51 protein-coding genes (1 of these 51 running past the window's edge) are annotated in these 57671 nt (G+C 72.5%); 31 read left to right on the top strand and 20 right to left on the bottom strand.

Features of this window, described 5'->3' with window-relative positions; genetic code table 11:
• Positions 1-389 precede the first annotated feature (389 nt).
• Positions 390-1394: a patatin-like phospholipase family protein gene (locus RYN42_RS05720; RefSeq protein ID WP_315094499.1), complete on the top strand. Its 1005-nt coding sequence runs from the start codon at positions 390-392 to the stop codon at positions 1392-1394.
• Positions 1395-1460: 66 nt separating this feature from the next.
• On the opposite strand, the gene glgB is transcribed toward RYN42_RS05720, so the two are convergent.
• The 3 genes from glgB to RYN42_RS05735 form a co-directional block, all read right to left on the bottom strand.
• Positions 1461-3641 carry a 1,4-alpha-glucan branching protein GlgB gene (gene glgB / locus RYN42_RS05725; RefSeq protein ID WP_315094500.1) on the bottom strand — a complete coding sequence of 727 codons (2181 nt, stop codon included), beginning with the start codon at positions 3639-3641 and terminating at the stop codon, positions 1461-1463.
• 77 nt (positions 3642-3718) lie between these two features.
• A complete protein-coding gene (locus tag RYN42_RS05730) occupies positions 3719-4573 on the bottom strand; it encodes a substrate-binding domain-containing protein (RefSeq protein ID WP_315094502.1) in 855 nt (284 codons plus the stop codon).
• A gap of 31 nt (positions 4574-4604) precedes the next feature.
• The gene (locus tag RYN42_RS05735; RefSeq protein ID WP_315094504.1) at positions 4605-7121 is read right to left on the bottom strand and encodes a glycosyl hydrolase 2 galactose-binding domain-containing protein; all 2517 of its coding nucleotides are present in this window, start codon (positions 7119-7121) and stop codon (positions 4605-4607) included.
• A 137-nt stretch (positions 7122-7258) separates the two neighbouring features.
• Between RYN42_RS05735 and RYN42_RS05740 the strand changes: the two genes are divergently transcribed.
• Complete coding sequence (locus RYN42_RS05740; protein WP_399552405.1) at positions 7259-9451, top strand: alpha-galactosidase; 2193 nt, start codon at positions 7259-7261, stop codon at positions 9449-9451.
• 39 nt (positions 9452-9490) lie between these two features.
• Here RYN42_RS05740 and RYN42_RS05745 read toward each other — a convergent pair whose 3' ends face one another.
• From RYN42_RS05745 to RYN42_RS05755, 3 genes are read right to left on the bottom strand one after another with little or no spacing between them, the layout of a single operon-like run.
• Positions 9491-10327, bottom strand: a complete 837-nt coding sequence (locus tag RYN42_RS05745; RefSeq protein ID WP_315094507.1) for a carbohydrate ABC transporter permease — start codon at positions 10325-10327, stop codon at positions 9491-9493.
• Positions 10324-11298, bottom strand: a complete 975-nt coding sequence (locus tag RYN42_RS05750) for a sugar ABC transporter permease (RefSeq protein ID WP_315094509.1) — start codon at positions 11296-11298, stop codon at positions 10324-10326. Before RYN42_RS05750 ends, RYN42_RS05745 begins: the two co-directional genes overlap by 4 nt.
• Positions 11299-11309: 11 nt before the next feature.
• The gene (locus tag RYN42_RS05755) at positions 11310-12632 is read right to left on the bottom strand and encodes an ABC transporter substrate-binding protein (protein WP_315094511.1); all 1323 of its coding nucleotides are present in this window, start codon (positions 12630-12632) and stop codon (positions 11310-11312) included.
• A 205-nt stretch (positions 12633-12837) separates the two neighbouring features.
• Here RYN42_RS05755 and RYN42_RS05760 point away from each other — a divergent pair, with 205 nt between their 5' ends.
• A complete protein-coding gene (locus RYN42_RS05760) occupies positions 12838-14079 on the top strand; it encodes an ROK family transcriptional regulator (protein WP_315094512.1) in 1242 nt (413 codons plus the stop codon).
• On the opposite strand, the gene RYN42_RS05765 is transcribed toward RYN42_RS05760, so the two are convergent.
• The 4 genes from RYN42_RS05765 to RYN42_RS05780 form a co-directional block, all read right to left on the bottom strand.
• Entirely contained in the window at positions 14072-15319 is a 1248-nt protein-coding gene (locus RYN42_RS05765; RefSeq protein ID WP_315094513.1) for a maltokinase N-terminal cap-like domain-containing protein, read from the bottom strand. The two genes, RYN42_RS05760 and RYN42_RS05765, sit on opposite strands and share 8 nt — an antisense overlap.
• Positions 15316-16992, bottom strand: coding sequence for a maltose alpha-D-glucosyltransferase (gene treS, locus RYN42_RS05770; protein ID WP_315094580.1), 1677 nt, complete (start codon positions 16990-16992; stop codon positions 15316-15318). Before treS ends, RYN42_RS05765 begins: the two co-directional genes overlap by 4 nt.
• 86 nt (positions 16993-17078) lie before the next feature.
• Positions 17079-19106, bottom strand: coding sequence for an alpha-1,4-glucan--maltose-1-phosphate maltosyltransferase (locus RYN42_RS05775; protein WP_315094515.1), 2028 nt, complete (start codon positions 19104-19106; stop codon positions 17079-17081).
• A gap of 51 nt (positions 19107-19157) precedes the next feature.
• Entirely contained in the window at positions 19158-20807 is a 1650-nt protein-coding gene (locus RYN42_RS05780) for an FAD-binding dehydrogenase (protein ID WP_315094517.1), read from the bottom strand.
• Positions 20808-20861: 54 nt separating this feature from the next.
• On the opposite strand from RYN42_RS05780, the gene RYN42_RS05785 reads away from it, so the two are divergent.
• Positions 20862-21275 carry a GNAT family N-acetyltransferase gene (locus RYN42_RS05785; RefSeq protein ID WP_315094520.1) on the top strand — a complete coding sequence of 138 codons (414 nt, stop codon included), beginning with the start codon at positions 20862-20864 and terminating at the stop codon, positions 21273-21275.
• Here the strand turns inward: RYN42_RS05785 and glgX are convergent.
• Positions 21272-23473, bottom strand: coding sequence for a glycogen debranching protein GlgX (glgX, locus tag RYN42_RS05790; protein ID WP_315094522.1), 2202 nt, complete (start codon positions 23471-23473; stop codon positions 21272-21274). The two genes, RYN42_RS05785 and glgX, sit on opposite strands and share 4 nt — an antisense overlap.
• Positions 23474-23568: 95 nt before the next feature.
• On the opposite strand from glgX, the gene RYN42_RS05795 reads away from it, so the two are divergent.
• The 3 genes from RYN42_RS05795 (at position 23569) to RYN42_RS05805 (ending at position 25859) form a co-directional block, all read left to right on the top strand.
• Entirely contained in the window at positions 23569-24357 is a 789-nt protein-coding gene (locus RYN42_RS05795) for an electron transfer flavoprotein subunit beta/FixA family protein (RefSeq protein ID WP_315094524.1), read from the top strand.
• A 31-nt stretch (positions 24358-24388) separates the two neighbouring features.
• On the top strand, positions 24389-25372 hold the full coding sequence (locus RYN42_RS05800) for an electron transfer flavoprotein subunit alpha/FixB family protein (protein WP_315094526.1): 984 nt from the start codon (positions 24389-24391) through the stop codon (positions 25370-25372).
• 100 nt (positions 25373-25472) lie between these two features.
• Positions 25473-25859 (top strand): PLD nuclease N-terminal domain-containing protein, encoded by a 387-nt coding sequence (locus RYN42_RS05805; protein WP_315094528.1) that lies wholly within the window; start codon positions 25473-25475, stop codon positions 25857-25859.
• Between the two features lie 3 nt (positions 25860-25862).
• Here the strand turns inward: RYN42_RS05805 and RYN42_RS05810 are convergent, their stop codons facing one another.
• A complete protein-coding gene (locus tag RYN42_RS05810; protein WP_315094530.1) occupies positions 25863-26858 on the bottom strand; it encodes a phosphotransferase in 996 nt (331 codons plus the stop codon).
• Between the two features lie 96 nt (positions 26859-26954).
• On the opposite strand from RYN42_RS05810, the gene RYN42_RS05815 reads away from it, so the two are divergent.
• Genes RYN42_RS05815 through RYN42_RS05840 form a run of 6 tightly spaced genes read left to right on the top strand, consistent with a single transcriptional unit; the run spans position 26955 to position 34213 of the window.
• On the top strand, positions 26955-28145 hold the full coding sequence (locus tag RYN42_RS05815; protein ID WP_315094531.1) for a cysteine desulfurase family protein: 1191 nt from the start codon (positions 26955-26957) through the stop codon (positions 28143-28145).
• Complete coding sequence (gene mnmA, locus RYN42_RS05820) at positions 28145-29248, top strand: tRNA 2-thiouridine(34) synthase MnmA (protein WP_315094532.1); 1104 nt, start codon at positions 28145-28147, stop codon at positions 29246-29248. Before RYN42_RS05815 ends, mnmA begins: the two co-directional genes overlap by 1 nt.
• Positions 29245-30267, top strand: a complete 1023-nt coding sequence (locus tag RYN42_RS05825; RefSeq protein ID WP_315094534.1) for a hypothetical protein — start codon at positions 29245-29247, stop codon at positions 30265-30267. Before mnmA ends, RYN42_RS05825 begins: the two co-directional genes overlap by 4 nt.
• 2 nt (positions 30268-30269) lie before the next feature.
• Positions 30270-30653, top strand: a complete 384-nt coding sequence (locus RYN42_RS05830; protein ID WP_315094536.1) for a hypothetical protein — start codon at positions 30270-30272, stop codon at positions 30651-30653.
• 43 nt (positions 30654-30696) lie between these two features.
• On the top strand, positions 30697-32898 hold the full coding sequence (gene ligA / locus RYN42_RS05835; RefSeq protein WP_399552406.1) for an NAD-dependent DNA ligase LigA: 2202 nt from the start codon (positions 30697-30699) through the stop codon (positions 32896-32898).
• A gap of 1 nt (position 32899) precedes the next feature.
• Complete coding sequence (locus RYN42_RS05840) at positions 32900-34213, top strand: GNAT family N-acetyltransferase (RefSeq protein ID WP_315094538.1); 1314 nt, start codon at positions 32900-32902, stop codon at positions 34211-34213.
• A gap of 73 nt (positions 34214-34286) precedes the next feature.
• Here RYN42_RS05840 and RYN42_RS05845 read toward each other — a convergent pair whose 3' ends face one another.
• Complete coding sequence (locus RYN42_RS05845) at positions 34287-34943, bottom strand: ThuA domain-containing protein (RefSeq protein WP_315094540.1); 657 nt, start codon at positions 34941-34943, stop codon at positions 34287-34289.
• A gap of 9 nt (positions 34944-34952) precedes the next feature.
• On the bottom strand, positions 34953-36122 hold the full coding sequence (locus RYN42_RS05850) for an ROK family protein (RefSeq protein ID WP_315094541.1): 1170 nt from the start codon (positions 36120-36122) through the stop codon (positions 34953-34955).
• A 108-nt stretch (positions 36123-36230) separates the two neighbouring features.
• Between RYN42_RS05850 and RYN42_RS05855 the strand changes: the two genes are divergently transcribed.
• The 5 genes from RYN42_RS05855 (at position 36231) to RYN42_RS05875 (ending at position 42136) form a co-directional block, all read left to right on the top strand.
• Positions 36231-37745, top strand: coding sequence for a sugar ABC transporter ATP-binding protein (locus RYN42_RS05855; protein WP_315094542.1), 1515 nt, complete (start codon positions 36231-36233; stop codon positions 37743-37745).
• Positions 37742-38791 carry an ABC transporter permease gene (locus RYN42_RS05860; RefSeq protein WP_399552407.1) on the top strand — a complete coding sequence of 350 codons (1050 nt, stop codon included), beginning with the start codon at positions 37742-37744 and terminating at the stop codon, positions 38789-38791. The genes RYN42_RS05855 and RYN42_RS05860 overlap by 4 nt, the downstream gene beginning before the upstream one ends.
• Positions 38792-38840: 49 nt before the next feature.
• Positions 38841-39890 carry a substrate-binding domain-containing protein gene (locus RYN42_RS05865; RefSeq protein WP_315094544.1) on the top strand — a complete coding sequence of 350 codons (1050 nt, stop codon included), beginning with the start codon at positions 38841-38843 and terminating at the stop codon, positions 39888-39890.
• 99 nt (positions 39891-39989) lie between these two features.
• Positions 39990-41132 carry a Gfo/Idh/MocA family oxidoreductase gene (locus RYN42_RS05870; RefSeq protein WP_315094586.1) on the top strand — a complete coding sequence of 381 codons (1143 nt, stop codon included), beginning with the start codon at positions 39990-39992 and terminating at the stop codon, positions 41130-41132.
• A 2-nt stretch (positions 41133-41134) separates the two neighbouring features.
• Positions 41135-42136 (top strand): sugar phosphate isomerase/epimerase family protein, encoded by a 1002-nt coding sequence (locus RYN42_RS05875; protein ID WP_315094545.1) that lies wholly within the window; start codon positions 41135-41137, stop codon positions 42134-42136.
• A 3-nt stretch (positions 42137-42139) separates the two neighbouring features.
• On the opposite strand, the gene RYN42_RS05880 is transcribed toward RYN42_RS05875, so the two are convergent.
• Positions 42140-42508, bottom strand: a complete 369-nt coding sequence (locus RYN42_RS05880; RefSeq protein ID WP_315094546.1) for a VOC family protein — start codon at positions 42506-42508, stop codon at positions 42140-42142.
• A gap of 69 nt (positions 42509-42577) precedes the next feature.
• Between RYN42_RS05880 and RYN42_RS05885 the strand changes: the two genes are divergently transcribed.
• The 4 genes from RYN42_RS05885 to RYN42_RS05900 are packed head-to-tail and all read left to right on the top strand — an operon-like array spanning position 42578 to position 44602.
• Positions 42578-43015, top strand: a complete 438-nt coding sequence (locus tag RYN42_RS05885; protein WP_315094547.1) for a MarR family transcriptional regulator — start codon at positions 42578-42580, stop codon at positions 43013-43015.
• A 40-nt stretch (positions 43016-43055) separates the two neighbouring features.
• The gene (locus RYN42_RS05890; protein ID WP_315094550.1) at positions 43056-43469 is read left to right on the top strand and encodes a pilus assembly protein CpaE; all 414 of its coding nucleotides are present in this window, start codon (positions 43056-43058) and stop codon (positions 43467-43469) included.
• A gap of 60 nt (positions 43470-43529) precedes the next feature.
• On the top strand, positions 43530-44102 hold the full coding sequence (locus tag RYN42_RS05895) for a hypothetical protein (protein ID WP_315094552.1): 573 nt from the start codon (positions 43530-43532) through the stop codon (positions 44100-44102).
• Complete coding sequence (locus tag RYN42_RS05900; protein ID WP_315094554.1) at positions 44099-44602, top strand: OmpA family protein; 504 nt, start codon at positions 44099-44101, stop codon at positions 44600-44602. The genes RYN42_RS05895 and RYN42_RS05900 overlap by 4 nt, the downstream gene beginning before the upstream one ends.
• Here RYN42_RS05900 and RYN42_RS05905 read toward each other — a convergent pair.
• From RYN42_RS05905 to RYN42_RS05915, 3 genes are all read right to left on the bottom strand, one after another.
• Positions 44586-45341 (bottom strand): PH domain-containing protein, encoded by a 756-nt coding sequence (locus RYN42_RS05905; protein WP_315094556.1) that lies wholly within the window; start codon positions 45339-45341, stop codon positions 44586-44588. The genes RYN42_RS05900 and RYN42_RS05905 overlap by 17 nt on opposite strands.
• Positions 45342-45362: 21 nt before the next feature.
• On the bottom strand, positions 45363-45530 hold the full coding sequence (locus tag RYN42_RS05910) for a hypothetical protein (protein ID WP_315094558.1): 168 nt from the start codon (positions 45528-45530) through the stop codon (positions 45363-45365).
• A 163-nt stretch (positions 45531-45693) separates the two neighbouring features.
• Positions 45694-46266: a DUF5655 domain-containing protein gene (locus RYN42_RS05915; protein ID WP_315094560.1), complete on the bottom strand. Its 573-nt coding sequence runs from the start codon at positions 46264-46266 to the stop codon at positions 45694-45696.
• Positions 46267-46312: 46 nt separating this feature from the next.
• Between RYN42_RS05915 and gatC the strand changes: the two genes are divergently transcribed.
• The 4 genes from gatC to RYN42_RS05935 all read left to right on the top strand — a co-directional run bounded on the left by gatC (position 46313) and on the right by RYN42_RS05935 (position 50286).
• On the top strand, positions 46313-46612 hold the full coding sequence (gatC, locus tag RYN42_RS05920; protein ID WP_315094562.1) for an Asp-tRNA(Asn)/Glu-tRNA(Gln) amidotransferase subunit GatC: 300 nt from the start codon (positions 46313-46315) through the stop codon (positions 46610-46612).
• Positions 46609-48123: an Asp-tRNA(Asn)/Glu-tRNA(Gln) amidotransferase subunit GatA gene (gene gatA, locus RYN42_RS05925; RefSeq protein WP_315094564.1), complete on the top strand. Its 1515-nt coding sequence runs from the start codon at positions 46609-46611 to the stop codon at positions 48121-48123. The genes gatC and gatA overlap by 4 nt, the downstream gene beginning before the upstream one ends.
• Positions 48120-49616 carry an Asp-tRNA(Asn)/Glu-tRNA(Gln) amidotransferase subunit GatB gene (gene gatB, locus RYN42_RS05930; RefSeq protein ID WP_315094565.1) on the top strand — a complete coding sequence of 499 codons (1497 nt, stop codon included), beginning with the start codon at positions 48120-48122 and terminating at the stop codon, positions 49614-49616. The genes gatA and gatB overlap by 4 nt, the downstream gene beginning before the upstream one ends.
• A gap of 121 nt (positions 49617-49737) precedes the next feature.
• A complete protein-coding gene (locus RYN42_RS05935; RefSeq protein ID WP_315094567.1) occupies positions 49738-50286 on the top strand; it encodes a GNAT family protein in 549 nt (182 codons plus the stop codon).
• Positions 50287-50289: 3 nt separating this feature from the next.
• Here the strand turns inward: RYN42_RS05935 and RYN42_RS05940 are convergent, their stop codons facing one another.
• Entirely contained in the window at positions 50290-51630 is a 1341-nt protein-coding gene (locus RYN42_RS05940) for a deoxyribodipyrimidine photo-lyase (RefSeq protein WP_315094569.1), read from the bottom strand.
• A gap of 78 nt (positions 51631-51708) precedes the next feature.
• Between RYN42_RS05940 and RYN42_RS05945 the strand changes: the two genes are divergently transcribed.
• Entirely contained in the window at positions 51709-53262 is a 1554-nt protein-coding gene (locus RYN42_RS05945; RefSeq protein ID WP_315094570.1) for a peptide MFS transporter, read from the top strand.
• Positions 53263-53285: 23 nt separating this feature from the next.
• Positions 53286-53948, top strand: a complete 663-nt coding sequence (locus tag RYN42_RS05950) for a VOC family protein (RefSeq protein WP_315094572.1) — start codon at positions 53286-53288, stop codon at positions 53946-53948.
• Positions 53949-53952: 4 nt separating this feature from the next.
• Here the strand turns inward: RYN42_RS05950 and RYN42_RS05955 are convergent, their stop codons facing one another.
• Positions 53953-54930, bottom strand: a complete 978-nt coding sequence (locus RYN42_RS05955) for a LacI family DNA-binding transcriptional regulator (protein WP_399552410.1) — start codon at positions 54928-54930, stop codon at positions 53953-53955.
• A gap of 173 nt (positions 54931-55103) precedes the next feature.
• Between RYN42_RS05955 and RYN42_RS05960 the strand changes: the two genes are divergently transcribed.
• The 3 genes in view from RYN42_RS05960 to RYN42_RS05970 are tightly spaced (at most 5 nt apart) and all read left to right on the top strand, a layout consistent with a single transcriptional unit that may run on beyond the window.
• Positions 55104-56408, top strand: coding sequence for an extracellular solute-binding protein (locus RYN42_RS05960; RefSeq protein WP_315094576.1), 1305 nt, complete (start codon positions 55104-55106; stop codon positions 56406-56408).
• Positions 56409-56413: 5 nt separating this feature from the next.
• On the top strand, positions 56414-57454 hold the full coding sequence (locus RYN42_RS05965) for a sugar ABC transporter permease (RefSeq protein ID WP_315094577.1): 1041 nt from the start codon (positions 56414-56416) through the stop codon (positions 57452-57454).
• Positions 57451-57671, top strand: the 5' end (the start) of a protein-coding gene (locus tag RYN42_RS05970; protein WP_315094578.1) for a carbohydrate ABC transporter permease. Its footprint extends 667 nt past the window's final position; the window shows 221 of its 888 coding nt (coding positions 1-221); its start codon is at positions 57451-57453; its stop codon lies beyond the right edge, outside the window. The genes RYN42_RS05965 and RYN42_RS05970 overlap by 4 nt, the downstream gene beginning before the upstream one ends.

The following is a 57671-nucleotide window of genomic DNA, read 5'->3' on the forward strand; positions in this document are numbered from 1 at the left end:
GCCGCCGGACATCATTCAGGAGAAGCCACCCCTACGGGGGTGGCTTCTTCTGTTTCTTGGAAAGAGCCACTCCGCGAGGGGTGGCTCTTTCTGCTTTCCGGATGCTGCGACATGGGCTCGCCCAGGGGTTGCGCAGGGCGGGTGTCCTCCGAGCGTCTGCCACGCGGCTCGTCGGCGGCGCGTGGGACGTGCCCTGGCTGGGCGGCGTCGCGGTTTGTCGTGGTGTCGCGGTTGCCCGGGGTGCTAGCGTCGCCGCACTTCGTGATCGATCGGCGGGAGGTGAGACCCATGAACGCAGTATCCGTAGTGGGCGCTCCCGCGCAGGTCTCGCGACTCAGCTAGATGCCATCGGGAGTGGCCGCGTAGGCACTCGTGAGAGGCACCTCGACATGAACATCACACCTGCTTCCTCCTCGTCTTCTCCAGTGAGCTCCGCACCGGAGAGCGATCCTCACGTGCGGCGGCCGGAGGGTGCTCCCGCACGCGTCGACGCGACGGGTCGGATCCGCGCGGTGGGCGGGCGAGCGCTGGTTCTCGGCGGTGGCGGATCCACAGGCAACGCCTGGCTGATCGGCGTCGTCGCCGGCCTCAGCCGTGCCGGTGTCGACGTCACCACGGCCGATCTGACCATCGGGACCTCAGCCGGCGCCACGGCTGCTGCGCAGCTGGCCGGGGCGACTCCGGCCGAGCTGTTGTCCGCCAGCCTCGTAGCAGTGCCTCCGCAAGGTCCAGTCGGACCGGACGGGGGACACGCGCCGAGCGGGTCGGTGGCGGTCGACCTCGAGAGGTTCCGTGCGGTCATCGCGTCCAGTGAGGACCTCATCGACCTGCGCCGCAGGATGGGCGCGGCGGCACTCGACGTAGCAGCGGCGTCGGACGGGTCCTGGCAGGCGCGGTGGCGCACCATTGTCGCCGCGCGGCTGCCGGATCACCGCTGGCCCGGGCGTGTGGTCGTCATGACGGCGGTCGAGGCTCGCACCGGCACTCCGGTCGTGTTCGACCGACACAGCGGGGTGGAGCTGGTCGACGCCGTCGCCGCGAGCACTGCCGGTGGCGGGTCCGCGTACGACATCGCAGGCGTCGGGTACATCGACGGTGGTTACCGGGCGAACGCCGAGAACGCCGATCTGGCCGCTGGGTACGCACGGGTCCTCGTGCTGTCGCCGTTGGGTGGCAGGTCGCTGTACCCGGTGGAGTGGGGCACGCAGCTGGCGGCGCAGGTGGACGCGCTGCGCGCGGCGGGCAGTCGCGTCGAGGTCATCGTCCCGGACAGCGGCTCCGAGCACCTGCTCGGTGCCCGTGCCATGGACGTGTCGTTGCGTCCGGCCGCCGCGCGGGCGGGGTACGAGCTGGGCACGGCTCGTGCCGAGGAGGTCGCCGCGCTCTGGGGGTGAGGCGCAGATGCACGGCAGCCTGCACCGCGGGGTGCGGGCTGCCGTGCATCTCTGTGCGCTCGCGCGTCAGCCGGCCTGGAACACCACGACGCCCAGCGGGGGGACGCGGATCGACGCCGAGTACGGGCGGCCGTAGTGCGGTTCGGGCAGGGCCTCGATCTCGCCGAGGTTGCCCACGCCGGAGCCGCCGTAGAGCTCGGAGTCGGAGTTGAAGATCTCGCGCCACCGTCCGGCGCGGGGCAGGGCGAGGCGGTACCCCTCGTGCGGGACCCCGGCGAAGTTGACCACCACGGCGACGGGCGGGGAGTCGTAGCCCTTGCGCAGGAACGCGAGGGTGTTGCGGAAGGCGTCGTCGGAGTCGATCCACTCGAAGCCGTCGGGGGAGTGGTCCAGCTGCCACAGCGACGGCGTCTCCTTGTAGACCCGGTTGAGGTCTGCCACGGAGCGCATGACGCCCTGGTGGGCGGGGTCGTCCAGTGCGTGCCAGTCGAGGGAGCGGGACTCGGCCCACTCGGTCTGCTGGGCGAACTCGCTGCCCATGAACAGCAGCTGCTTGCCGGGGTGGGTCCACTGGTAGCCGAGCAGCAGGCGGACGCCAGCCAGCTTCTGCCAGTGGTCGCCGGGCATCCGCTCGTACAGGGAGCCCTTGCCGTGCACCACCTCGTCGTGGCTGATGGGGAGCACGAAGCGCTCGGAGTAGGCGTAGACCATCGAGAAGGTGATCTCGCTGTGGTGGTAGCGCCGGTGCACGGGCTGCTCGGCCAGGTAGCGGAGCGTGTCGTTCATCCAGCCCATGTTCCACTTCAGGCCGAACCCGAGGCCGTTGCCGTCGGTGGGGGCGGTGACGCCCGGCCACGCGGTCGACTCCTCGGCGATCATCATGATGCCGGGGGTGCGCCGGTAGGCCGTGGCGTTGGCCTCCTGCAGGAACGAGATGGCGTCCAGGTTCTCGCGGCCGCCGTACTGGTTGGGCCGCCACTGACCGGGCTTGCGGGAGTAGTCGAGGTAGAGCATGGAGGCGACGGCGTCGACGCGCAGGCCGTCGACGTGGAACTCCTCGAGCCAGTACGTCGCGTTGGCGACGAGGAAGTTGCGCACCTCGGACCGGCCGAAGTTGAAGACGTAGGTGCCCCAGTCCGGGTGCTCGCCCAGCAGCGGGTCGGGGTGCTCGTACAGCGGGGTGCCGTCGAACTGCGCGAGCGACCACTCGTCCTTGGGGAAGTGGGCGGGGACCCAGTCGACGATGACGCCGATCCCGGCGCGGTGCAGCGTGTCGACGAGGTAGCGGAAGTCGTCCGGGTGCCCGAAGCGTGAGGTGGGCGCGAAGTACGAGGACACCTGGTAGCCCCAGGACCCACCGAACGGGTGCTCGGCGACCGGCAGCAGCTCGACGTGCGTGAACCCGAGGGACACCACGTGGTCGGTCAGCTGGTGGGCCAGGTCGCGGTAGGACAGCCCGACGCGCCAGGAACCCAGGTGCACCTCGTACACGCTCATGGCCGCGGTGTGCGGGTCGCGCGCGCTCCGGGCGGTGAGCCAGTCGTCGTCGTTCCACTCGTAGTGCGACTCGACGACGACCGATGCGGTCGCGGGCGGGATCTCGGTGCCCTGGGCCAGCGGGTCGGCCTTCTGGCGCCACGACCCGTCGTTGCCGAGGACCTCGAACTTGTAGCGCGCGCCGGACCCGACGCCGGGGGCGAAGACCTCCCACACACCGCTGTCGCCGAGCGACCGCATGGCGTGCGCCGCACCCTGCCAGTAGTTGAAGTCGCCGACCACGCGGACCGCACGGGCGTTGGGCGCCCAGACCGCGAAGGACGTGCCGGTCACCTCCCCGAGCTCACCGGGGTAGGTCCGCACGTTGGCGCCGAGGACGGTCCAGAGCTGCTCGTGCCGGCCCTCGCGGACCAGGTGGCGGTCCAGCTCCTGCACCGTGGGGAGGAAGCGGTAGGGGTCGTCGACGGTCGAGGTGTGCCCGTCGTACGTGACCTCGAGGCGGTAGTCCGGGACGTCGGTGCCGGGCAGGAGAGCGACCCAGATGCCGTCCTGCTCGTGCCGGGCCGCCACGCGCGTGGTCGCCGTGACGACGACCACCGACTCGGCGAGAGGGCGCAGGGTGCGGACGGTGACGCCGCCGCCTCCCACGTGCGGTCCGAGCACGTCGTGCGGAGCGTAGAAGGCTCCGTGTGCGACGGTGCGAAGGGTGTCGTGGTCGACGGGGACCGGGGTCGGTGCGGCCGGGCTCATCCCCCTACCCAACCACCCGGACGGGTTCCGCGCAGGTTCGTCATCCCGTGACCTGCATCTGCATCGGGGCTGCGTGCTCAGGCGTCGTCGCGGGGCGCCGTGGTGGTGGTGCCGCGGGCCACGAGCCGCGGCAGGGGGGCCGTGTAGGAGCGGACGGTGCCCGAGGCCAGCAGGTTGAGGACGCAGTCGGCCACCTGGACACCCATCGCGTGCACGTCGAGGCTCATGGCCGACAGGGCCGGGTGCGAGAGCCGGCACAGCGCGGAGTCGTCCCAGGCCAGCAGCGACAGCCGTTCGGGCACGGCCACGTGCATCTCGTGCGCGACGCCGAGCCCGGCGACCGCCATGACGTCGTTGTCGTAGATGATCGCGGACGGCGGGGAGCCACGACCGAGCAGCGCTCGCGTGGCGCGGGTGCCCGACTCCTCGCCGTAGTCGCCCTCGACCACCGTCCCGTGCGCACCGAGGCGGGCGCACTCCCCCAGGAACGCGTCCGTCCGGGCCTGGGTGTGGGCGAGCGTGCTCGGGCCGCTGACGCGGGCGAGCCGGCGGTGGCCGAGCCCGACGAGGTGGGTGACGGCCGTGCGCATCGCCTCGGCGTTGTCGATCCAGACGTTGGCGAACGGCAGGTCCGGCCGCGGGCCGCCGACGACGACCGTGGGGATGCCCAGCTCGGCCAGCACGTCGAGGCGGGCGTCCTGCAGCGCGATGTTGACCACGACGACCGCGTCGACGAGATTGCCCTCGCCCCAGCGCCGGTACGTGCGGATCTCCGCGTCGTGGTCGGGCACGACGTGCAGGAGCAGGGACCGACCCTCGCCCGCCAGGGACTCCTCGATGCCGCCGACGAGCTCCATGAAGAAGGGCTCGAACCCGAGCATCCGGGCAGGTCGAGCCAGGACCAAGCCGACCGCGTCGAGACCGTGCGCCATGGTGGCGAGCGTACCTGCGGCGAACGCGACCTCAGGCGGGCGACTGGGTGAGGTCACGCGCGCCGAGCCGGGGTACCACCACGTCGTTGGCCGAGCGCAGGACCGGCGGACGGGTGAGGGCGAGCGGGTCGACGACCCTCTGGGTCCGGACGTGGAACGACGCGGTGCCACCGGCCGGGATGTCCACCAGGGCCGTGTCGACCACCGCGTCGGGATCCACCCGGTCGGCGAGCAGCGTGACGTCCCGGGCGAGGGAGGACGCGGTGACGTCGACGCGGAAGCCGTCCTGCACGGGGGTCACGGTGGCGCGCAGGGGGGCGGGGTCGAGCGCCAGGTCGATGTCCTCGACCCACGTGTGGACCGCCTGCAGGGCGCCGAGCCGGACGACGAGGACCTCGTGGGTCGGGTCGGCGGGCGTCGCGATGGTCGGCGGCAGGGCGAACTGGCCGACGGACCAGGCACCGACCGCGAGAGCCAGCTCCTCCTCGGCCAGCACGGTGCCGTCCAGCCGCTGGCGCGAGAGGCGGACCACGCCCTGCCAGATGACGGGCGTCTCGTTGACGACCGCGAGCACCTCGCGGCCCTCGCGCGGCTGCACGGTGAGCAGGCGCGGGGCGTACGCGGAACGCAGCGCGTACCAGAGCGGCTTGCGGCGCTCGTCGCCGTCGATCGCCGCCCACGACGTCACCGGCCAGCAGTCGTTGAGCTGCCAGACGATGGCGCCGGCCGTCCGTGGCCACCACGAGCGGTAGTGCTCGAGGGCGAACCGCACAGCGCGCGCCTGGTTGAGCTGGGTGGCCCAGTGCCAGTCGGCGAAGTCGTCGGGGACGCCGAGATGCGGCTGGAGGCCGCGGTCCAGCTTGCCGTTGCCGTCCTCCGCCTTCTGGTGGAGCAGGAACGCCGGGTCGTCCTTGGTGAGCGGGCCGCCGTCGACCGCGTGCACCGCCCGGGTGAGGGTCGCCCACGTGGGAGGACCCTGGAAGCCGAACTCCGAGCAGAACCGCGGGACCTCGTCGCCGTACACGCGGTAGTCGACGCGGTTCCAGACCTCCCACTGGTGGTGCGTGCCGTGGTCGGGGTCGTTGGGGTGCTTCTCGGCCAGCGTGAAGCCGGGGGAGTACGGGCTGCCGTCGGCGTACGGACGGGTCGGGTCGAGCTCGGCGACGACGCCCTTGAGCAGCTCGGTGGCGTAGCGCAAGCCCCACGTCCTGCCGTCGAGCTCCTCCTGCCAGCCCCAGTCCAGGAAGCCCCACAGGTTCTCGTTGCCGCCGTTCCAGAGCACCAGCGACGGGTGCGGGGTCAGCCGGGTGACGTTCTCCCGTGCCTCTGCCTCCAGCTCGTCCCAGAGCGGCTGCTCCTCCGGGTAGGCCGCGCAGGCGAGCAGGAAGTCCTGCCACACCAGCAGGCCGCGCTCGTCGCACAGCTCGTAGAAGTCGTCCGACTCGTAGATGCCGCCGCCCCACACGCGCAGGAGGTTGAGGTGGGCGTCCACCGCCTGGTCGAGGCGGTGGGCCAGCCGCTCGCGGGTGATCCGGGTGAGCAGGTGGTCGTCGGGGATCCAGTTCGCGCCCTTGACGAAGATCGGGCGGCCGTTGATGCGGAACGTGAACGGGGTGCCGTCCTCGTCGGCGCTGGTGTCCAGCTCGACGGTGCGGAAGCCGATGCGGCGCGTCCAGGTGTCCAGCGGCTGCGTGGGGTCGGGGCCGGCGAGCACGACCACGAGCTCCGCCAGCGGCTGGGCACCGTGACCCACCGGCCACCACAGGGGAGCGTGCGGCACCTCGAGCGCGACGACGCCGGTCGACGTGCCGGCCGGGACCGTCAGGGACGCCTCCGCACCGGCGACGTGGGCGCGCACCACGAGCGGCTCGTCGCCCCCCGGGAGCCCGGAGCGTTCGACGTCGACGTGCACCCGGACGTGACCGGTGCCCGCGGAGTCGACGGTGACCAGCGGGCGGACGGTGTCCAGTCGCGCGACGCTCCAGCGCTCCACCCGTACCGGTCGCCACAGCCCCGCGGTCTGCAGGTCCGGCCCCCAGTCCCAGCCGAACGAGCACGCCATCTTGCGGACCATGTTGAACGGCTGGTCGTACGCGAGCGGGCGCGGACCCAGGCGCGCGGCCTCCGCCTCGGCGTGCACCAGCGCCGAGCCGAGCAGCACGCGCAGCCGTTGCGTGGTCGGCCGCAGCAGGTCACGCACGTCGAACCGGTACGAGCGGTGCTGGTTGGCGGTGCGGCCGAGGTCGTGGCCGTCGAAGGACAGGGAGGCGACCGTGTCGATGCCGTCGAACACCAGGTCCACGCGCTCGTCGGCGGCGGCCGCGACGAGATCCAGGTCGCGCTCGTACGTCCAGTCCGTGCGACGCATCCACGCGAGGTCCTCCTCGTGCCGGTCGACGTACGGGTCCGGGATGAGGCCGGCCTCCAGCAGCGCGGTGTGGCTGGTCCCCGGCACGCGGGCGCGCACGCGGCGGCCGGCCAGCTCGGGCGGGACGGGGCCGGCGACGGCGGTGAGCGACCAGCCGTCGTACAGGTCCTGGGTGTGCATCGTCGAGCTCCTGGGTCCGGGGGTCCGGCGCGTGGCCGCCGCATCCTCGCGACGGGCGTCGTCGGCCACCCCGGGGAGGGGCCGAACGTCTGGCAGGTACCCGAGGTCATTCTTAGACAACTGAATAAAGTAAGTCAATGAGCCGGACGCGTAGCGTTCCGACCAGCCCTGCACCGACCGAGGAGACCCCTGTGCGCGATGACGCCACCCCCGCCGACCTCGTCCACCTGCGCGCCGCGGGCGTGAGCGTGGTCGTCGACCTGACCGGCGGGACGCTCCCGCGCATCCTGCACTGGGGCGCCGACCTCGGGCAGCTCGACGGTGCCGCCCTGGGTGCCGCCCGGCGCGGCTGGCTGCCGGTGCCGCACGGCTTCCCGGTCGACGGGGAGGTCGAGATCGCGGTCCTGCCGCAGGAGTCGGCGGGGTTCGTCGGGACGCCCGGCCTCGTCGGCAGCCGGGACGGCCAGGACTTCTCCTCGCGGTTCGAGGTCCGGGACCGCGAGCTGACGACGACCGCCGACGGCACGCAGCGGCTCACGGTCCGTGCCGGCGACCCCGCGGCCCGCCTCGGGCTGAGCCTCGTGATCGAGCTGACCGCGCAGGGCCTCGTCCGGCAGCAGGCGGTGCTCACCAACGAGGCCGAGGAGGTCTACGGGCTGGACGGCCTGCTGCTCACGCTGCCCGTGCCCGCGGTCGCCACCGAGCTGCTCGACTTCTCCGGTCGGTGGGCACGGGAGCGCAGCCCGCAGCGCACCGCCTTCACGCACGGCACGCGGCTGCGCGAGAACCGCCGCGGGCGCACCGGGTACGACTCGGCGTTCGTGCTGGTCGCCGGCACGGCCGGGTTCGCCCACCGCACGGGGGAGGTCTGGGGTCTGCACACCGCCTGGTCGGGCAACCACCGCTCGCTCGCCGAGCGCAGCCACTACCACTCCGGGCTGCTGGGGGGTGGTGAGCTGCTCGGGTCCGGCGAGGTCCGGCTGGCCCGCGGGGAGTCGTACACGAGCCCCTGGGTGTACGGCTCGTGGGGCGTCGGCCTGGATGCGCTAGCGGCGCGGTTCCACGCCTGGATGCGCGCGCGCCCGCACCACCCCCGCACGCCCCGGCCCGTCACGCTCAACACGTGGGAGGCGGTCTACTTCCAGCACGACCTCGGCCGGCTGACCGCGCTCGCGGACGCCGCCGCCGCGGTGGGGGCGGAGCGGTTCGTGCTCGACGACGGCTGGTTCGGCGACCGTCGCGACGACACCCGGGCGCTCGGGGACTGGTACGTGTCGGCGGACGTGTGGCCCGACGGCCTGCACCCGCTGGTCGAGCACGTCACCGGGCTCGGGCTGCAGTTCGGCCTGTGGGTCGAGCCCGAGATGGTGAACCCCGACTCCGACCTGGCTCGCGCGCACCCCGACTGGATGCTCCGCGTGCCGTCGCGGCTGCCGCGGGAGGCGCGCCACCAGCAGGTGCTCGACCTGGCCGTCCCTGAGGCCTTCGCGTACCTCCTGGAGCGCCTGGACGCGCTGCTCACCGAGTACCCGATCGGGTACCTCAAGTGGGACCACAACCGGGACCTGGTCGACGCGGGCCACGGGGGAGCGCCCGGCGTGCACGGACAGACGCTCGCGGTCTACCGGCTGCTCGACGAGCTGCGCGCGCTGCACCCCGGCGTCGAGATCGAGTCCTGCTCGTCCGGCGGCGCACGCGTGGACCTCGAGATCCTGCAGCGGACCGACCGGGTCTGGGCCAGCGACTGCATCGACGCGCTCGAGCGCCAGCAGATCCAGCGCTGGACCAACCTGCTGGTCCCGCTGGAGCTCATCGGCGCGCACGTCGGGTCGGGCCACGCCCACAGCACGGGCCGGCGCCACGAGCTGTCGTTCCGGGCGGCCACCGCGCTGTTCGGGCACCTCGGGATCGAGTGGGACCTGCAGGAGGCCGACGACGCCGAGCGCGCCGAGCTGGCCGCGTGGATCGCGCTCTACAAGGAGGTCCGCACGCTCCTGCACACCGGCACGACCGTGCACGCGGACACCGTCGACCCGGTGCTCGCGGTGCACGGCGTCGTGGCGCAGGACGGGGCGGACGCGCTGTTCGCGGTCGCGATGACGGGGCGGTCGGACAACACCGCGCTGGCGCGTCTCCGGCTGCCCGGCCTGGACCCGGACGCGTCCTACGACGTGCGACCGCAGGCGCCGGGTGACGCGGTCGACCATGCGCCGGCGTGGTGGACGCCCGAGGGTGTCCGGCTGCCCGGGCGGCTGCTGTCCGGACCGGGCCTGGAGGCACCTCTGCAGCTGCCCGAGCGCATCGCGCTGGTGCGAGCCACGCGGGTGTGAGACGGCGGTCGGGGCAGCCGGACCGGCTGCCCCGACCCGCTACTTCGTCGCGCCCGACGTGAACCCGTTGTAGATGTACCGCTGCAGGAAGAGGAAGAGCACCAGGATCGGGATGATCGTGATGACGACACCCGCCGAGATGACCTCCCACTGCGAGCCGTACGGACCCTTGAAGTCGAAGAGGGTGGTCGAGATCGGCCGCAGCTCCTTGGAGGGCAGGTAGAGGAACGGCAGGTAGAACTCGTTGTAGATGCCGATGCCCTTGATGATCACCACGGTCGCGATCGCCGGCTTGAGGTTGGGCAGAATGATCTGGAAGAAGATCCGCAGGTGCCCGGCCCCCTCGATCATCGCGGCCTCGTCGAGCGACCTCGGGATGGCCCGGATGAACTGCAGGAAGATGTAGATCGAGATGATGTCCGTGCCCATGAACAGCAGGATCAGCGCGAACCGGGAGTCGTAGAGACCCAGCCCGTTGATGATCTGGAACGTCGCCACCTGCGTGGTGACGCCCGGGACCAGGGTCGCGAGCAGGAACAGGGCGAGCACCGCCGTGCGCCCGGCGAAGCGGAAGCGGTCGAGCGCGTACGCCGTGGCCGCCCCGATGAGGATGGTGCCGACGATCGCCATCGCGAAGATGAAGACGGTGTTGCCGAAGGCGGCGAGCATGTTGCCGCGCGTGAACGCGGTGACGTAGTTCTCGACGTTGCCCCAGCTGCTCGGCGGGGTCATCGGCCCCGTCGAGAGGAACTCCTGGCTGGTCTTGAACGACCCGAACAGGATGAGCCCGAGAGGCAGCAGCATCGCGATCGAGGCGATGACCAGGGAGACGTACTTCGCGGTGCTGGTGGCGGTGCTGATGGCGCGGCGCGTCATGTGAGGTCCACCTCGTCGTCGGGGATCAGTCGGCGCTGGACCCAGGTGACGACCAGCACGATCACCAGGAGCACGACGGCCATCGCCGAGGCCAGGCCGACCAGGTTGCGGTTGAACGCCATCCAGACCGTGCGGATGACGAACGTCTCCGTGCCGTTGGCGCCGCCCGTCATGACGAACGGGACCTCGAACACCGACAGCGAGCCGGAGATCGCGAGGATGAGCGACAGGCCGATGATCGGGCGGATCGACGGCAGGATGATGTAGCGGAACTGGTGCCACCGGTTGGCGCCGTCGAGGTCGGACGCCTCGTAGACCTCCGAGTTGATCGACTGGATCGCGCCGAGGAACATCACGAAGTTCAGGCCCATGTAGCGCCAGACGGACACGCCCGCGAGCGAGAAGTTGGCGACGTCGGGGTCACCGGTCCACTGCTGGACCAGGCTCTCGAGGCCGGCCGTCAGCAGCACCGTGTCGAGGCCGCCGCCCGGCTTGAGGAAGTTGAGGAAGATCAGCCCGATCGCGACGCCGTTGATCAGGTACGGGAAGAACAGGATGCCCTTCCACAGGTTCTTGAGCCGGATCCTGAACGACAGGATCGTCGCGAAGTACAGGGCGAGCGCCATCTGCACGAACGAGGCGACGAAGTAGTAGAGCGACACGTAGAAGACGCGGACGTTGTCCGGGTCGGTGAAGACCTCGACGTAGTTGTCGAAGCCGACGATGTTCTTGGTCTTGTCGAGCCCGTCCCAGTCCGTGGCGGAGTACCAGAACATGTTGAGGACGGGGGCGAACGTGAGCAGAAGCAGGAGCCCGACGGGGATCAGCAGGAAGTAGTACGGCGTGAGCCGGCGGTACCACGCGGTGCCGCGGCCCGCACCGCCCCGGGTCTTCCGGGGGGTGCGGGCCGCGTCGGACTGCTGCGCGGCCGCCGTCGTCGGGTCGGACAGACCCGAGGGAGCGGTCGTCATGGCGAGGAGCCTCAGCCGGCCGAGGCCCGACCCTCGGCCCACTGGGCGTTGAGGTCGTCGAGGATCTGCTGCTTGGTCCGTGCGCCGGAGCGGGCGTCGTCGATGGTCTTCTGGCGGAACTTCGGGTCCGTCGTGACGATGCCCGACGCCGTGTCGATGTCCGCGAACAGGGACTCCTTGCCCTCGGGGGCCGGGTTCAGCGTGATGAGCTCGACCTCGGCGACGAAGTCCTCGAGGGCCGCCGGGACGGCTCCGTCGATCATCGGCGACAGGCCGGCCTGCGACTCCGAGAAGCCGGACTCCTTGTTGAACCAGTCGATCCACGCCCGCGCGGTCGCCTTGTTGTCGGAGTTCACGTTGATGCCGAGGTTGTAGTCACCGCCGGCGACGGTGTGGAACTTGCCGTCGACCTTGACCGGCGTGGGTGCGTAGGCGATGTCGTCGCCGCTGGCGCCGGCGGCCTCCGCGGCTGCCGCCATCTGCGGGAGGGCCCACGAGCCGAGCACCATCGTCGCGACCTGGCCGGTGCCGAGCAGACGCTTCGACTCCTCCCAGTTGGTGGTGGTCGGGTCCGCCTCGATGAGGCCCTGCGCGACGACGTCGTAGATGAGCCCGTCGACCACGCCGTAGTCGCTGTCGGGCGTCCACGGGGTGTCCGACTCGACGATCTTGTTCTTCCAGTCGGGGTCGGCCGTGATCGCGCCGAGCCAGCCGTCCCACTGCGACAGCGGCCAGGCGTCCTTGTAGTTGGAGTAGAGCGGCGCGATCTCGACGCCGTCGTCCTTGATGGCCTGGAGCGCGGCGAGGAACGCCTCGGGGGTGTCGGGGAACTCGGTGACCCCGGCCTCCTCCCACACCCGCTTGTTGTAGACGTAGCCCTGGACGTTGCCCACGACGGGGATGCCGTACGACTGGCCCTCGAACGACTTGTCGTTGATCCAGCGGTACTCGGCGCCGATCTCCTCCTGGGTGCCCAGAGGCTCGAAGAAGTCGCCGAGCTGGTCCGGGGTGACCGAGCCGGGGATGGCCAGCACGTCGCCGTAGTTCTCGGTGTTCATGCGCGTCTTGACCTCCCCCTCGTAGTCAGTGAGGCCCTCGATCTTGACCTCGGTGACATCGGGGTACGCGGCCTTGAACTGCTCGACGTACTCGTCGAACGTGCCGTCCTCCACCAGGTCGGTGCGCCAGGTCAGCACGGTGATCTCCCCCGAGGGGGCGCCGTCGTCGTTGGCCTCCGCGTCGTCCCCGCTGCCGCCCGAGCAGGCGGTGAGGGCGAGGAGCGTGCTGGCGGCCGCGACCGCCATGAGGCGTGTGCGTCGCTTCTGAGGGAACATCGTTGATCCTCTCGTCGGGCCGGCACCTCCGCGTGCCGACCGGGGTCTGATGAGGCAGAGCGTCCCGGGGGCCGAGCCGCTGTGCTCCGTGTGGCATTCTTAGGCAACTGAACAAAGTAAGTCAACGGGCGTGTCCTGGGAGGATGCACCCGTTCCCGGATCGTTATGGTGTGCGACGAGGGGGACACCCCACGAAGGAGGACGGGTGAGCGGCTCCCAGCCGGGTCTCGGCGCGGCGCACGCCAGCAGCCGGTCGGCGATCCTCGACCTCATCCGGGCCGCCGGCACGATCAGCCGGGTGGAGCTCACCCGCGCCACGGGGCTCACGGCCGCGACCATCTCCACGGTGGTCCGCCGGCTCATCGACGACGGGCTGGTCCTCGAGGTCGGCCGAGCGGAGTCCACCGGCGGCAAGCCCCGCATGCTCCTGCAGCTCGACCCGTCCGCGCGGTACGCGGTGGGCGTGCACCTCGACCACGCAGGCATCACCTACGTCATCGCCAACCTCGGCGGCGCCATCGTCGCCCGCTGGCGGCGCCCCGGCGCGGGGTCGGACGACCCGCGCGAGGTGGTCGCCCGCATCGGCGCGGAGATCCGCACCACCATCACCCGGGTCGGCGTGGACCCGGCGCGCATCCTCGGGCTGGGCGTCGTCTCGCCCGGTCCCATCTCCGCCTCGACCGGCATGACGCTCACCCCGCCGGTGATGCAGCGGTGGGCCGAGTTCCCGCTCGCCGCCGCCCTCGAGGACGCCGTCGGGCTGCCCGTGCTGCTGGACAACGACGCGACCGCCGCGGCGATCGGCGAGTACTGGTCCGGCGGCATCGCCACGGGTTCCGCCTTCGCCGCGCTCTACATGGGCACCGGCATCGGGGCGGGGATCATCGTCGACGGCACCGTGTACCGGGGTTCCAGCTCCAACGCCGGGGAGATCGGGCACATCTGCGTCGACCTCGAGGGCCCGCCGTGCTGGTGCGGCAACCTCGGCTGCATCGAGGCGCTCGCGGGCCCTGCCGCGGTCGTCGCCGCCGCCCGCGACGCCGGCCTCGAGCTGGCTGGACGCGGGGTGGCGGAGAACTTCGGCTCGCTCGCTCGCGCCGCGAGCCGCGGCGACGCGTTGCCGATGGAGCTCATCCAGCGCTCGGCGCGGTACGTCGGGGTCGGGGCGCAGACGCTGGCCAACGTGCTCGACCTGGAGCTGGTCGTGCTCACGGGACCCGCGTTCGCCATCGCCGGGTCGCTCTACCTGCCGGAGATCGAGCGCCGGCTCGGACAGTCGTTCTTCGCCCGCGGCAGCCACCCCGTGCGGGTAGCCATCTCCTCGAACGCCCCCGAGGCCGCGGCCGTCGGTGCCGCCGCCCTGGTGCTGCAGAGCGAGCTCGCGCCGCGGCAGGTCGGGGTGCGGATGCCGCTCGAGCTGCCCCTCGAGGTCACCGCGATCAGCTAGCGAGCCGGTCCAGCCCCGCCAGCGGGATGGGCAGCCACGTCGGCCGGTTGCGCGACTCGTACACGGCCTCGTACAGGGTCTTGTCCAGCTCGAGCGCGCGCAGGAGGGTCTGGTCGCCGCCGCCGTACCCGCGCAGCAGCCCCGCGCGGGCGTCGGCGGTCCAGTCGGTGGCCGCGTCGCCGGTGAGGCCGCCGACGGCCGCCGCGTAGTCGATCGAGCGGAGCAGCCCCGCCACGTCCCGCAGCGCCAGGTCCGGCCGGGTGCGCTGCGCCAGGGGAGCCAGCGGCTCGCCCTCGAAGTCCATGATGAACCAGGAGCCGTGCGAGCGGAGCACCTGCCCGAGGTGCAGGTCGCCGTGCACGCGCTGCCGTGGCGGGGCGGCGGGGAGCTCCCGGACCTCGCCGACGACGGCCGCGACCCCGTCGGCGTAGCCGGCGAGGGCCGGCACCGCGGACAGCGCCCAGGAGAACCGGGTGGCCACGGCTCGCGCCACCTCCTGCGGACCCCCGCCGTCCTCGATGCCGTACGCCTGCACCAGCGCCTCGTGCATCGACGCGGTCACCGCGCCGAGGTCCGCGGCCGGGGCGGCGAAGGACTCGCCACGGGCGGCGTAGGCGCAGGCCAGCTCGAACCCGTCCTCGGCGGCGTCGACGAACGCCGCCAGCACGCCGAGGTAGCCGGTCACCGGCTCGCCGTCGTGGCCGGGCCACTCGCCCTGGAGCCAGGCCAGCGGCGCCGGGACGTGCTGCCAGCCGACGTCGACCAGGTGGCGGGGGACGTCGACGTCGGGGTTCTCACCCGGTGCGACGGCTCGCAGCACCTTGAGGATGCCCGGCCGGGCACCCGGCAGGATCACGGAGGTGTTCGACTGCTCGCCCGAGACGGCGCGGGCGGCGGACACGTCGACGTCCGCGCCCGGACCCTCGGCGGCGGCGAGCCAGGCCGCCAGGAACGCCGGGTGGGCGGCGCCGTCGACCACGCTGCGGCCGTCGAGCGTGCCGATCGCCCCCTGAGGCGTGCCGTCGACGAGCACGACGGGCACCTGCAGGACGGCGTCGATCGAGCCCGCGCGGGCGCGGACGAGCAGGACCGTGACGTCCGGCGCGAGCGGGAACGACGCGACCGCCGACAGCTCCGCGGCCTGGCCCTTGGCGGGGAACCAGCGCGTCGTCGGCAGCCACTCGCGCAGGACGTCGAGCAGGCGGGCGTCGTCGGGGGAGGGGCGGGCGCTCAGGCTCACGGGGCGGTCAGCTCCAGCCAGTAGAAGTCGCGGGAGCCGAGGGTGAACGACGCCGACCCGTCGGCACCGATCGCCGCGAACGGCGCCCCGCCGAACACGTCGTGCACCGCGTAGCCCGCCAGGCCCGGCATCCGCACGGTGGCCGCTCGCGCGGTCGCCGCCATGTTGGCGACCACCACGATCGTCTCGTCGGCCGTCCGGCGGCAGAACGCGAGCACCGAGTCGTTGTCGCACGGCAGCACCTCGAAGTCGCCCGCGCCGAGGGCGGGGTGCCGGCGGCGGACCGTGAGCATGCCGTGCACCCAGTGCAGCAGGGAGGTGGGCTGCGCCAGCTGGGCCTCGACGTTGGTGTGGCTGTAGTGGTGCACCAGCGACTGGACCAGCGGGAGGTAGAGCTTGCCGGGGTCGGCGGTGGAGAACCCGGCGTTGCGGTCGGGAGTCCACTGCATCGGCGTGCGGACCGCGTCGCGGTCGGGCAGCCAGATGTTGTCGCCCATGCCGATCTCGTCGCCGTAGTACAGGCACGGGCTGCCCGGCAGCGACAGCAGCAGCGCGTGCGCGAGCTCGATCTCCTTGCGGGAGTTGTCCAGCAGCGGCGCCAGCCGGCGACGGATCCCGACGTTGGCGCGCATCCGGGAGTCCGGCGCGTACCAGCCGTACATCGACGCGCGCTCCTCGGTGGAGACCATCTCGAGCGTGAGCTCGTCGTGGTTGCGCAGGAACGTGCTCCACTGGGCGCCGTTGTTCGGGATCGGCGGGGTGTCGGCCAGGATGTCGATGATCTGCGTCGCCCGCTGGTCCCGGATCGAGTAGTAGATGCGCGGCATCACGGGGAAGTGGAAGCACATGTGGCACTCCGGCTCCGCCTCGGTGCCGAAGTAGTGCACGACGTCCTCGGGCCACTGGTTGGCCTCGGCCAGCATGATCCGGCCCGGGAACTCCTCGTCGATCATCGCCCGCACCTTGCGCAGGAACGCGTGCGTCTCCGGCAGGTTCTCGCAGTTGGTGCCCTCGGCCTCGAACAGGTACGGCACCGCGTCCAGGCGGAAGCCGTCCACCCCGAGGCCCAGCCAGAACCGGCCGACGTCCATCATCGCCTCGACCACGCGCGGGTTCTCGAAGTTCAGGTCGGGCTGGTGGCCGAAGAACCGGTGCCAGAAGAACTGCCGACGCACGGGGTCGAACGTCCAGTTGGACGTCTCGGTGTCGACGAAGATGATGCGCGCGTCCTGGTACTTGGTGTTGTCGTCGCTCCACACGTAGAAGTCGCCGTACGGCCCCTCGGGGTCTGAGCGCGACGCCTGGAACCACGGGTGCTGGTCGCTGGTGTGGTTCATCACGAGGTCCACGACGATGCGCATGCCCCGGTCGTGCACCTTCTCGATGAGCTCGGCGAAGTCGGCCATCGTGCCGTACTGGCCGGCGATCGCGGTGTAGTCGGCGACGTCGTACCCGCCGTCGCGCAGGGGGCTCGGGTAGAACGGCGGCAGCCAGAGGCAGTCGATCCCGAGCCACTGCAGGTAGTCGAGCCGGTTGATCAGGCCGCGCAGGTCCCCGCTGCCCTGGCCGGAGGAGTCGGAGAACGTGCGGAGCATGACCTCGTAGAACACCGCGGTCCGGTACCAGCCGGGATCGTCGCCGACGCCCCCGAGCGGCTCGGCCGCCTGCGGCATCACCGGCTGGCGTCGGTCGGGCAGCGCGATCTGCGCGGTCGTCGGAGCGGGCTCGTGCACGTGGCGGCCGGTGGTGGGCGTCTCGGTCACGGCGCCACCAGGTGCACCACGTGCGCCGCACGGATCATCGGGTCGAGGCGGACGTAGGCGGACTGCCCCCACTCGTACGTCTCGTCGGACAGGACGTCGTGCGCGACCACCGGCCGGTCGGGGTCGAGGCCGAGCGCGTGCAGGTCCAGCTGGACGGCCCCCTCCCGCGCGTTCCACGGGTCGAGGTTGACGATGACGACGATCGTGTCGGCACGGCCGGACGGTGAGTGCGCGGCGTCGAGGTGCTTGGCGAACGCGACGAGGGCGTCGTCCGAGGTGGGCAGCACGGTGAGGTTCCGCAGCTGCTGCAGGGCCGGGTGGGTGTGGCGGAGCTCGTTCAGCCGGCCCAGCAGCAGGTTGATGCCGATGGCGTCGGCCTTGGACCAGTCGCGGGGCTTGAACTCGTACTTCTCGTTGTCCACCTGCTCGTCGACGCCCGGGCGCGGCACGTCCTCCACCAGCTCGTACCCCGAGTAGATGCCCCACGTCGGGGCGCCCAGGGCAGCCAGCACCGCGCGCACCGCGAAGCCCCGCACGCCCGTGGCCTGCAGGTACGGCGGCAGGATGTCGTGCGTGGTGGGCCAAAAGCTGGGTCGCATCCACGCGCCCTGCTCGCCCGAGACCTCCTCGAGGTACGCGGTGATCTCGTCCTTGGTGTTCCGCCAGGTGAAGTACGTGTACGACTGGTGGAAGCCGATCTTGGCCAGCGTCTGCATCATGGCCGGCCGCGTGAACGCCTCCGACAGGAAGATGACGTCGGGGTGGTCGGCGCGCACCGAGTCGAGGATCCGCTGCCAGAAGTCGAGCGGCTTGGTGTGCGGGTTGTCCACCCGGAACAGGGTCACGCCGTGGTCGATCCACACCTGCAGGACCCGGCGGATCTCGGTGTAGAGGCCCTCGGGGTCGTTGTCGAAGTTGAGCGGGTAGATGTCCTGGTACTTCTTCGGCGGGTTCTCCGCGTACGCGATGGTGCCGTCCGCCCGGGTGGTGAACCACTCCGGGTGCTCGGCGACCCAGGGGTGGTCGGGGGAGCACTGCAGCGCGATGTCGAGAGCGACCTCCAGGTGCAGCGCGCGGGCCGCGGCGACGAAGTCGTCGAAGTCGTCGAAGGTGCCCAGCGTCGGCTCGATGGCGTCGTGCCCGCCTGCGGGCGAGCCGATCGCGTACGGGGAGCCGGGGTCGCCCAGGTCCGCGAACAGGGAGTTGTTCGGGCCCTTGCGGTGCGTCTCGCCGATCGGGTGCACGGGGGTGAGGTAGACGACGTCGAACCCCATCCCCGCGATCCGCGGCAGGTCGAGGGCGGCGGTGCGCAGCGTCCCGGACGTCCACTTCCCCGCGGCCGGGTCGTACTTGGCGCCCTGCGACCGGGGGAACAGCTCGTACCAGGAGCCGGCGAGCGCCAGGGGCCGGTCGACGACCAGCGGGTACTCCGGCGAGCGCGTCACCGCCTCGCGCAGCGGGTGCGCCGCGAGGGCCTCGTGCACCCGTGCCGACAGCCCGGCCGAGAGCCGCTGCTGCGGGGTGTCGCGCACGTCGCGCAGGGCCATGACCGCGTCGGTGAGCACCCGTGCCGCGTCACGCAGCATCGCATCTGCGCCGGCGCGCTTGGCGGCACGCTCCAGCAGCAGAGCACCCTCGGTGAGCATGAGCTCCACGTCGACGCCCGCCTCGACCTTGATCGTGGCGTCGTGCACCCAGGTGCCGTAGGGGTCGGACCAGCCCTCCACCCGGAACGTCCAGCGGCCCGTGGTCGTGGGGACGACGCGCGCCTCGAACCGGTCGAGACCGGGGGCGATGTCGATCATCCGGGCGCTCGCGCGGTCCACGCCGTCGGGGTCGGTCAGCACCGCGGTGGCGGCGACGGCGTCGTGCCCCTCGCGGAACACCGTGGCGCGGACGGGGACGGCCTCGCCGACCACCGCCTTGGCGGGGAACCGCCCGGCCTCGGCTACGGGGGAGACGTCGACGACGGGGATGCGGCCGATGGGAGGGCCGAGCGGTGCTGGGCGGATCGTCACGCTCACGAACCTATCCGTAGGTCCAGGCTGCGAGCATCCGGAGCGCCGACGCGCCGGTCACACGCCGGCGAGCGCGCGCCCCACCGTCCGGCCCGTGAACAGGCAGCCGCCCAGGAACGTCCCCTCGAGCGCGCGGTGCCCGTGCACTCCACCGCCGCCGAAGCCCGCGGCCTCACCGGCCGCCCACAGGCCGGGCAGCACCTCACCGTCGGGCCGCAGCACGCGGCCCTCGAGGTCGGTGTGCAGGCCGCCGAGGGTCTTGCGGGTGAGCACCGAGAGTCGCACCGCGAGCAGCGGCCCGTGCTCGGGGTCGAGCAGCCGGTGGGGCTTGGCCACCCGGATGACCTTGTCCACGACGTACCGCCGCGCCATCGCGGTCGCGACCACCTGCGCGTCCTTGCCGAGTCCTGTCGCCACCTGCCGGTCGCGGTCGACGACGGTCCGTTCGAGCGCCTCGGCATCGATCCGGTCCGTGCCGGTCAGCGCGTTCATCTTCGCGGCCAGCTCGGCGGGCGTGTCCGCCCAGAGGAACTCCGCCGACCTCTCCGCGAACGCCTCCACCGGCCCGACCGCGTCCGACCTCACCCGCTGCAGCAGCAGCCGCAGGTCCTTTCCGGTGAGGTCCGGGTTCTGCTCGGAGCCCGACAGGGCGAACTCCTGACCGAGGATCGTCTTGTCCAGCACGAACCACGAGTGGTCGTCGCCGCGACCGGTGACGTGCTGCAGCGCCCCGAGCGAGTCGAAGCCGGGGAACAAGGGGGCGGGCAGCCGGTGGCCGTCGGCGTCCAGCCACAGGCTGCTCGGGCCGGCGAGGATCCGGATGCCGTGCCGCGACCACACCGGCGAGTGGTTGGTGATGCCCTCCGGGTAGTGCCACATGCGGTCCTCGTGCACGACGGCCGCGCCCGACGCCTTCGCCGCGGCGATCCCGGAGCCGTCCACGTGGTCCGGCACGCCGGAGAGCATCCGGGCGGGCAGCCGGCCCGCCGAGGCCGGCCACGTCGCGCGGACCCGGTCGTGGTCGGCACCGATGCCGCCGGTGGCGACGACGACGGCGCTCGCGGACAGCTCGAACGGCGCGGCGACCTCGCGGGAGCTGGGCACGGCGCGGGCCGCGCGGTCGGGAGCGAGCACGTCCCCCCGCACCCCGGTCACCCGGCCGTCGGTGGTGACCAGGCCGGTCACCCGGTGGCGGAAGCGCACGTCCACCAGGCCGTCGCGGCGGGCGTCGAGCAGCACGCGGACGAAGGGCTCGACGATCGCCGGCCCGGTGCCCCACGTGATGTGGAACCGAGGCACGGAGTTGCCGTGGCCGTCGGCGAGGTAGCCGCCCCGCTCGGTCCACTGCACCAGCGGGAACCAGCGCACGCCTCTCGCGTGCAGCCACGCCCGCAGGTCGCCCGCGGCGAAGTCGACGAAGCCCTCGGCCCACGCGCGGCCCCACCGGTCGGAGCCGTCGTCAGCGAAGGCCGCGGACCCGAGCCAGTCGGCCAGCGCGAGCTCGGCGGAGTCCTTGACCCCGAGGCGGCGCTGCTCGGGGGAGTCGACGAGGAACAGACCCCCGAACGACCAGAACGCCTGCCCGCCCAGGCTCGCGGGCGGCTCGGCGTCCAGCAGGGTGACCCGGCGACCGGCTGCCACCAGCTCGGCGGTGGCGACGAGCCCGGCGAGGCCCGCGCCGACGACCACGACATCGGAGTGCGTCATGCGTCGTACCGTACGCGCGGCCGTTCCCTGCGATGCTCCCTACGATCCGATGTCGTGACCTACGAGCTCAGCGACGCCGTCGACCGCCTGGACCGGGAGGCGATCTGGCGCTTCCTGTCCACGGAGGCGTACTGGGGGCGCTGGCGCAGCCGCGACGAGGTGGAGCAGCAGGTCGCCGGGGCGTGGCGGGTGGTCGGTGCGTACGTCGCGTCGACCGGGGAGCTGGTCGGGTTCGCCCGTGCCGTCTCGGACGGCGTCGGGTTCGCGTACCTGGCGGACGTGTTCGTCGACGCCGCGCACCGCGGCGCGGGCCTGGGGCACCGGATCGTCACGACGATGATCGACGACGGCCCCGGCGCGGACTTCCGCTGGGTGCTGTTCACCGGTGACGCCCACGGGCTGTACGAGCGACACGGCTTCCGCGCCCCCGACAGCACGGCGATGGTGCGGCCGAGCCGGCGAGGCTAGGGCCGGTCCAGCACGTAGACCCGCATGCTCAGCGCCTCGACGACGGTCGCCTCGCCCGGCTCCGCGTGCAGGCCGCCCTCGATCGCGGCCGCCCGCTCCTCGGCCGGGCTCTCCCACACGGAGTCCCAGGCGAGCTGCCAGTGCCCCCCGTGGTCGTCGGCCAGGATCAGGTGCACCGCGTCGAGCGACCCGTTGATGACCAGCAGCACGGTGTCCTGCTCGGGCGGCGGCGCGGCACGGACCATCTGGAGCGTGCGGATCGACGGGTCGTGCCAGCGGTCGTGGTCGAACGGCACACCGAGCGCGTCGAACCACGCGAGGTCCGGGCGGCGGCCCGGCACGGACGGGCGCCCGGAGTAGAACTGCTCCGTGCGCAGGGCGGGGTGCTCGCGGCGCAGCAGGAGGAGCCACCGGGCCGTGGCCAGCAGGTCCTTGCGCCACGGCGCCGAGTCCCAGTGCACCCAGGAGATCTCGTTGTCCTGGCAGTACGCGTTGTTGTTGCCCTGCTGCGTTCGACCCATCTCGTCGCCCGCCGTGATCATCGGCGTGCCGGCCGCGAGCACCAGGGTGGCGAACAGGTTGCGTATCGAGCGCCGCCGCAGCGGGACGATGTCCACGGCCGGGGAGTCCGCCCCGACGTGCCCCTCGATACCGTGGTTCCACGACCGGTTGTCGTCGCTGCCGTCGCGGTTCTGCTCGCCGTTCGCCGCGTTGTGCTTGTGGTCGTAGGCGACCAGGTCGGCGAGCGTGAACCCGTCGTGGGCGGTGACGTAGTTGACCGACGCGGCCGGCCCGCGGACCAGGGGCGGGTCGCTGTGGCCGAACAGGTCGACCGACCCGGACAGGCGGGTGGCCAGGTCCCGGACGCGGTGGCCCGGCAGACCGTGCGCGGCGCGGCCGGGGTCGGCCAGCCAGAACGAGCGCGCGGCGTTGCGGAACCGGTCGTTCCACTCCCCGAACGGAAGCGGGAACTGCCCGGTGCGCCAGCCCCCGGGGCCGACGTCCCACGGCTCCGCGACGAGCTTGAGCCCGTGCAGCGCCGGCTCGGTCGCCATGGCGACCAGTGCCGGGTGGTCCGGGGAGAAGCCGCTCGCGTCGCGTCCGAGCGTCACGGCCAGGTCGAACCGGAACCCGTCGACGCCCACCACCTCGGCCCAGTACCGCAGCGAGTCCATCGTCATGCGGACCACCTCGGCGCGGCGGAAGTCGAGCGTGTTCCCGGTCCCCGTGACGTCGGCGAGGGAGGCGGGGGCGCCGCCGTCGTGCGCGTAGTAGGTCGTGTTGTCCAGCCCGCGCCAGGACAGGTGCTGGCCCGGCAGCCCGCCCTCGCACGTGTGGTTGTAGACCACGTCGAGCAGGACCTCGAGACCCGCCTCGTGCAGGGCGTGCACCGCGCCGCGCAGCTCGGCGAGCACCGCGGCAGGCCCCTGCGCCCGTGCGGCAGCCGTCGCGAAGGCCGCGTGCGGGGCGAAGAAGCCGAGCGTGCTGTAGCCCCAGTAGTTGCTCAGGCCCTTGCTCACCAGGTGCGGCTCGGAGGAGAACGCGTGCACGGGCAGCAACTCGACGGCGGTCACCCCGAGCCCCAGCAGGTGGTCGAGCACCGCCGGGTGCGCGAGACCCGCGAAGGTGCCGCGCAGCTCCACGGGCAGGCGGTCGTCGAGCATGGTCAGGCCGCGGACGTGCGCCTCGTAGACCACCGTGTGCGACCAGGGGGTCCACGGGCGGTTGGCGGCCGGGTCCGGACCGGGCAGGTGGTCGGTGTCCACGACGACGGAGAACGGCACGTGGCCCGCCGAGTCGCGACCGTCCGCCGGGCCGTACGGGTCGCCGGACAGGTCCGGGCCGACCACGTGACCGTAGGTCTGCGGCGTGTGCGCGACCTCGCCGTCCAGCCCGCGCGCGTACGGGTCCACCAGCAGCTTGGCCGGATTGTGCCGGTGTCCTGCCGCGGGCTCCCAGGGACCGTGCGCCCGGAAGCCGTAGCGCTGGCCGGGGAGGACGCCGGGCACCGAGGCGCTGAACACGCCCCGCACCGGTCCGGCCAGCGGGACCCGGCGCTCGACCGTGAGGTCGTCCCCGTCGAACAGGCACAGGTCGACGCCGGTGGCGTGCGCGGCGTGGACGGCGACATCCACGCCGTCGCCGGTGACGTGCACACCGAGTCGTGGCGGACGCCGGCGCGGGGAGGGCTGGGTCACCCGGACATTGTGAGGGACGAAACCCACAGGTGTCGGCGTCTCGCCACCGGGACCCCGTGCCCGCCGCGTCCTGGGCGGGCGGTAACGTTCCGCGGGTGAGGATCGTCGTCTGCGTGAAGCATGTCCCTGACATCCAGTCCGAGCGGGCCCTGGGCCCCGACGGTCGCGTGGTCCGCGACGGCGGGGACGGCACGATCAACGAGCTGGACGAGAACGCCCTCGAGGCGGCGCTCGCGCTGGTGGAGAGCGTCGGGGGATCGGTCACCGCCCTGACCGTGGGTCCCGACGACGCCGCCGACGCGGTGCGCCGCGGCCTGCAGCTGGGTGTCGACGAGGCGGTCCACGTGGTCGACGACGCCGTCGCCGGCTCGGACGTGATCGGCACCGCGCGGGTCCTCGCCGCCGCCGTCCAGCACCTGGACGCCCAGGAGCACGTCGACCTCGTGATCACGGGCATGGCGGGGCTGGACGGGCTGACGTCGCTCCTGCCCACCGCGCTCGCCGAGCTGCTCGACCTGCCCGCCCTGCCGCTGGCGGCGGAGCTCACCGTCGAGGGCGGGACCGTACGGGTGCGCCGCAACCTCGACCACGCGTCCGAGGTCCTCGAGGCGCCGCTGCCGGCGCTCGTGTCGGTGACCGACCAGGCCAACGAGCCGCGCTACCCCAACTTCAAGGGCATCATGGCCGCCCGCAAGAAGCCGATCACCACCCTGTCGCTGACCGACCTGGGCGTCGACGCGTCCCGCGTCGGTGCGGTGGGCGCCCGCACGCAGGTGCTCGAGGCGGCCGCCCGCCCGGCGCGCGAGAATCGCGTGCTCGTGCAGGACACGGGCGACGCCGGTGCTCGGCTGGCCGCGTACCTCGTCGACAACCAGCTCGTCTGACCCGCTCCGCCACCCGAGGGAAGCCACCGCCGTGACCGCACCCGTGCTCGTGCTCGTCGACCACACCGAGGCCGGACGCCTGCGCGCGCCGGCGCGCGAGCTCCTCACGCTCGCGTGGGAGCTCGCGGGCGGTGCCGGGGTGCACGCAGCCTGGGCCGTCGACGGTGTCGAGCCGTCCGCCGAGGTCGCCGCCGAGCTGGGCGCCCTGGGCGCCACGCACGTGCACCGGCTCGTCGCCGACGCGGACCTGCACCTGTCCGCCGTGCTGGCCGAGGCGCTCGCGTCGCTGCTGGACGCCACGGGCGCCGGGCTGCTCCTGCTCGTCTCCTCGTTCGAGAACAAGGAAGCGGCGGCCCGGCTCGCGGTGAGCACCGGCGCGGGGGTCGTCACGGACGCCGACGGTGTCGCTCTGGTCGACGGTCGCTACGTGGCCTCGAAGACCGTGTTCGCGGGGACGTGGACCACCTCGTGCGCGATCACGGCGCCGCTGGCGATCGTCACCGTGAAGCCCAACGCCGTGCAGCCCGTCGTGCTGGACGACGCCCCCGCACCGCAGATCGGCGAGCACGCGGTCACCGTGAGCGACAAGGCGCGGCGCGTCACGCTGGTCGAGCGCACCGAGCGGCCCGTCAGCACCCGGCCCGACCTCGGCAGCGCGAGCATCGTCGTGGCCGGCGGCCGCGGCACCGAGGGAGACTTCTCCGTCGTCGAGGAGCTGGCCGACGTGCTCGGCGGGGCGGTCGGCGCCACGCGCGTGGCCACCGACGAGGGGTGGATCGGGCACGACGCGCAGATCGGCCAGACCGGCGTGACCATCGCGCCCCGGCTGTACATCGGGGTCGGCGTCTCCGGCGCGGTGCACCACCGCGGCGGCATGCAGGCGTCCGGCACGATCGTCGCGATCAACTCCGACCCGGACGCCCCGATCTTCGAGATCGCGGACTTCGGCGTCGTCGGGGACCTGTTCACCGTCGTCCCGCAGGCCGCCGCGGAGCTCCGCCGCCTCAAGGGCTGACGCTCGCCCTCCGAAACCCCGGACAGCGGTCCGGTCGCTCCGCTAGCGTGCGCTCGGGCCCGGCTGTCAGCACGCCGGGCGGGCGTCCGAGGAGAGATGCGTGATCCGCTACCTGCCGTTCCTCATCGAGGCCGCGCTCCTGGTCTACTGCCTGATCGACTGCATCCAGACGGACGTCCCGCGCAACCTGTCCAAGACCACCTGGGTGTTCGTCATCATCCTGCTGCCGCTGGTCGGCGGCATCGCGTGGCTCGTGGCGGGGCGCCCGGAGCACCGGCCGGCGCGGAACGTGCCCTGGCCCTCGACGCAGACGGCCGGCTTCCCGGAGTACGAGCGCCCGCGACCGACGGCCCCGGACGACGACCCGCAGTTCCTCGCCGGCCTGCGCGCCTCCGACGAGGAGCACGAGAAGATGCTCAAGGACTGGGAGGCGCAGCTGCGCGACCGGGAGCGCAAGCTCGAGGGCGACGGGCCGGCCGGCGCCTGACGGTCAGGACAGGTCGCGCAGCCAGCGGACCGTCGCGACGCCCTGCGCGGCCTGGAACCGGCGCAGGTTGGGGATGCCGAGCGGGGCCGGCTGCCGCGAGCTCCACGCGAAGTAGCCGGACAGCCCGGCGAGCCCGGCGCGCAGGTCGTCGTCGTGCACGCCGTCCGAGATGGCGTGCGAGCGGAAGTTGGTGACCGGGTCACCGCCGCCCTGGAGGGCCACGCTCGGCAGCATGAACGCGAGGTCGAGCCACGGTGCGCCGACGCTCGCGTGCGGCCAGTCGATGAGCCAGACCCGGTGGCCGTGGTGGTCCGGGTCGATCATCACGTTGTCGGCCCGCAGGTCACCGTGCACGAGCGCGTCGCCGGCACACACCCGCAGGGAGTCCTGCTCCCAGCGGACCAGCTGCTCGACGTTCTCCAGCGCCCACCGTCCGACGTCCCCGGCCAGGTCCGCGTAGTGGTTCAGCGTCGCGCCGTCCAGCGCCCGCAGCCTGCGCCAGCCGGTGAAGTCCTCCGCCAGCTGGTCGTCGGTGCGCAGGAGGCTGTGGCCGGGCAGCGGCTCGGCGTCTGCAAGCGCTCCCAGCGCGTCGGCCACGGCGCGCATGTCGTCCGGCTTCCACGGCAGCTCGGGCGAGCGACCGTGCACCACCTCGAACCCGAGGATGACCCAGTCGCCGTCGTCGGAGGACCAGAGCAGCCGCGGTGCGGGGACCTGCGGCGGCAGCGCGCGCGACACTCGGATCTCGGCGCGCGCGAGGTCGGGGGAGACGGGGTTCTGCTCGCCCGAGACCGCCTTGACGAAGACGCCGCGCCCGTCGGCGAGCTCCAGGACAGCCGCGAACCCGGGGCTGAACCCGCTGGTCGCACTGATCTCCGCGGTCACCTGGGCGCCGGCCAGCTCGGCGATCCGGGTCCGCACGTGCCGGGGGAGGTCGCGCCAGTCCAGCCGCTGGCCGCTGAAGGCGAGCGGGAGGGCGATGACGTCGTCGGCACTCACGCGGCACATCCTGCCAGTTCGTGACCGGCACCTGTCGGGTGATCCCACCAGGTGTGCGGTCGGGGAGTCGGCCGTTCCGTTCGTAGACTGGAGGCGATGAGCGTGTATCTCGATCATGCGGCCACCACGCCCATGATCCCCGAGGCCACGCGGGTGCTCGCCGAGCAGCTCGCGCGTCCCGGCAACCCCTCGTCCCTGCACTCCTCCGGACGCGCCGCCCGGCGCGTGGTCGAGGAGTCGCGGGAGCTGCTCGCGGCGGCCCTGGGCGCGCGGCCCAGCGAGGTCGTCTGGACCTCCGGCGGGACCGAGGCGGACAACCTCGCGGTCAAGGGACTGTTCTGGGCCCGGCGCACCCACGACCCGCGCCGGCTGCGCCTCCTGGTCTCCGCGGTGGAGCACCACGCGGTGCTGGACCCGGCGTTCTGGATGGCCGAGCACGCGGGCGCCGAGCTGGTGCTGCTGCCGGTCGACGCCGACGGCGTGCTCGAGGTGGACGCGCTGCGGGAGGAGCTCGAGCGGCACGGCGAGCAGGCCGCGCTGATCTCCGTGATGTGGGCCAACAACGAGGTGGGCGCTCTCCAGCCGCTGGACGACGTGGTGGCCCTGGCGCGCCGGTTCGGGGTCCCCGTGCACGCCGACGCGGTGCAGGCGGTCGGCCAGGTGCCCGTCGACTTCGGCGCCTCGGGCCTCGACGCGATGACCGTCTCCGGGCACAAGGTGGGCGGACCAGGCAGCGCCGGTGCCCTGCTGGCGCGCCGCGGCCTCGACCTCACCCCTGTGCTGCACGGCGGCGGGCAGGAGCGCGGCGTGCGGTCGGGGACGCTCGACGCCGCGGTGCTGGCGTCCTTCGGTGTCGCCGTGGACCGGGCGGTGGCCGCCCGCACGGAGTTCGCGACGCGCGTGGGAGCGCTCCGCGACGCCCTGGTCGAGGGCGTGGAGTCGCTCGTGCCGGACGCGGTGCTGCAGGGTCCGCGGGACACCTCCCGCCGCCTGCCCGCCAACGCGCACTTCACGTTTCCCGGCTGCGAGGGCGACTCGCTGCTCTACCTGCTCGACTCCGCCGGTGTCGAGGCGTCGACCGGGTCCGCGTGCCAGGCCGGGGTGCCGCGGCCCAGCCACGTGCTGCTGGCCATGGGCGTCGACGAGCTGGCGGCCCGTGGTGCGCTGCGGTTCAGCCTCGGGCACACCTCGACGCAGCAGGACGTCGAGGCGCTGCTGACCGTGCTGCCGGGTGTCGTCGACCGGGCGCGTGCCGCCGGGCTGGCGACGGTCGGGGTGGGTTCCTGATGCGCGTGCTGGCCGCGCTGTCCGGCGGTGTCGACTCCGCCGTGGCCGCCGCCCGTGCGGTCGACGCCGGGCACGACGTGGTCGGCGTGCACATGGCCCTGTCCCGCACCCGGGACCAGTTCCGCACGGGCTCCCGGGGCTGCTGCTCGATCGAGGACGCCGGCGACGCCCGCCGCGCGGCCGACGTGCTGGGCATCCCGTACTACGTGTGGGATCTGTCGGAGCGGTTCGAGGAGACCGTGGTGGCGGACTTCGTCGCCGAGTACGAGGCCGGCCGCACCCCCAACCCGTGCGTCCGCTGCAACGAGCACATCAAGTTCGCCACGCTGCTGGACAAGGCCGTCGCCCTCGGGTTCGACGCGGTCTGCACCGGTCACTACGCGCGGATCGAGACGCGGGACGACGGCACCCGGGAGCTGCACCGCGCGCGGGACCTGGCCAAGGACCAGTCCTACGTGCTGGCCGTGATGGGCCCGGAGCGGCTGGCGCGCTCGATGTTCCCGCTCGGCGACGTCGCCTCCAAGGACGAGACGCGTGCGGAGGCGGCCGCCCGCGGCCTGTCCGTGTCGGCCAAGCCCGACTCGTACGACATCTGCTTCGTCGCCGACGGGGACACCCAGGGCTTCCTGCGCTCGCGGCTCGGGTCGCAGCCCGGCGAGATCGTCGACGCCTCCGGTGCCGTCCTCGGGGAGCACGACGGTGCGTACGCGTACACGGTGGGCCAGCGCCGCGGCCTGGCGATCGGCCGGCCCGCCCCGGACGGCAGGCCGCGGTACGTGCTCTCCGTCGAGCCGGTGCGCAACCGGGTGGTCGTCGGATCCGTCGACGACCTGGCCGTCCGGGCGGTCGAGGCGGACCGGGGCGTGTGGTTCGCGGACGCGGACGGCTCCTTCGGGTGCTCCGTGCAGGTCCGGGCGCACGGTGCCGCCGTGCCCGCGCGTGCGACCGTCCGCGACGGCGTGGTCGAGATCGTGCTCGACGAGGCCGGTGCGCTGCGCGGGGTCGCGCCCGGCCAGTCGGCCGTGCTCTACGACGGCACCCGGGTGCTCGGTCAGGCGACCGTCACCGCCGCGCAGCGCGCCACCGCCGGCGTCGCCCGGTGACCGGGGGACGGCCGGGCGTCACGGGCACCGGTCCGTGGCCGGGACTGGACGTGCTCGAGGCGCAGACCGTGGTGGTCGGGGACCTCGTCGACACCCCGTCCGAGGTGGCCGGCCTGCCGTTCGTCGTGCAGCTCGCCGAGCGGGGGCCGTGGTCCGACCGCACCGGCCGCGCGTCCGCGCTCCTCGCGGAGCTGCCCAGCGAGCTCGGCGCGCACGGCTGGAAGCTCGCCGACCGGCCCAGCCGCGACCTCGCCCGGGCGCAGGCCTACCTGCGGGAGGACCTCGACGCGCTCGCGGTCGCCGGGCACGGCTGGGCCGGCCCGCTCGTCGTGCCCGTGCTGGGGCCGATGACCCTCGCCGCCTCGCTCTACCTCGCGCGCGGTGACCGCGTGGTCTCCGACACCGGCGCGGTCCGCGAGCTCGCCGCGTCCTTGGCCGCCGGGATCGCGGAGCACCTGGCTGCCATCCGCCGCGCGGTGCCCGGCGCCGAGCCGACCGTCCTCCTGCACGAACCCCTGCTCGCGCAGGTGATGGCCGGGGTGCTGCCGTCGTTCTCCGGCTACTCCGCGCTGCGCTCGGTCCCCGGCCCGGTGGCCGCGGAGCGCATCGGCGAGGTGGCCCGTGCGTTGGACGGCGCCCGGGTGATCGTGCACGGCGGCACGGCGTGGACGTCGCTCGGTGCCATCCGCGCGGCGGCCGTGGACGGCTTTGCGCTGGCGGTGAGCGCGCTCGACGAGCACAGCTGGGAGAAGGTGGCCGAGGTGGTCGAGGGCGGCCTGGCCTTCTGGCCCGAGCTCCGGCCGCAGGCGTCGTCGCAGTGCGCCGGACCGGACGTGGCCGGTCAGGCCGATACGCTCACCCGGCCGTGGCGGTCCGTCGGGCTGTCGATGGCCGGGCTGCGCGACGTCGTGCTGCTGACCGGTGACGTCACCGGCCGAGGCGGCCCGGACGACGCGCGGGCCGTGCTGGCCGGTCTGGTGCGTGCCGCCCGGATCGTGGCGGAGAAGGCGGAGGGGTGAGCGTGGCTGCACAGCCGAGCGTGCGGCGTGCTCTCGCCCTGCTGGTGGCGTCGGGTGCGGCCATCGTCGGGATGGTGCTGCTCGTCGTGGTCTACACCGGCATCGGCGTGACCACGCTGACCGCGTCGAACGAGGACCTGGACCCGTGCGTCGCGGCGTACTCGGCCGGCACCGACTCCGCGACCGTGCGGTACACGGTCGTCCCGCCGCAGGCGGTCTGCACCTGGGACGTCGCCGGCGAGTCGACGGAGGTCGTGGTGGCCTCCGCGTCGACCGCGCTGTTCACCGCCGGGGCCGTGCTCGCGGTCGGCGGCGTGCTGGTCTGCCTGGTGCTCCTGCTCGGCCCGTGGCTGCAGCGGCGCCGGTCGTCCACCCGACCCGCCTGAGCCTGTTGGCGCGCGTGTGGGCGGCGCGCGAGAGGATGACCGGGTGAGCGACGAAGCACCCGCGCCCGTGAGCGCCTCTGCCGAGACCGAGATCCCCGCCGACGCGCGACACCGCTGGGCGGAGCTGGCCGGCCTGATCGAGGCGGACCAGTTCGCGTACTACATCCGCGACGCCCCGGTGTCGTCGGACAAGGAGTACGACGAGCGTCTGCGCGAGCTGATGGCGCTCGAGGAGGAGCACCCGGGCCTGCGCACGCCGGACTCCCCGACGCAGCGGGTGGGCGGGACGTTCTCCACGGAGTTCGCGTCGGTCCAGCACGTGGAGCGGATGCTGTCGCTGGACAACGCGTTCTCCGACGAGGACATCGCCACGTGGGCGGGCCGCCTGCACCGGGACCTCGAGTCCGAAGCCGCGATCCACTACCTGTGCGAGCTCAAGATCGACGGTCTCGCCATCGCGCTGCTGTACGAGAAGGGCCGGCTGGTCCGGGCCGCGACGCGCGGCGACGGGCGCACCGGTGAGGACGTCACGCTCAACGTCCGTACCATCGCGACCATCCCGGACATGCTCGGCGGGGACCCGGCCACCCACCCGGAGCGCATCGAGATCCGCGGGGAGGTGTTCCTGCCGGTCGCGGCGTTCACCGAGCTCAACGAGTCGCAGGTCGCGGCGGGCAAGAGCCCGTTCGCCAACCCCCGCAACGCGGCCGCGGGCTCGCTGCGGCAGAAGGACCCGCGGGTCACGGCCTCGCGGGACCTGCGGATGTACGCGCACGGCATCGGCGCCCTGGTCTGGGGCGCCGGCCGCGGGACCGGCATCGAGCGGCAGTCGCAGGTCTACGACCTGCTGGCCGGCTGGGGCGTCCCGGTCTCCGGGCACACGCGGATCGTCGAGGGGCTCGACGGCGTGCGGGAGATGATCGCGCACTACGGCGAGCACCGGCACGACGTCGAGCACGAGATCGACGGCATCGTCGTCAAGGTCGACGAGATCGCGCTGCAGCGCCGGCTCGGGTCCACCAGCCGGGCGCCGCGCTGGGCGATCGCGTACAAGTACCCGCCCGAGGAGGTGAACACCAAGCTCCTGGACATCCGCGTCAACGTGGGCCGGACGGGCCGCGTGACGCCGTACGGGGTGATGGAGCCGGTGTTCGTGTCGGGGTCGACGGTCGAGATGGCGACGCTGCACAACGCCAGCGAGGTGGCCCGCAAGGGCGTGCTGATCGGAGACACGGTGGTGCTGCGGAAGGCCGGGGACGTGATCCCGGAGATCGTGGGGCCGGTGGTGGACCTGCGCGACGGCACCGAGCGTGCGTTCGTGATGCCCACCGAGTGCCCGTCCTGTGGCACGCCGCTGGCGCCGGCCAAGGAGGGCGACGTCGACATCCGGTGCCCCAACCAGCGGTCGTGCCCGTCGCAGCTGCGCGAGCGGCTCTTCCATGTGGCCTCGCGCGGGGCCTTCGACATCGAGGCTCTCGGCTGGGAGGCGGCCAGCGCGCTGCTGACCGCGGGCGTGGTGACCGACGAGGGCGACCTGTTCGCGCTCGATGCGGACGCGCTGCGCCAGGTGCCGCTGTTCACCCTGTCCACCAGCTCCAAGGTCGGCGGCGTGGTCCGGGACGCGGGGGACCTGAACGCGACCGGCACGGCCCTGCTCGGCAACCTGGAGAAGGCGAAGCAGGCGGCGCTCTGGCGGGTGATCGTCGCGCTGTCCATCCGGCACGTGGGGCCCACGGCGGCGCGGGCGCTGGCGCAGCACTTCGCGTCGATCCCGGCGATCGCGACGGCGACCGAGGAGGAGATCGGCGCGGCCGAGGGGGTCGGCCCGACCATCGCGACCGCGGTGGTGTCGTGGTTCGAGCAGCCGGGCGAGGACGACAAGTGGCACGCGGCGATCGTCGAGAAGTGGGCCGCGGCGGGAGTGCGGATGCACGAGGAGCGCGACGAGTCCGCGCCGCGCACGCTCGAGGGACTGACGGTCGTGGTCACCGGTGGGCTCGAGCGGTTCAGCCGGGACGGTGCCAAGGAGGCGATCCTGGCGCGCGGCGGCAAGTCGGCGGGGAGCGTGTCGAAGAAGACCGACTACGTGGTGGTCGGGGAGAACGCGGGGTCCAAGGAGGCCAAGGCGCGCGAGCTGGGGCTGCGGATCCTGGACGAGGCCGGGTTCGAGGCGTTGCTGGCGCAGGGTCCCGCGGGCGTGGGGGACACGGCGACCGACACCCCGACAGGCCCCGTGGAGGCGTGACGTGACCGGTGTCGTCGTCCGGGTGGCGGCCGGTTCGGAGGTGGCCGACGCCGGGGCGCTCACTGCCGAGGCGTACCTGGCCGACCGGTTGCTGGACGACACCGACTCCTACGCGGACGAGCTCCGCGATGCCGAGCGGCGTGCGCTGGAGGCGACCCTGCTGGTAGCGCTGGTACCGCGTGCGGGCTCGGACGAGCTCGTCGTCGTCGGCACCGTGACGCTCGCGTTCTACGGGACCTCGTACGCCGAGACCGCGGATCCGGGCGAGGCGGAGATCCGGATGCTCGCGGTGGCCCCGGAGGCACGACGCCGGGGGATCGCCGAGCTGCTGATGGCGACCGCGCTGCGGGAGGCGGTCGCGGGCGGTGCGACGCGCGTGGTGCTGTCCACGCTCGACTCGATGCAGGCCGCGCACCGGCTGTACCGGCGGCTCGGTTTCGTCGCGGTGCCGGACCGCGACTGGGGGCACGTCGACGTGCACCTGCGGGTGTTCACGTGGACACCGCCGGACGCCCCCGGCGCGCTGGTCGAGCTCGCCACGTGGCCACCGGCGCGGGTGGTCGACGTGGACGGCTGGAAGGTCGGGCTGTCGGGTGGGTTGACCCGGCGGGCCAACAGCGTGCTGCCGCTCGGGACTCCCCCCGACATCACGGCCACGCTCGACCGGATCGAGGCCCTCTACGCCCGCGAGGGCCAGCCGGCGATCGTGCGCGTCTGCCGCGCGTCGCCGCGGGGTCTGGACGACCTCCTGGCTCTGCGCGACTACGAGGTGATGTCCCGGACCGACGTGCTGGTACGCGAGCTCGACGGGCTCGAGCCGCACCCCGGGGGGATCCGCACGTCGGCCGGTGCGGTGCGCGTCTCCGCCGCCGACCGACCGGACGACGCCTGGCTCGCCGCGTGGTCCGGCTCGAAGGCCCGGCTGCACACCACCGGCTCTGCGGCGCAGGCGGACGACACGAGCCTGCGGCTGGCCCGGGAGGTGCTCGGCGGGGCACCGGCGGTCTACCTCACCGCGACCGACGCGACCGGCCTGGTCGGGGTCATCCGTGCCGCGTTCGCGGAGGACTGGGTCGCCCTGTCGTGCCTCGTCGTCACGCAGCCCGCGCGGCGCCACGGACTCGGCCGCTACCTGACCGTCCGCGCGCTCGACGAGGCAGTCCGGCGGGGTGCCCGGCGAGCCTTCCTCCAGGTCGAGGCCGAGAACACCGCCGCCGGCGAGCTCTACTGGTCGCTCGGGTTCCAGCCGGCGGAACGGTACGTGTACCGAGAGCTTCGCTGGTCGCCCGGCCTCCCCAGCGGGTCGAGCGCCTGAGCTCCCCTGCGTCGGCAGGACGAACCTCCCCGGACCGGACGCGAGCGGCTGTCGCCTTCACGGACCGGACGGGTCAGCGGGCCGCCCAGAGCAGGCCGCGCTCGATGATCGTCCTGATCGAGGGCACCTCGAGGTCAGCCAGCAGGTGACCTGGCGCGCACACGAACACGCGACCGGCGCCCCAGCGGCGGGTCCAGACGGCGGGTGACGTGACGGGCTCGTGCCACGGGTCGTCGGGGCCGGGCGTGATCGTCGTCGTCGCCAGGACGTCGTTGAGCGGGTCCGTGAGCAGCCAGTACTGCTCGGAGCGCAGCGTGAAGTCGTCCAGGCCCTCGACGATCGGGTGGTCGCCGGTCACCTCGATGGTGTGCTCGACCAGGGTGCCGCCGGGGTGCGCCGCGAACTGGGCGCCGACGAGCTGGAGGTAGTCGGTGGCGATCCGGAACGAGTCGACGATGCCGCCGTGCCAGCCGGCCAGCCCGGTGCCGGCCGCGACCGCGGTGCGCAGTCCCCGCAGCTCGTCGGCCAGGATGTCGCCCATGGTCCAGCACTGGACCACCAGGTCGGTGGCCGCCATGAGGTCCGGGTCTGCGTAGGCCTCGAGCGACCCCTCGACCACCACGTCGAAGTCGTGCTCCCGCAGGAACGGCACGAACAGCTCGGCGGCCTCCTCGGGAGCGTGCCCGTCCCAGCCGCCGCGGACGACGAGGGCACGGCGTTGTGGTGCCACGGCGGTCTCCTAGCTGATCAGCGCGTCGATGGCGGCGGCGGACAGGACGTGCTCGGACGCCATCGCGCTCGCACCCAGCACGCCTGCTCGTCCCTTCGTCCGGGAAGCGACGATACGCAGGTGCTGGGTGGCCAGGGGGAGAGACCGCCGGTAGACGACCTCACGGATGCCGGCCAGCAGGTGCTCACCCGCCTCCGCGACGACGCCCCCGATGACGATGACCGAGGGGTTGAGCATGCTCACGCACGCGGCCAGCACCTCGCCGAGGTGCCGGCCCGCCGCACGCACCTCGCGGCTGGCGTCGAGATCACCCGAACGGACCAGCGCGACGACGTCGGCGCTCGTCGTGGCGTCGCGCAGCGCGCTCGCGATGGCAGGCCCGCTGGCCACCGCCTCCAGGCAGCCGGTGTTCCCGCACCGGCACGGCCGGTCGAGGCCGCCGGGGACGGCGATGTGGCCGAGGTCGCCGGCAGCGCCCTGGGCGCCGCGGCGGATCTGGCCGTCGGAGATGATCCCGGCGCCGATGCCCGTGGCGACCTTGACGAACAGGAGGTGGTCGACCTCCGGCCACTGGCTCGTGTGCTCGCCGAGCGCCATGACGTTCACGTCGTTGTCCACGAGCACCGGGACGCGCAGCTTGCGGGACAGGAGCGCGGGGACGTCGGCGTCGTCCCAGCCCGGCATGATCGGCGGGTTGATCGGCCGGCCGGTGGAGTGCTCGACCGGCCCGGGCAGCCCCACGCCCACGCTGACCAGGTCACCGAGCGGCCGGCCGGCGGTCGCGAGCAGGTCCAGACCGACCTCGACCACGCGGTCCAGCACCGGTCCGGGACCCTCGGCGATCGCGATGGTCTCGTGGTGCTCGGCCAGCACCGTGCCGACGAGGTCGGTGAGCGCCAGGCGCGAGTGGGTGGCGCCCAGGTCGACCGCGAGCACCACGCGGGCCGACGGGTTGAACGCGAACGTGGCGGGCGGGCGGCCGCCGGTGGAGCTGGCCTCGCCGGCCGGCGCGACGAACCCGGAGGAGAGCAGGAGGTCGACGCGGGCCGCGATGGTGGAACGCGCTTGCCCGGTGAGGGTGGCCAGGTCGGAGCGGGTGCGTGGCTGCCGGTCGCGGAGGAGCTGGAACATCTCCCCGGCGCCTGTCGGCCGGGGAGCGAACTTCACGAGCTCGTCCATGCGCACAGTGAACCATTCCGCCTTACGTAGGTCACGTTCACGTAACCATGACACATTGGTGGCGACTTCTGCTTGACCCACGGCAGAAGTGGGTTCTACCTTCGGCGCATGGTCAACGAAGACCCGCCGCTGCTGCAGATGCGCGGCATCGTGAAGCAGTTCCCGGGAGCCCGGGCGCTGGACGGCGTCGACCTGGAGATCCGGGCGGGCGAGGTCCACTGCCTGCTGGGCCAGAACGGCGCGGGCAAGTCGACGCTCATCAAGGTGCTCGCCGGTGCCCACCAGCCGACCGAGGGCGAGATCCTGCTGGACGGGAAGCCGGTCACCATCACGCACCCGGTCGCGGGCCTCAAGCTGGGCATCGCGACGATGTACCAGGAGCTCGACGTCGTCGACGGGCTGTCCGTGGCGGAGAACATCTACCTCGGTCACGAGCTGGCCACCGCCGGGTTCTCGCAGCGCCGTGCAGCCACCGCCCACACCCGGGCGCTGCTCAAGCGGCTCGGCCACGGAGACCTCTCCCCGCACCGGGAGGTCGGCCGGCTGTCCGCCGCCGGCAAGCAGATCGTCAGCATGGCCCGCGCCCTGTCGCACGACGCCCGCGTGATCGTGATGGACGAGCCGTCCGCCGTGCTCGACGCGGAGGAGGTCACCAACCTGTTCCGCGTGGTCCGCGAGCTGACCGCCTCGGGCGTCGCGGTCGTCTACATCTCCCACCGCCTCGACGAGATCCGGCAGATCGGCGACCGCATCACCGTGCTCAAGGACGGTCGCACCGTCGCCACCGGGCTCCCGGTCGCCGAGACGTCGACCGCGGAGCTGATCAAGCTGATGACCGGCCGCAACGTCGAGTACGCCATCCCCGCGCGGGACCGCGTGCCCGAGGACGCCGCCACGGTCCTGCGCGTCGACGGCCTCGGGCTGCGCGGCGCGTTCACGGACGTGTCGTTCGAGGTCCGTGCCGGAGAGGTCGTCGGCCTGGCCGGGCTGGTCGGCTCCGGACGGTCCGAGATCCTCGAGACCGTGTTCGGCGCCCGCAAGGCGACCACGGGCAGCGTCCACGTGGGTGACCGGAAGCTGCGCGCCGGTTCGGTCAGCGACGCGGTGAGCGCCGGCATCGGGCTGAGCCCCGAGGAGCGCAAGAGCCAGGGGCTGATCCTCGACGAGCCGGTCTACCGGAACATCACGCTCTCCACCTTCGGGCGCAACTCGAGGGCTTCGTTCCTCGACGAGGGTGCGGAGCGCCGGGTGGCGCGCGAGCAGATCGAGGCGCTCGACGTGCGGCCGTCCGACCCGGACCGCAGCGCGCGGACCCTCTCCGGCGGCAACCAGCAGAAGGTGCTGCTCGCCCGCTGGCTGGTGCACGGCTGCCGGGTGCTGCTGCTCGACGAGCCCACCCGCGGCGTCGACGTCGGGGCGCGCGCCGAGATCTACGGGCTGATCGCCGACCTGGCCGCGCAGGGCGCCGCCGTGGTGGTGGTCTCCAGCGACATCCCGGAGGTGATCGGCCTGTCCGACCGCGTCCTGGTGGTCTCCGAAGGGCGCGTGGTCCACGAGGGACCGGCGGACCACATCGACGAGCACCGTGTGCTCGACCTCGTCATGGAAGGAAGTGCCGCGTGAGCGACCAGGACGTGACAGTCCCCGCCGCGGACGAGTCCGCCCGGGTGGAGCAGGTGGCCAAGGCCGGGCAGAGGCGCCGCGGCGGTCTCCTGAGCGGCGCGACCGGGCGCAACCTCGGTCTCGTCATCGCGTTGGTGGCGATCTGCGTCTTCGGCGTGATCACCGCGGGTGAGCGGTTCGCCAGCATCGACAACCTGCTCACCATCCTGCGGCTCGCCGCGGTGATCGGCGTGCTGAGCATCGGGATGACCTTCGTCATCACCGGCGGCGGGATCGACCTGTCCGTCGGCTCGGTCGTCGGGCTGTCGTCCGTGTGGGCGTCGACCCTGGCCACCCAGACGATGGCCGAGGACGTGCACTGGATCGTGATCGTGCTCTGCGCGCTCGGCGTCGGTATCGGCGCGGGGGTGGTCAACGGCGTGCTCATCGCGTACGGCAAGGTGGTCGCGTTCATCGCGACGCTGGCCATGCTCGTGGCGGCGCGCGGCCTGGCGGAGATCATCGCCAACCGGCAGACGCAGATCGTGCGCGTGGACGGCTTCCTCGACTTCTTCCGCTCGTCGCCGCTCGGCCTGCCGATGCTCGTGTGGATCTTCCTGCTCGTCGCCGTGGCGGGCTGGATCCTGCTGAACCGCACCACGTTCGGCCGTCGCACGATCGCGGTCGGTGGCAACCCCGAGGCCGCGCGGCTGGCGGGCATCAAGGTGAGGCGCCACACGATGTACCTGTACGCCCTGGCGGGCCTCACGGCCGGGATCGGCGGCGTCATGATGCTCGGCCGCACCACGGCGGGCAGCTCCACCAACGGCCAGCTCTACGAGCTCGACGCCATCGCCGCCGTGGTGGTCGGCGGGACCCTGCTCATCGGTGGCCGCGGCACGATCGTCGGCACCGTCCTGGGCGTCCTGATCTTCACCACGCTCCAGAACGTCTTCACGCAGAACAACCTCTCCATCTCGGCGCAGAACATCGCCAAGGGCGTGATCATCGTCGTCGCCGTGCTGCTCCAGCAGCGGCTCGCCGAGCGCTCCCGCGCCGGAACCTGACCTCATCCCGCTCCGCCCCCGCACGCCCGCTCGATCAAGGAGGATCGTCATGTCTGTAGCCCTGCGCCGAAAGTGGCTCGCCACCGCCGGCACCGTCGCCGCACTCGCCCTGGTGGTCGGCTGTACGTCCAACACCCCGGAGGCCGAGGAGACCGACGAGGCCCCTCCCGCCGCCGCTCCCGCGTCCGGCAACGACGAGCCCGGCGACGAGGTCGTCATCGGGTTCTCGGCCCCCGCCGCCGACCACGGCTGGATGGGCTCGATCACCAAGTCCGCCGTCGCCGAGGCCGCCAAGTTCTCCGACGTCGAGCTGGTGCAGGCCGAGGCCACCAACGACGTGAACCTGCAGATCAGCCAGGTCGAGCAGTTCATCAACGACGGCGTCGACGCCATCGTGCTCCTGCCGTTCGACGGCGCGGCGCTCACCGAGGTCGCGATCAAGGCCATGCAGGCCGGCATCGTCGTCGTCAACGTCGACCGCGAGTTCGAGGACCCCGACGCCGCACGGCTCACGGTCCTGGGCGACAACTACGGCATGGGCGTCAGCGCCGGCGCCTACATCTGCGGCGAGCTGGGTGGGAACGCCGATGCCAAGGTCGCCGAGATCGCCGGCATCGACTCCCTGCCCCTGACTCAGGACCGCAGCCAGGGCTTCGAGGACGCGCTCGCGGCCTGCGGCCTGTCGGTCAGCAACCGCGTCGCGGCGGACTTCACGGTCCAGGGCGGCGAGTCCGCGGCGGCCAACCTGCTGCAGGCGGCCCCCGAGCTCGACGCGATCTGGAACCACGACGACGACCAGGGCGTCGGCGTCCTGGCGGCCATCGAGAACGCCGGTCGCGACGAGTTCATCATGGTCGGCGGCGCCGGCTCCAAGAACGTCATGGACGCCATCAAGGCCGACGACTCGGTGCTCAAGGCCACGGTCATCTACCCGTCCACGCAGGCCGCGGACGGCATCCGGCTGGCCCGCCTGCTGGTGCAGCAGAAGTCGATGAGCGACCTGGTCGAGGTCGAGGTGCCGCGCACCATCCAGCTGTTCGCACCCGTGGTGACCAAGGAGAACGTCGACCAGTACCTGCCGACGGCCTTCGAGTCCTGAGCCAGCCTGACCGAGCCGGGCGGGTCCCCCGACCAGGGGGACCCGCCCGGGGCACGAGGAGGAGCCGTGACACACGCAGTCCCACGCCTGGGCATCGGCATGGTCGGGTACGCCTTCATGGGCGTGGCGCACTCGCAGGCCTGGCGCAACGCGCCCCGGTTCTTCGACCTGCCGCTGCACCCGGACATGGCGGCGGTCGCAGGACGCGACGAGGCCGCGGTGACCGCCGCGGCGGCGACGCTCGGCTGGTCCAGCGCCGAGACCGACTGGAGGACGCTGGTCTCCCGCGACGACATCGACCTGGTCGACATCTGCACGCCGGGCGACACGCACGCCGAGATCGCCATCGCCGCGCTCGAGGCCGGCAAGCACGTGCTGTGCGAGAAGCCGCTGGCCAACTCGGTCGAGGAGGCCGAGGCGATGGTCCGCGCCGCCGAGCGCGCGCCGGGGCTCGCCATGGTCGGCTTCACCTACCGCCGCGTCCCCGCCATCCAGCTCGCCCGCACGCTCGTCGCGGACGGCAGGATCGGCACGGTCCGGCACGTGCGCGCGCAGTACCTGCAGGACTGGATCGCGGACGCCCAGGCACCGCTGTCGTGGCGGCTGGACAAGCAGAAGGCCGGGTCGGGCGCGCTGGGGGACATCGGGGCGCACATCGTCGACCTGGCCCAGTTCGTCACGGGCGAGTCGGTGACGGGCGTGTCCGCGGTGCTCGAGACCTTCGTGCACGAGCGGCCGGTGGCCGCGGCGCACTCCGGGCTGCACGGCACGGCGGGAACCGAGACCGGTCCGGTGACGGTGGACGACGCCGCGATCTTCCTCGGCCGGATGTCCGGCGGCGGACTGGCGACGTTCGAGGCCACCCGGTTCGCGTGGGGCCGCAAGAACGCGATCCGGCTGGAGATCAACGGGTCGGCGGGCTCGCTCGCGTTCGACTTCGAGGACATGAACGTCCTGCACTTCTTCGACGCGTCGCAGCCGGCGGCCGAGGCGGGCTTCCGCCGGATCGTCGTGACCGAGCCCGAGCACGCCTACGTGGCAGCCTGGTGGCCGGCAGGTCACGGCCTCGGGTACGAGCACGCGTTCACGCACCAGGCGGTGGACCTGGTCACCGCGATCGCGTCGCGTCGGCAGCCGGAGCCGAGCTTCGCCGACGGGCTCGTGGTGCAGCGGGTGCTCGACGCGGTCGAACGCTCGGCTGCCGACGACAGCAGGTGGACCTCTGTGACCAAGGAGAGCTGACCATGGCACGACCGATCACCCTGTTCACCGGCCAGTGGGCGGACCTGCCGTTCGAGGAGGTCGCGCGGCTGGCGTCCGGCTGGGGCTACGACGGCCTCGAGATCGCCTGCTGGGGCGACCACCTGGACCCCTGGCGCTGGGACGACGAGGAGTACGTGGCGGGCAGGCTCGCGCTGCTGGAGCGGTACGGCCTGAAGGTCTACGCGATCTCCAACCACCTCAAGGGCCAGGCCGTCTGCGACGACCCCATCGACCAGCGGCACCGCGACATCCTGCCCGACGTCGTCTGGGGGGACGGCGACCCGGAGGGGGTCCGGCAGCGCGCCGCCGAGGAGATGAAGCACACCGCCCGGATCGCCGCGAAGCTGGGCGTGAAGACCGTCGTCGGGTTCACCGGCTCGAGCATCTGGAAGTACGTCGCGATGTTCCCGCCGGTCTCCCAGGAGGCCGTCGACGCCGGCTACCAGGACTTCGCCGACCGATGGAACCCCATCCTCGACGTGTTCGACGAGGTCGGGGTGCGGTTCGCGCACGAGGTGCACCCCAGCGAGATCGCGTACGACTACTGGACGACCGTGCGGACCCTGGAGGCGATCGGCCACCGCGAGGCGTTCGGCCTCAACTGGGACCCGAGCCACTTCATCTGGCAGCAGCTGGACCCGGTGGACTTCATCCTCGAGTTCCGTGACCGGATCTACCACGTCGACTGCAAGGACGTGAAGCTCCGGCTGGGCAACGGCCGCAACGGCCGGCTGGGCTCGCACCTGGCGTGGGCGGACCTGCGCCGCGGGTGGGACTTCGTGTCCACCGGCCGCGGGGACGTGCCGTGGGAGGCGTCGTTCCGGGCGCTCAACTCCATCGGGTACGACGGGCCGATCTCGGTGGAGTGGGAGGACGCAGGGATGGACCGGCTGCTCGGCGCGCCGGAGGCGCTGGAGTTCGTGAAGCGCAACGCGTTCGACCCGCCCACGGCCTCGTTCGACGCGGCGTTCAGCACCCGGTAGGGCTCAGCCCCGGTCGTGGAGCGTGAGGTGGTACCCGTCCGGGTCCGCGAACGTGAACGTGCGACCGAACGGGCCGTCGACGGGGGCGGTGACGATCGGCACACCGTCGGCGGCGAGCGCGTCGTGGATCTCCTGCGCGTCGGGCGCGTGCAGCCACACGGCCGCACCGAGCCCGGGCTGCGCGACCGCGTCGAGGTCCACCCCGGGTGCGACCTCGCGCACGGCGAACGCGATCGGGCGGGTGTCGAACACGACGGCGTGCGGGGGGCTCGACGCGGCACGGGCCAGGCCGAGGAACCGCTCGTAGAACACGGCGGAGCGCTCGAGGTCACGCACCTGCAGGGAGACGAAGTCGGGGCCGGTGACGGGCATGAGGGGGCTCCTTGGCTCGGGCTTGGTGTCAATTAACTGACACCTGCTACGCTATGTCAGACTACTGACATGAGTCAAGGCGTGGAGCTCGAGACCTCGATCGGCTACCTGCTCAAGGAGGCGTCGAGCGTCCTGCACGTGGCGATGGACGCCGTGCTGCGTCCGCTGGACCTGACGATCACGCAGTACTCGTGCCTCGAGCTGCTGGCGCAGCGGCCCGGGCTGTCGAGCAGCGACCTCGCCCGCGGCGCGTTCGTGTCCCGGCAGTCGATGCACGTCCTCCTGCAGCAGCTGGCGAGGGAGGGGCTGGTGTCGCGTGCCGAGCAGGCGCCGGTGGGCCGGGTCCTGCCGACGCAGATCACGGCGCTGGGGCGCGAGCGGCTGGCGGGCGCGAGCACCGCGGTCGCGGCGGTGGAGTCCCGGATGGTCGATGCACTGCCCGCGGGGGACCGCGCCGAGCTGCGCCGGCTGCTGCGGGAGTGCGTCGCCGCGCTCGCCGACGGGTGACCGTCAGGACACGGGCGCGCGCCCGACGGATACTGGATCGATGATCTCCGTCGTGCGCGCCCAGCAGCTCCACGAGGCCGGGCTGCGCTGGCACCCGTCCCCCGGGGACCGGTTCGCGGTCCGGACGCTCGAGGACCAGGTCTTCACCATCTCGGACATGGTGGTCGAGCCGCACGACTACCCGACCGGCACGGTCCTGGGGTTCAACGGGACGACCGAGTGGGCGCTCGACTCGGTCGCGCAGGAGGACGCCGTCTGGCTGCCCCGCGAGGACCAGCTGCGCGAGCTCCTGGGCGGCACGTTCCGGAGCCTCGCGCGGTCCACCGACGGGCAGTACGGGGTGCTCATCGAGCACGCCGGCCGGCCGGAGCGGCTGTTCACGGCCGACACCGCCGCCGACGCCTACGCGCAGGCCCTGCTCGCCCTCGTGGCCGCGGCGGTCGACCGGGTCTAGGCCGTACCACCAGGCGGGCCGCCGGGCGCTGGCCGTGGAGGTTTTGCCATGATGCCGCCCATGCCCAGACCACAGCGCGCCCGCGTCGCCCTCGCGATCACCACCGTCGCGGCCCTCGCGTTCCTGACCGCGTGCACGGCCGACGAGCCCGGTCCGGGGCCGTCCCAGCCCTCCGCCACGACGTCCGCGGAAGCCGAGCCGTCCGCCGAGCCGACCCCGTCGGCGACACCCGACGCCACCCGCACGGCGACGGTGACGCTGCCCGGTGACCGCGGGACCGTCGACGTCGCGGTCCGCTCGCTGGTCCTCGACGAGAACGGCACGACCATGACGCTGCGCGTCGACTTCACGCCGCACCTGGCGGATCCCGAGGGCGCGATGACCCTGTCGGCGATCAACAACTACTTCTTCATCTTCCCGGAGCTGCTGGACCGCGAGCACCTGAAGCGCTACTCGGTGATCGAGGGCGAGGGCACGCAGGACTGGCTGACCAACAAGGACGCCCGCACGGAGAACGACGAGACGCTCTCCTCCTGGTTCGTCTACGCGGCGCCGGAGGACGACGTCGACGCGTTCACGCTCACGATGGACGGCTGGGCGCTCGAGGTCCCGGACGTCGAGGTGACCTCGTGAGCCTGGCGCCGGTGGTCCTCGCGCTCGGTCTGCTGCTGCCGGCCGCCTACGTCGACCGCGACGACGTCGCCGAGCCGTCCGCCGAACGGATCGAGCAGTCGGTCGACACGTACTCCGTCGAGGGGAGCGTCGAGAGCGTCGCCCCGCCGGAGACCTCGTCCGAGGGCTCGACCCTCACCATCGGCTCCGACGTGCTGTTCGCGTACGCCAGCGCGGTCGTCGACGACACCGCCCAGGCCGCCCTCGCGGAGCAGCTGGACCAGATCCCCGCCGGGGCGCAGGTGACGGTCGAGGGGCACACGGACTCGCGGGGCGGCGACGACGTCAACGTGCCGCTCTCGGCCGCGCGCGCGGAGGCGGTGGCCGCCGTGCTGCGTGCCGCGCGCGCCGACCTGGTGCTCACGGTGCAGGGCAAGGGGTCGAGCGAGCCGGTGGTGTCCGAGACGGACGAGCAGGCGATGGCGAAGAACCGCCGCGTCGAGCTCAGCTGGGCGAGCTAGGGCCGTTGCGCTGCGGGTCCTGGATCGGGACGAAGGTGCCCGGCTCGCCGGACACCACCCACCCGGGGGTGTCGTCGCGCACGGCGGGCCGCGGCGGGATGCGGATCGGCTGGGTGTCCCCGGGCCGGTGCTCGTGGACCGGCGGCCACGCGGGGCGCCCCTCGGACGCGGTGGGGACGGGGGCCGGGACGCGCACCGGCACGGACGGCGGCAGTCCGTCCCACGGCTGCGTGGGCGTGAAGATGATCGCGCACAGCTCGCGGTAGGTGGTGTCGGGGTCGGCCACCCACGCGATGCGACGCAGCGCCTGGTCCTGGCCGGCGGACTCGAGCAGGAACTCGCCGTAGCCGAGGATGCGGCCGACGATGGACCGCGAGTACCGCATGTCCGTGACCTTGACCAGCGGCATCATCGACACCTTGTGCGTGACCAGCCCGTAGAGCAGGAGCATGCGCTTGTCGGTGGCGACGAACCACTCGTTGCGCCAGTCCAGCACCCGCCAGACCAGCCGCCCGACCAGGACGAACCACAGCCACCAGAGCCACTGCGAGCCGTCGCCGGCCACCGCGGCGGCGACGTCGACCAGCCAGGCCACCGCCACGAAGCCGACGAACGTCGTGAGGCCGGGCTCGAGGAGCTTGCCCCAGTGGGACCTGCGCGTCAGGACGACGCGCTCCCCGGGCAGCACGTACTTGCGCAGCGTCCGGTGGCCCGCGAGGGTCTGCTCGACCGTGCCCATCTCAGCTCGTCTCAGCTCACGTCACTCGGTCAGGCTGGAGAAGAACTGACCGAAGCTGGTGAAGGCGCCGACGATGATGTCCCACAGGGCGCGCACCATGTCGGCGGCACGGTCGGGGCTCGTGACGATCGCGTACACGAGGAAGATCGCGACGATCCAGAAGAGCGCGGTCTTGAGCTTCGGCGGCATGGCGGTCCTCGCAGGGGCGCGTCGGGTGGTGCACGGTCGGGAGCGGGGCGGCGGATCGTGACCCGAGGGGCAGGGCCGGCCAGCACCACCAGTCCCGGCAAAGCGTACTTACCGGACCGTGCCCGACGCGGGAGCACACACCGGTGGACCGTCGTCCAGGTCGTCAGCCGTTCTGCTCGTACGCGGCCCGCAGGAGCGGGAGCAGGCCCTCCACCTGGGACACGTCCGTGACGCCGACCTTGTGCGTGGCGGAGCCGGGCGCCCGGGCGGGGACGAGCCGGGCGTCGGCCGGGGGCTCGACGAACCGCAGCCCGACGTCCACCCGCGTGGCCGTCGCCGCCGCCACCGCGGCGAACTGGCGGGCACGCACGAAGGGCACGTACGTGGACCTGCCCTCGCGGTGCACGTCGTCGCCCAGGCCGAGGAGCGCCCGCTCGACGGCGTCGTACACGGGACGCAGCCCGGCGGTGCGGCCGGTGTACTGCAGCTCGACGTAGCCGTCGACGTCCGGCCGCTCCCACCCCGCGCGCTCCGCCACCTCGAACGCGATGGTCCACCGCGTGTTCAGCGGGACGCCGTGCACGTCCTTGAGCCACCGTCGCACCGCGTTCTGGTCGAGGGGGTCGACGCCGCTGGTGTCGTGCACCAGCGTCGCCCACTCGTCGAGCGAGCGGCCGGTCCGCCCGGCCATGCTCGCGCTGACCTCCGCCCGCATGTCGTCGGGACTGGTCGCCATGCAGCCCAGCGTAGGCAGCCATCCCCCAACGTCTAGACTCCGAGCCATGTCCACCCTCTCTCGCGACGAGGTCGCGCGCGTGGCGGGCCTGGCACGGATCGACCTCACACCGGCGGAGCTCGACCGCCTCGCGGGCGAGCTCGACGTCATCGTCGAGTCGGTCGCCCGCGTGAGCGAGATCGCCACGCCCGACGTGCCGGCCACCAGCCACCCCCTGCCGCTGACCAACGTGTTCCGCCCCGACGTGCCCGTGGAGCCGCTCGACCGCGCCCTCGTGCTCGCCGCCGCCCCGGACCACATCGACGGCAAGTTCGCCGTCCCGCAGATCCTGGGGGAGGACGCATGACCTCCGACCTCGTCCGCCTCTCTGCTTCGGTGCTCGCCGAGAAGCTCGCGGCGAAGGAGGTGTCCAGCGTCGAGGCGACGCAGGCGCACCTCGACCGGATCGCCGACGTGGACGGCGCGATCCACGCGTTCCTCCAGGTCAGCGGCGATGCTGCGCTCGCCACGGCCGCCGACGTCGACGCGCGCCGCGCCGCGGGGGAGTCGCTGCACGCACTCGCCGGTGTGCCGATCGCCGTCAAGGACGTCGTCGTCACCAAGGGCCTGGAGACGACAGCGGGGTCGAAGATCCTGCAGGGGTGGATCCCTCCCTACGACGCGACCCTGGTCGAGAAGATCAAGGCCGCGGGCCTGCCGATCCTGGGCAAGACCAACATGGACGAGTTCGCGATGGGCTCCTCCACGGAGCACTCCGCGTACGGCAACACCCACAACCCGTGGGACCTCGACCGGATCCCCGGCGGCTCCGGTGGCGGGTCCGCCGCGGCGGTCGCCGCGTACGAGGCGCCGCTGGCCATCGGCACGGACACCGGCGGCTCGATCCGCCAGCCCGCGGCCGTCACCGGCACGGTCGGCGTGAAGCCCACCTACGGCGGGGTGTCCCGGTACGGGCTCATCGCGCTCGCGTCGTCGCTGGACCAGGCCGGTCCCGTCACGCGCACGGTCCTCGACTCGGCGCTGCTGCACGAGCTCATCGGCGGTCACGACCCGCGCGACTCCACGTCGATCGACGAGCCGCTGCCTCCGCTCGTCGCCGCCGCCCGCCAGGGCGCGAACGGCGACCTGTCCGGCGTGCGCGTCGGCGTCATCCGCGAGCTGCAGGGCGAGGGCTACCAGGCCGGGGTGCTCGCGCGCTTCGGGGAGTCGCTGGAGCTGCTGCGCAGCGCGGGGGCCGAGATCGTCGAGGTCTCCTGCCCGCACTTCACCTACGCGCTCGCGGCCTACTACCTGATCCTGCCGGCGGAGGCGTCCAGCAACCTGGCCAAGTTCGACGGCATGCGGTTCGGGCTGCGCGTCGTGCCCGAGGACAACCCGACGGCGGAGCGCGTCATGTCCGCCACCCGCGGCCAGGGCTTCGGCGACGAGGTCAAGCGCCGGATCATCCTGGGCACCTACGCCCTGTCGGCGGGCTACTACGACGCCTACTACGGCTCGGCGCAGAAGGTCCGCACGCTCATCCAGCGCGACTTCACCGCGGCGTTCGAGGCCGCGGACGTGCTGGTCTCCCCGACCGCGCCGACCACGGCCTTCAAGCTGGGCGAGAAGCTGGACGACCCGCTGGCCATGTACCTCAACGACGTCGCGACCATCCCGGCGAACCTCGCCGGCGTGCCCGGGCTGTCGCTGCCGAGCGGGCTCTCCGACGACGGCCTGCCGGTCGGGTTCCAGGTCCTGGCTCCCGCCAAGGCCGACGACCGGCTGTACCGGGTGGGTGCGGCGCTGGAGATGATGCTGGAGCAGTCGTGGGAGGGTCCGCTGCTGTTGCGCGCGCCTGAGCTGGAGGTGGCTCGATGAGCACGGTGGTGGACTACGACGACGCGGTGGCCCGGTACGACACGGTCATCGGCATCGAGGTGCACGTCGAGCTGGGCACGAGGACCAAGATGTTCGACGGCGCTCCCGCCGGGTTCGGTGAGGAGCCGAACACGTCGATCACGCCCGTCTCGCTCGGGCTGCCCGGGTCGCTCCCCGTGGTCAACGGGGTGGCCGTCGAGTACGCGATCCGCATCGGGCTGGCGCTGAACTGCTCGATCGCCGAGACGTGCCGGTTCGCCCGGAAGAACTACTTCTACCCGGACGTGCCCAAGAACTTCCAGACGTCGCAGTACGACGAGCCGATCGCCTACGAGGGCTGGGTCGACGTCGAGCTGGACGACGGGAGCATCTTCCGCGTCGAGATCGAGCGCGCGCACATGGAGGAGGACGCCGGCAAGAACACCCACATCGGCGGCTCCGACGGGCGGATCCACGGCGCGGAGTACTCGCTGGTCGACTACAACCGCGCGGGCATCCCCCTGGTCGAGATCGTCACCAAGCCGATCACCGGTGCGGGCGCCCGGGCGCCCGAGGTGGCCCGCGCGTACGTGCAGACCCTGCGGGACCTGTTCCGCGCGCTGGAGGTCTCCGAGGCGCGGATGGAGCGGGGAAACGTGCGCGCGGACGTCAACGTGTCGCTGCGCCCCACGCCCGGCTCCCCGCTGGGCACCCGGACCGAGACCAAGAACGTCAACTCGTTCCGGTCGGTCGAGCGGGCCGTGCGGTACGAGGTCAGCCGGCAGGCGGGCGTGCTCGACGACGGCGTCGCGATCATCCAGGAGACGCGCCACTGGCACGAGGACACCGGCACCACCGCGTCCGGCCGCGTGAAGTCGGACGCGGAGGACTACCGGTACTTCCCGGAGCCCGACCTGGTGCCGATCGCCCCCGACCGCGCGTGGGTCGAGGAGATCCGCGCCGGTCTGCCGGAGCTTCCCGCGGCCCGTCGCCGCAGGCTGCAGGGGGAGTGGGCGTACGCCGACGCCGAGATGCGCGACGTGGTCAACGCCGGTGCGGTCGAGCTCATCGAGACCACGATCGCCGCCGGTACCAGCCCGGCCGCCGCGCGCAAGTGGTGGATGGGTGAGCTGGCCCGCACGGCCAAGCAGCAGGAGGTCGAGCTGGCGGACCTGCCGGTGACCCCGACGCAGGTGGGGCTGCTGCAGAAGCTGGTCGACGACGGCCGGATCAACGACAAGCTGGCCCGCCAGGTGCTCGAGGGCGTGCTGGCGGGCGAGGGCGACCCGGAGACGGTGCTCGTCGCGCGCGGTCTGGAGGTCGTGTCCGACGACGGCCCCCTGCTCGAGGCCATCGACGCCGCGCTCGCGGCGCAGCCGGACATCGCGGAGAAGATCCGGTCCGGGAACCTCGGACCGGTCGGCGCCATCATCGGTGCGGTCATGAAGGCCACCCGCGGGCAGGCCGACGCCGGCCGCGTGCGTGAGCTGTTGCTGGAGCGGATCGGCTCGTAGCACCCCCCGCGCCCCGCTGGACGGCGGGGCGCGGGCCGGTGCCGGTCATCCGCCGGTAACGTCCCTGCCATACCCGGGCCGTAGCGTTCGCCACTGGTCGAGGAGCGACGAGGAGGCACCGATGGAGAAGCCCACACTCCAGGGCGAGATGATCGTGCTCCGACCCATCCGGGCGAGCGACGCGGACGCGGTGTGGGAGTCGGTGAGCGACCCGGACGGGCGGCGGCTCACGGGTACCACGCAGGTGTTCACCCGGGCGGAGATCGACGCCTGGTGCGACGCGGTCGGCTCCGCCGAGGGCCGGATCGACCTCGCGGTCACCGTCAACGGCGCCGACGAGTACCTCGGCGAGATCGTCCTCAACGACATCGACGAGGTCGTGCTCTCCGCGAACCTGCGGTTGGCGATGCGGCCCGGCTACCGCGGCCGGGGGTACGGCACCGAGGCGATCCAGCTCATGCTCGGCCTCGCGTTCGACGGCCTCGGGCTGCACCGGGTGGAGCTGGACGTGCTGAGCATCAACGCGCGCGCCAAGTCCCTGTACGAGAACCTCGGGTTCCGCATCGAGGGCCGCAAGCGCGACGCGTACCGCGACGGCGAGGGCTGGTGCGACGGCATCCTCATGGGGCTGCTCGAGGACGAGTTCCGGGCGAGCCAGATCCCGACATAGCAGTCAGTCCCGGCCGCGGTGGAAGTCGTCGAGCGCGACCTTGCGCTCGGTCGCGTGGTCCACGATCGGGTCGGGGTAGTCCTCGGGCGCCTCGAGCCCCAGCCTCCACGGCTGGTGCACGGCGCGCCCGGGGACCCCGCGCAGCTCCGGCACCCACTGGCGCACGTACGAGCCGTCGGGGTCGAACCGCTCGCCCTGCGTCACGGGGTTGAACACCCGGAAGTACGGGGCGGCATCGCGGCCGGTGCCGGCCACCCACTGCCAGTTCAGCTGGTTCTGCGGCACGTCGCCGTCCACCAGCCAGTCCATGAAGTGCTGCGCCCCCCGCTGCCAGCGCACGTGCAGGTCCTTGACCAGGAACGACGCCACGACCATCCGGACCCGGTTGTGCATCCAGCCGAGCGCCCGCAGCTGACGCATCCCGGCGTCGACGAACGGGTAGCCCGTCCGCCCGGCGGCCCAGGCCTCGAACGCGGCGTCCCCCGGATCCCAGGAGTCCTCCGGCACCACGGTGCGCAGGGACTGCCGGGCGGCGCCGGGGTGGTGCCAGAGCACGTCCGCGTGGAACTCGCGCCACGCCAGCTCGGACCGGAAGGTTCCCGTGTCGAACTGCGCGCGTGACAGGTCCGCGAGCAGCGTGCGCGGGTGCAGCTCGCCGTACTTGAGCGGGATGGAGAGCATCGAGGTGCCGTCGAGGTCCGGCCGGTTGCGCAGGGTGGGGTACTCGGCGAGCCCGTCGGCCAGGAACTGCGACCAGTGCGCGTGGGCCTCCTGCTCACCGGCGGGCGGGAGGCGGACGTCCGTCTCGGGCCCCGCGGGCACACCGTCGGAGGGGACGTCGGCCCACCGAGCCTGTCGCGGCCGACCCGCGGGGGCCGACCAGCCGTGGTCCAGCCAGGCGCCGCGGAACGGGGTGAACACCTGGAACGGTGTCCCGGCCTGCGTGGTCAGGCGGCCGGGGGCCACCGCGTACGGGGAGCCGGTCCGAACCAGCGGCACGCCGAGCGCCTGCTCGACCGCCTCGTCGCGCCGCCGGCCGAACGGCTCGGTGGCCGCGGTGACGTGGACCGCAGGGGCCGCCACCTCGCGTGCGACGGCGGGGACCACCTCGGCCGGAGGGCCGTGCCGGACCACCAGGCGCCCGTCCAGCGACTCGTCCAGGGCCTGCAGGCTGTGGGTGAGGTAGGCCAGGCGGGGGGCTCCGGCGGATCGCCAGAGGGCGGGGTCGACCACGAACAACGGGACGACGTCGTCGCCGGTCTCGTCCGCCTGGGCGACGGAGGCCAGCAGCGCGGGGTTGTCCGTGAGCCGCAGGTCGCGGCGGAACCAGTGGATGGTCGGCACCCGGCGACGCTATCCGGGGACCGGCCGGACCGCCCGCTCGGTGTGGTGCCGGGCGTCCCGCCGGGACACGATGGGCGGATGAGCGGCGCATCCGACGCGCCGGTGGGTGGCCCCGAGGGCACCGCGCCGAGCGCCCGCAAGAGTGACACCCTGCCGAGCGACCGCGCCTTCTTCGGCCATCCGCTCGGGCTCTTCACGCTCTTCGGGACCGAGCTGTGGGAGCGGTTCAGCTACTACGGGATGCGCGCGATCCTCCTGTACTACCTGACCGACGCGGTGGCCGACGGTGGTCTGGGGATCGAGCAGACGTCGGGCGAGGCGCTCGTCGCCATCTACGGCGCGTCCGTCTACCTGCTCTCGGTGCTGGGCGGCTGGCTGGCCGACCGGCTGATCGGCGCACGCCGGTCGGTGCTCTACGGCGGCATCGTCATCGCCGCCGGCCACGTGGCCCTCACCGTGCCGAGCGCTCTGTTCTCCTACCTCGGCATCGTGCTCGTCGCGTTCGGCACCGGGCTGCTCAAGCCCAACGTGTCGAGCATGGTGGGCGAGCTCTACGACCGTGACGACCCCCGTCGCGACTCGGGCTTCTCGATCTTCTACATGGGCATCAACATCGGCTCGCTCAGCGCCCCGTTCCTGGTGGGTGCCGCGCGGGCGGTCGGCGGGTACCACGCGGGCTTCGCGGTCGCCGCGGTCGGCATGGCCCTCGCGCTGGTGTCGTTCGTGCTGGGCCGCAGGTACCTCGGCGGGGCCGGTGACGTCCCGCCCAACCCGATGACGGTGCAGGACCGGCCGGGCGTGGTCCGGCTGCTCCTCGCTGTGCTCGCGGGCATCGCGGTGGCGGTGCTCGTCGCCCGGCTGGTGCAAGGCGGCTTCGGCATGCCGACGTTCATCGACGCGATCTCCTACCTCGCGTTCGCCGCGCCCGTGGCCACGTTCGTCGTGATGTTCCGCTCGCCCAAGGTGACGGACCGCGAGCGGACCCGCCTGCGCGCCTACATCCCGCTGTTCGTCGCCGCGATGATCTTCTGGATGATCTTCGAGCAGGCCGCGAGCACCCTGGCGTCCTACGCGCAGAACAACACGGACCTGCGGATGTTCGGGCTGACCCTCTCGCCCGAGCTGTTCCAGTCGATCAACCCGGCCTCGATCATCCTGCTGGCCCCGCTGTTCGCCTGGTTGTGGATCCGGCTGGACGACCGCCCGCCGACCGCCGTGAAGTTCGCGCTCGGCCTGACGTTCGCCGCCCTGAGCTTCATCTTCCTGGCCGGTGCGTCGTGGCTCGCGGACGGGGCGAAGACCGCCGCGTGGGTGCTCGTGGTCGTCTACGTGATCCAGACGGTCGGGGAGCTGTGCCTCTCGCCGGTCGGGCTCGCGGCGACCACGCTGCTGGCCCCGAAGGCGTTCCGCGGGCAGGCGATGGCCCTGTGGTTCCTCGCGCCGTCGGCGGGCAACGCGATCGCCGCCCAGGTCATCCAGTCCACACCGGACGCCAGCCCCGCCGCGTACTTCGGCACCATCGGCGTGATCGCGCTGGCGTTCGCGGGCGGGATGTTCGCGCTGGCGCCGTGGGTCACCCGGCACATCCGGGCGGGAGCGGACTCGCAGTCCGAGGCGGCGCTGCAGCACTGACCGTGCGGTGGGAGGGTGGCGGCATGGCTGACACCACCCTGCTGCGCCACTCCGACGTCACCGCCGCCGTGAACGCCCGCCACTGGCGCGTGCTCCTGCAGTCGCTGCGCGCGACGTTCACCACCCCGGACTTCAGCACGGCGGCCGCGTTCGTCTCCTGGATCGCCGAGGCCGCCGACGCGGCGGACCACCACCCGGACGTCGTGCTGCGCTGGGGCCAGGTCACCGTCACCACCACCAGCCACGACGCCGGGGGGCTCACCCAGCGCGACGTCGATCTGGCGGCGACGGTGAGCGCCCTGGCCGACGAGCTGGGCGCCACCGGTGACACGCCGCGCAGCGGGATGCTCGAGATCGCCGTCGACGCGCTCGACATCCCCGCGGTCCGGCCGTTCTGGGCCGCGGTGATGGGCTACGACGTGCGCAACGACGACGACCTGGTGGACCCCGCCGGGATCGGTCCGTCGGTCTGGTTCCAGCAGATGGACGCGCCCCGGCCGCAGCGCAACCGGATCCACTTCGACGTCATCGTCGGGCACGACCAGGCGGAGGCCCGCGTGGCGGCGACGATCGCAGCCGGCGGTCACCTGGTCAGCGACGAGCGTGCACCGGCGTTCTGGGTGCTGGCCGACCCGGAGGGCAACGAGGTGTGCGTCTGCACGTGGCAGGCGCGGGGGAACAGCTGAGCGCTCAGCGGCGCGGCGGAGCGCAGCTGGCGCGGACCACCAGCTCGGTCGGCAGGCGCAGGTGGTTGGGCCGGTCCTTGCCGTCGATGAGGTCCACCAGCAGCCGGAGCGCCTCGGCACCCATCTCCTGCAGCGGCTGGTTGATCGTGGTCAGCGGGGGAGAGGCGAGCGCGGACTCGGGCACGTTGTCGAAGCCGATGACCGACAGGTCCGCCGGCACGGACCGGCCCAGCTCGACGGCGACCGCCATGACCTGGATGGCCGACAGGTCGTTCGCGGCGAACACGGCGGTGGGCGGGTCGGCGCGGTCGAGGAGCGTGCGGGCGGGACCGTCCGCGGTCTCCCGCCGGTACCCGCCGACCGCGACGAGGGACTCGTCGACCGGGATCCCGGCCGTCTGCATGGCCTTGCGGAACCCGTCCTCGCGCAGCCGCGCGGACTCGAGGTCCAGGCGGCCGCCGAGGAAGCCGATGCGCCGGTGGCCCAGCCCGATGAGGTGCTCGGTGGCCAGCACCGCGCCGGCGTAGTTGTCGGAGTCGACCGTCGGCAGGCCGGTCGGGCCGGTGTGCGGGTCGACCGCGACGACGTGCACGCCCGTGTTGGCCTCGACGACCGTCGGCGTGACGATGATGGCGCCGTCGATGAGCGTGCCGGACAGGCGCGAGAGGTACCGGCGCTCCCAGCCGACGGAGCCGCCGCCGCCGCCGGAGTAGGCGAGGAGCTCGTACCCGGTGGCACCGACCGCGGAGGAAGCGCCCTTGAGCAGCTCCGTGCTGAACGGCTCGAACTCCGCCACCAGGATGCCGAGGACGTTGGTCCGGTGACTGCGCAGCGACCGCGCGCCGAGGCTGGCCTCGTAGCCGAGCTGGTCGATGACCTCCTGGACGCGGGTCAGCGTGCTGCGTGCCACCCCGTACCGGCCGTTGACGACCTTCGACACCGTGGCGACCGAGACGCCCGCCGTGCGAGCGACGTCTTCCATCTTCACGCGCGGTGTCGAGTCCACGTGGTGGAGCATAGAGCATGGTTTCGATACCGTTATCGACTCGAGATGTTCGTTTCGATAACGTTATCGACAACGATTGACATCGCACAGTCTCGGGTGCCAACCTTGGCGCCGTCCCGCCCTGTCAGTGACGACGAGGAGATTCAACGATGATGAGGACAGCAGTCCTTCGCACCTTTGCCCTGGGTGCTGGTGTCGCCCTGCTGGCGTCCGCCTGCAGCTCCGGCGGCGCAGGAGACGACACGACCGACGGCGCCTCCGGCGACGCGACGACCATCACCTGGTGGCACAACTCGAACACCGGTGACGGCAAGGTCTACTACGACAAGGTCGCGTCCGACTTCGAGGCCGCCAACCCCGGCGTGACCGTCGAGGTCAGCGCCATGCAGCACGAGGACATGCTCACCAAGCTGGACGCCGCGTTCCAGAGCGGCGACGCGCCGGACATCTACATGGAGCGTGGTGGCGGCGAGCTGGCCGACCACGTCGAGGCGGGTCTGACCAAGGACATCTCCGAGGCGGCCGCGGACACCATCGAGAAGATCGGCGGCTCCGTCGCCGGCTGGCAGGTGGACGACAAGACGTACGCGCTGCCGTTCTCCGTCGGCGTCGTCGGCTTCTGGTACAACAAGGCCCTCTTCGAGCAGGCCGGCATCACCGAGCCGCCCGCCACCTGGGACGACTTCGACGCCGCCGTCGAGAAGCTCAAGGCCGCGGGCATCGAGCCCGTCTCCGTGGGTGCCGGTGACAAGTGGCCGGCCGCGCACTACTGGTACTACTTCGCGCTGCGCGAGTGCTCGCAGGACGTCCTGACGGACGCCGTGCAGTCGCTCGACTTCTCCGACCCGTGCTTCGTCAAGGCGGGCGAGGACCTCGAGGCGCTCATCGCGACCGAGCCGTTCAACGCGGGCTTCCTGTCCACGCCGGCACAGACGGGCGCGACCAGCGCCTCGGGCCTGCTGGCCACGGGCAAGGTCGCCATCGAGATGCAGGGCCACTGGGAGCCCGGCGTCATGCAGGGCCTCACGGAGGACGGCAACGGCCTCGGCGAGAACACCGGCTGGTTCCCGTTCCCGGCCGTCGACGGCGGCGAGGGTGACCCTGAGGCCACGCTCGGTGGCGGTGACGCCTGGGCCGTCTCGCAGGAGGCGCCCGACGCAGCGGTCGACTTCGCGGTCTACCTGCTCTCCGACGAGGTCCAGAAGGGCTTCGCCGAGCTGGACATGGGTCTGCCGACCAACAACACGGCGTCGCAGTACGTGTCGGACCCGGCCCTGGCCGAGCTCCTCAAGGTCCGTGACGCAGCGCCGTACGTCCAGCTCTACTTCGACACGGCGTTCGGTGCCTCCGTCGGTGGCGCCATGAACGACGAGATCGCCCTGGCCTTCGCGGGCCAGGCCACCCCGCAGGACATCGTCGACGCCACCCAGGCGGCGGCTGACGCGGAGAAGTGACCGACGTGGCAGACGAAGCGACCGCCCGCGTGGGCGTCACCGCCTCGCCTGCGACGTCCAGCTCAGAGGTCTCGGTCGCCGGTCGCGCTTCGGCGCGGCCGGCGGCCCCGGCCCCGGGCGGACGCCGTGGGACGGGATCGGGTCTCCGCAAGCGCCTGGAGATCGCCTTCTTCGTGGCACCCGCCCTCCTGCTGTTCCTGTTCTTCGTGGTGGTGCCGATCGTCCGGGCCATCCAGCTCTCGGCGTACCGGTGGAAGGGCTACGGCCCCCTGGTCGACTTCGTGGGGCTGAAGAACTACGTCAGCGTCCTGCAGAACGACGTCTTCACCGGCGCGCTCCAGCACAACCTGATCATCGTGGTGGCCTCGATCGCCATCCAGCTCCCGCTCGGGCTCGGCATCGCGCTGCTGCTCAACCGCAAGATGTGGGGCCAGGGCATCCTGCGCACGATCATCTTCGTCCCGTACGTGCTGGCTGAGGTCATCGCCGGTGTCGTGTGGTTCCAGCTGCTGCAGCCGAGGTACGGCGTGATCGACGCGCTGTTCGACGCGGTCGGCATCCAGGGCCCTGCACAGGGGTTCCTCGGCACCCCCGAGTACGCGCTGTGGACGGTCATCGCGGTGCTGACCTGGAAGTACCTGGGCCTGGCGGTGATCCTGTTCCTCGCCGGCCTGCAGAGCGTGCCCGAGGAGCTCTACGAGGCCTCGCAGATCGACGGCGCCAGCTGGTGGCAGACGCAGCGCAAGATCACCATCCCGCTGCTCGGCCCCACCATCCGCACGTGGGCGTTCCTGTCGATGATCGGCTCGCTCCAGCTGTTCGACATGGTCTGGATCCTCACCGGCGGTGGCCCCGCCAACGCGACGACCACCATGGCCACGTTCCTCATCAACGAGGGCACCAAGCGGCAGAACTACGGGATCGCCTCGGCGGCCTCCGTGATCCTGTTCGTCGTCGCTCTCGTCCTGGCCCTGCTATACCAGCGCTTCATCCTGCGCCGGGACATCCAGGACCCCGCACTCTCGAAGAAGAAGGCGAAGGCATGAGCGCCGGAACCCTGACCGCGACGCCGCAGCCCACCCGGCCCACCCAGGGCGGGCGTCGCAAGAGCGGCAAGTACACCGGCGGCAACCCGCTCGTGTACGCGCTGGCCCTCGTCGTCGTCGCCCTGACCGTCGGCCCCGTGATGTACGGGGTGCTCGGCGGCTTCCGCACCAACGCGCAGCTGGCCGAGGCTCCGGCGGGCATGCCGGACCCCTGGGT

It is taken from the genome of uncultured Cellulomonas sp., from assembly GCF_963527515.1.
GTDB lineage: Bacteria > Actinomycetota > Actinomycetes > Actinomycetales > Cellulomonadaceae > Cellulomonas.

Coding starts and splice junctions, on each gene's coding strand:
- RYN42_RS05745 (WP_315094507.1), bottom strand. CDS start 10,327: ATGACGCGCCGCGCCATCAGCACCGCCACCAGCACCGCGAAGTACGTC.
- treS (WP_315094580.1), bottom strand. CDS start 16,992: ATGCCGCAGGCGGCCGAGCCGCTCGGGGGCGTCGGCGACGATCCCGGC.
- RYN42_RS05960 (WP_315094576.1), top strand. CDS start 55,104: ATGATGAGGACAGCAGTCCTTCGCACCTTTGCCCTGGGTGCTGGTGTC.
- RYN42_RS05905 (WP_315094556.1), bottom strand. CDS start 45,341: ATGGGCACGGTCGAGCAGACCCTCGCGGGCCACCGGACGCTGCGCAAG.
- gatB (WP_315094565.1), top strand. CDS start 48,120: ATGAGCACGGTGGTGGACTACGACGACGCGGTGGCCCGGTACGACACG.
- RYN42_RS05950 (WP_315094572.1), top strand. CDS start 53,286: ATGGCTGACACCACCCTGCTGCGCCACTCCGACGTCACCGCCGCCGTG.
- RYN42_RS05935 (WP_315094567.1), top strand. CDS start 49,738: ATGGAGAAGCCCACACTCCAGGGCGAGATGATCGTGCTCCGACCCATC.
- RYN42_RS05740 (WP_399552405.1), top strand. CDS start 7,259: ATGAGCCGGACGCGTAGCGTTCCGACCAGCCCTGCACCGACCGAGGAG.
- RYN42_RS05895 (WP_315094552.1), top strand. CDS start 43,530: ATGCCCAGACCACAGCGCGCCCGCGTCGCCCTCGCGATCACCACCGTC.
- RYN42_RS05890 (WP_315094550.1), top strand. CDS start 43,056: ATGATCTCCGTCGTGCGCGCCCAGCAGCTCCACGAGGCCGGGCTGCGC.
- RYN42_RS05855 (WP_315094542.1), top strand. CDS start 36,231: ATGGTCAACGAAGACCCGCCGCTGCTGCAGATGCGCGGCATCGTGAAG.
- glgB (WP_315094500.1), bottom strand. CDS start 3,641: ATGAGCCCGGCCGCACCGACCCCGGTCCCCGTCGACCACGACACCCTT.
- RYN42_RS05730 (WP_315094502.1), bottom strand. CDS start 4,573: ATGGCGCACGGTCTCGACGCGGTCGGCTTGGTCCTGGCTCGACCTGCC.
- mnmA (WP_315094532.1), top strand. CDS start 28,145: ATGCGCGTGCTGGCCGCGCTGTCCGGCGGTGTCGACTCCGCCGTGGCC.
- RYN42_RS05735 (WP_315094504.1), bottom strand. CDS start 7,121: ATGCACACCCAGGACCTGTACGACGGCTGGTCGCTCACCGCCGTCGCC.
- RYN42_RS05850 (WP_315094541.1), bottom strand. CDS start 36,122: ATGGACGAGCTCGTGAAGTTCGCTCCCCGGCCGACAGGCGCCGGGGAG.
- RYN42_RS05750 (WP_315094509.1), bottom strand. CDS start 11,298: ATGACGACCGCTCCCTCGGGTCTGTCCGACCCGACGACGGCGGCCGCG.
- RYN42_RS05865 (WP_315094544.1), top strand. CDS start 38,841: ATGTCTGTAGCCCTGCGCCGAAAGTGGCTCGCCACCGCCGGCACCGTC.
- RYN42_RS05815 (WP_315094531.1), top strand. CDS start 26,955: ATGAGCGTGTATCTCGATCATGCGGCCACCACGCCCATGATCCCCGAG.
- RYN42_RS05910 (WP_315094558.1), bottom strand. CDS start 45,530: ATGCCGCCGAAGCTCAAGACCGCGCTCTTCTGGATCGTCGCGATCTTC.
- RYN42_RS05915 (WP_315094560.1), bottom strand. CDS start 46,266: ATGGCGACCAGTCCCGACGACATGCGGGCGGAGGTCAGCGCGAGCATG.
- RYN42_RS05885 (WP_315094547.1), top strand. CDS start 42,578: ATGAGTCAAGGCGTGGAGCTCGAGACCTCGATCGGCTACCTGCTCAAG.
- RYN42_RS05875 (WP_315094545.1), top strand. CDS start 41,135: ATGGCACGACCGATCACCCTGTTCACCGGCCAGTGGGCGGACCTGCCG.
- gatC (WP_315094562.1), top strand. CDS start 46,313: ATGTCCACCCTCTCTCGCGACGAGGTCGCGCGCGTGGCGGGCCTGGCA.
- RYN42_RS05870 (WP_315094586.1), top strand. CDS start 39,990: ATGGTCGGGTACGCCTTCATGGGCGTGGCGCACTCGCAGGCCTGGCGC.
- RYN42_RS05780 (WP_315094517.1), bottom strand. CDS start 20,807: ATGACGCACTCCGATGTCGTGGTCGTCGGCGCGGGCCTCGCCGGGCTC.
- RYN42_RS05945 (WP_315094570.1), top strand. CDS start 51,709: ATGAGCGGCGCATCCGACGCGCCGGTGGGTGGCCCCGAGGGCACCGCG.
- RYN42_RS05720 (WP_315094499.1), top strand. CDS start 390: ATGAACATCACACCTGCTTCCTCCTCGTCTTCTCCAGTGAGCTCCGCA.
- RYN42_RS05955 (WP_399552410.1), bottom strand. CDS start 54,930: ATGGAAGACGTCGCTCGCACGGCGGGCGTCTCGGTCGCCACGGTGTCG.
- RYN42_RS05755 (WP_315094511.1), bottom strand. CDS start 12,632: ATGTTCCCTCAGAAGCGACGCACACGCCTCATGGCGGTCGCGGCCGCC.
- RYN42_RS05880 (WP_315094546.1), bottom strand. CDS start 42,508: ATGCCCGTCACCGGCCCCGACTTCGTCTCCCTGCAGGTGCGTGACCTC.
- gatA (WP_315094564.1), top strand. CDS start 46,609: ATGACCTCCGACCTCGTCCGCCTCTCTGCTTCGGTGCTCGCCGAGAAG.